This window comes from Rhodobacter sp. NTK016B (assembly GCF_017303295.1).
Classification (GTDB): domain Bacteria; phylum Pseudomonadota; class Alphaproteobacteria; order Rhodobacterales; family Rhodobacteraceae; genus Pararhodobacter.
This window is the reverse complement of sequence record NZ_JAFKOK010000004.1, coordinates 111,889-167,597: the sequence shown is the minus strand read 5'-3', so window position 1 is coordinate 167,597 and position 55,709 is coordinate 111,889. Positions and strand designations below refer to the sequence as shown.

At 65.1% G+C, this 55,709-nt stretch carries 55 protein-coding genes (2 of these 55 only partly in view); 19 read left to right on the top strand and 36 right to left on the bottom strand.

Translation table 11 applies throughout. The features are described 5' to 3' along the window. The 4 genes from JI664_RS06960 to JI664_RS06945 all read right to left on the bottom strand — a co-directional run. Positions 1–59 carry the 5' end (the start) of a co-chaperone GroES gene (locus tag JI664_RS06960; RefSeq protein ID WP_207013007.1) on the bottom strand. 229 nt of this gene lie to the left of the window's left edge, so only the first 59 of its 288 coding nucleotides appear in the window; the start codon lies at positions 57–59; its stop codon lies off the left edge, out of view. A 139-nt stretch (positions 60–198) separates the two neighbouring features. After that, positions 199–486 (bottom strand): hypothetical protein, encoded by a 288-nt coding sequence (locus tag JI664_RS06955; protein ID WP_207013006.1) that lies wholly within the window; start codon positions 484–486, stop codon positions 199–201. Then, positions 483–1,082, bottom strand: coding sequence for a hypothetical protein (locus tag JI664_RS06950; RefSeq protein WP_207013005.1), 600 nt, complete (start codon positions 1,080–1,082; stop codon positions 483–485). Before JI664_RS06950 ends, JI664_RS06955 begins: the two co-directional genes overlap by 4 nt. Before the next feature lies 1 nt (position 1,083). Further along, complete coding sequence (locus JI664_RS06945; protein WP_207013004.1) at positions 1,084–1,473, bottom strand: GerW family sporulation protein; 390 nt, start codon at positions 1,471–1,473, stop codon at positions 1,084–1,086. Positions 1,474–1,596: 123 nt separating this feature from the next. On the opposite strand from JI664_RS06945, the gene JI664_RS06940 reads away from it, so the two are divergent. Continuing rightward, the gene (locus tag JI664_RS06940) at positions 1,597–2,073 is read left to right on the top strand and encodes a protein-tyrosine phosphatase family protein (protein ID WP_207013003.1); all 477 of its coding nucleotides are present in this window, start codon (positions 1,597–1,599) and stop codon (positions 2,071–2,073) included. On the opposite strand, the gene JI664_RS06935 is transcribed toward JI664_RS06940, so the two are convergent. Further along, a complete protein-coding gene (locus JI664_RS06935) occupies positions 2,060–3,337 on the bottom strand; it encodes a tetratricopeptide repeat protein (RefSeq protein WP_207013002.1) in 1,278 nt (425 codons plus the stop codon). The genes JI664_RS06940 and JI664_RS06935 overlap by 14 nt on opposite strands. A gap of 56 nt (positions 3,338–3,393) precedes the next feature. Next, positions 3,394–4,068 (bottom strand): DUF2161 domain-containing phosphodiesterase, encoded by a 675-nt coding sequence (locus JI664_RS06930; protein WP_207013001.1) that lies wholly within the window; start codon positions 4,066–4,068, stop codon positions 3,394–3,396. A gap of 196 nt (positions 4,069–4,264) precedes the next feature. Here JI664_RS06930 and JI664_RS06925 point away from each other — a divergent pair, with 196 nt between their 5' ends. Further along, complete coding sequence (locus JI664_RS06925; protein ID WP_207013000.1) at positions 4,265–5,185, top strand: manganese-dependent inorganic pyrophosphatase; 921 nt, start codon at positions 4,265–4,267, stop codon at positions 5,183–5,185. 80 nt (positions 5,186–5,265) lie between these two features. On the opposite strand, the gene JI664_RS06920 is transcribed toward JI664_RS06925, so the two are convergent. From JI664_RS06920 to JI664_RS06905, 4 genes are all read right to left on the bottom strand, one after another. Next, entirely contained in the window at positions 5,266–6,048 is a 783-nt protein-coding gene (locus tag JI664_RS06920; RefSeq protein ID WP_207012999.1) for a hypothetical protein, read from the bottom strand. A gap of 73 nt (positions 6,049–6,121) precedes the next feature. Next, positions 6,122–7,510, bottom strand: a complete 1,389-nt coding sequence (locus tag JI664_RS06915) for a TolC family protein (RefSeq protein ID WP_207012998.1) — start codon at positions 7,508–7,510, stop codon at positions 6,122–6,124. A 76-nt stretch (positions 7,511–7,586) separates the two neighbouring features. Further along, positions 7,587–8,240, bottom strand: a complete 654-nt coding sequence (locus JI664_RS06910; protein ID WP_207012997.1) for a protein-L-isoaspartate O-methyltransferase family protein — start codon at positions 8,238–8,240, stop codon at positions 7,587–7,589. 223 nt (positions 8,241–8,463) lie between these two features. Further along, entirely contained in the window at positions 8,464–9,165 is a 702-nt protein-coding gene (locus tag JI664_RS06905; RefSeq protein WP_207012996.1) for a glutathione S-transferase family protein, read from the bottom strand. A gap of 150 nt (positions 9,166–9,315) precedes the next feature. On the opposite strand from JI664_RS06905, the gene mscL reads away from it, so the two are divergent. Next, complete coding sequence (mscL, locus tag JI664_RS06900; protein ID WP_207012995.1) at positions 9,316–9,768, top strand: large conductance mechanosensitive channel protein MscL; 453 nt, start codon at positions 9,316–9,318, stop codon at positions 9,766–9,768. A 43-nt stretch (positions 9,769–9,811) separates the two neighbouring features. Here the strand turns inward: mscL and JI664_RS06895 are convergent, their stop codons facing one another. The 8 genes from JI664_RS06895 to JI664_RS06860 all read right to left on the bottom strand — a co-directional run bounded on the left by JI664_RS06895 (position 9,812) and on the right by JI664_RS06860 (position 16,792). Next, positions 9,812–10,159, bottom strand: a complete 348-nt coding sequence (locus JI664_RS06895; RefSeq protein ID WP_207012994.1) for a hypothetical protein — start codon at positions 10,157–10,159, stop codon at positions 9,812–9,814. A gap of 168 nt (positions 10,160–10,327) precedes the next feature. Then, positions 10,328–10,756, bottom strand: coding sequence for a Na+/H+ antiporter subunit G (locus tag JI664_RS06890; protein WP_207012993.1), 429 nt, complete (start codon positions 10,754–10,756; stop codon positions 10,328–10,330). Between the two features lie 10 nt (positions 10,757–10,766). Continuing rightward, the gene (locus tag JI664_RS06885; protein WP_207012992.1) at positions 10,767–11,036 is read right to left on the bottom strand and encodes a K+/H+ antiporter subunit F; all 270 of its coding nucleotides are present in this window, start codon (positions 11,034–11,036) and stop codon (positions 10,767–10,769) included. Then, entirely contained in the window at positions 11,033–11,524 is a 492-nt protein-coding gene (locus JI664_RS06880; RefSeq protein ID WP_207012991.1) for a Na+/H+ antiporter subunit E, read from the bottom strand. The genes JI664_RS06885 and JI664_RS06880 overlap by 4 nt, the downstream gene beginning before the upstream one ends. Position 11,525: 1 nt before the next feature. Further along, complete coding sequence (locus JI664_RS06875) at positions 11,526–13,157, bottom strand: monovalent cation/H+ antiporter subunit D (RefSeq protein ID WP_207012990.1); 1,632 nt, start codon at positions 13,155–13,157, stop codon at positions 11,526–11,528. 9 nt (positions 13,158–13,166) lie between these two features. Beyond that, entirely contained in the window at positions 13,167–13,514 is a 348-nt protein-coding gene (locus JI664_RS06870) for a Na+/H+ antiporter subunit C (RefSeq protein WP_207012989.1), read from the bottom strand. 1 nt (position 13,515) lies between these two features. After that, a complete protein-coding gene (locus tag JI664_RS06865) occupies positions 13,516–16,377 on the bottom strand; it encodes a monovalent cation/H+ antiporter subunit A (protein ID WP_207012988.1) in 2,862 nt (953 codons plus the stop codon). A 208-nt stretch (positions 16,378–16,585) separates the two neighbouring features. After that, a complete protein-coding gene (locus JI664_RS06860) occupies positions 16,586–16,792 on the bottom strand; it encodes a cold-shock protein (RefSeq protein ID WP_109532037.1) in 207 nt (68 codons plus the stop codon). A gap of 440 nt (positions 16,793–17,232) precedes the next feature. On the opposite strand from JI664_RS06860, the gene JI664_RS06855 reads away from it, so the two are divergent. The 5 genes from JI664_RS06855 to JI664_RS06835 are packed head-to-tail and all read left to right on the top strand — an operon-like array spanning position 17,233 to position 22,286. After that, positions 17,233–17,931, top strand: coding sequence for a lytic transglycosylase domain-containing protein (locus tag JI664_RS06855; protein ID WP_286173915.1), 699 nt, complete (start codon positions 17,233–17,235; stop codon positions 17,929–17,931). Next, entirely contained in the window at positions 17,928–19,994 is a 2,067-nt protein-coding gene (gene flhA / locus JI664_RS06850; protein ID WP_207012987.1) for a flagellar biosynthesis protein FlhA, read from the top strand. Before JI664_RS06855 ends, flhA begins: the two co-directional genes overlap by 4 nt. Next, the gene (locus JI664_RS06845) at positions 19,991–20,776 is read left to right on the top strand and encodes a flagellar biosynthetic protein FliR (protein WP_286173914.1); all 786 of its coding nucleotides are present in this window, start codon (positions 19,991–19,993) and stop codon (positions 20,774–20,776) included. Before flhA ends, JI664_RS06845 begins: the two co-directional genes overlap by 4 nt. Then, positions 20,773–21,888 carry an EscU/YscU/HrcU family type III secretion system export apparatus switch protein gene (locus JI664_RS06840; protein ID WP_207012986.1) on the top strand — a complete coding sequence of 372 codons (1,116 nt, stop codon included), beginning with the start codon at positions 20,773–20,775 and terminating at the stop codon, positions 21,886–21,888. Before JI664_RS06845 ends, JI664_RS06840 begins: the two co-directional genes overlap by 4 nt. After that, on the top strand, positions 21,888–22,286 hold the full coding sequence (locus JI664_RS06835; RefSeq protein WP_207012985.1) for a hypothetical protein: 399 nt from the start codon (positions 21,888–21,890) through the stop codon (positions 22,284–22,286). The genes JI664_RS06840 and JI664_RS06835 overlap by 1 nt, the downstream gene beginning before the upstream one ends. Positions 22,287–22,293: 7 nt before the next feature. Here the strand turns inward: JI664_RS06835 and JI664_RS06830 are convergent, their stop codons facing one another. From JI664_RS06830 to argE, 6 genes are all read right to left on the bottom strand, one after another. Further along, on the bottom strand, positions 22,294–23,454 hold the full coding sequence (locus tag JI664_RS06830; protein WP_207012984.1) for a M20 aminoacylase family protein: 1,161 nt from the start codon (positions 23,452–23,454) through the stop codon (positions 22,294–22,296). Positions 23,455–23,464: 10 nt separating this feature from the next. Then, positions 23,465–24,634, bottom strand: a complete 1,170-nt coding sequence (locus JI664_RS06825) for a M20 aminoacylase family protein (protein WP_207012983.1) — start codon at positions 24,632–24,634, stop codon at positions 23,465–23,467. Positions 24,635–24,639: 5 nt separating this feature from the next. Next, positions 24,640–25,812: a M20 aminoacylase family protein gene (locus tag JI664_RS06820; protein WP_207012982.1), complete on the bottom strand. Its 1,173-nt coding sequence runs from the start codon at positions 25,810–25,812 to the stop codon at positions 24,640–24,642. A gap of 77 nt (positions 25,813–25,889) precedes the next feature. After that, entirely contained in the window at positions 25,890–27,239 is a 1,350-nt protein-coding gene (locus JI664_RS06815) for an NAD(P)/FAD-dependent oxidoreductase (protein ID WP_207012981.1), read from the bottom strand. Further along, positions 27,236–27,922: a type 1 glutamine amidotransferase gene (locus JI664_RS06810; protein WP_207012980.1), complete on the bottom strand. Its 687-nt coding sequence runs from the start codon at positions 27,920–27,922 to the stop codon at positions 27,236–27,238. The genes JI664_RS06815 and JI664_RS06810 overlap by 4 nt, the downstream gene beginning before the upstream one ends. Continuing rightward, a complete protein-coding gene (gene argE / locus JI664_RS06805) occupies positions 27,919–29,106 on the bottom strand; it encodes an acetylornithine deacetylase (protein ID WP_207012979.1) in 1,188 nt (395 codons plus the stop codon). Before argE ends, JI664_RS06810 begins: the two co-directional genes overlap by 4 nt. Before the next feature lie 276 nt (positions 29,107–29,382). On the opposite strand from argE, the gene JI664_RS06800 reads away from it, so the two are divergent. The 5 genes from JI664_RS06800 (at position 29,383) to JI664_RS06780 (ending at position 35,228) form a co-directional block, all read left to right on the top strand. Then, positions 29,383–30,405, top strand: coding sequence for an ABC transporter ATP-binding protein (locus JI664_RS06800; protein ID WP_207012978.1), 1,023 nt, complete (start codon positions 29,383–29,385; stop codon positions 30,403–30,405). Continuing rightward, positions 30,402–31,472: an ABC transporter ATP-binding protein gene (locus JI664_RS06795; RefSeq protein ID WP_349768691.1), complete on the top strand. Its 1,071-nt coding sequence runs from the start codon at positions 30,402–30,404 to the stop codon at positions 31,470–31,472. The genes JI664_RS06800 and JI664_RS06795 overlap by 4 nt, the downstream gene beginning before the upstream one ends. Beyond that, the gene (locus JI664_RS06790) at positions 31,469–33,178 is read left to right on the top strand and encodes a peptide ABC transporter substrate-binding protein (RefSeq protein WP_207012977.1); all 1,710 of its coding nucleotides are present in this window, start codon (positions 31,469–31,471) and stop codon (positions 33,176–33,178) included. Before JI664_RS06795 ends, JI664_RS06790 begins: the two co-directional genes overlap by 4 nt. A 120-nt stretch (positions 33,179–33,298) precedes the next feature. Further along, positions 33,299–34,309, top strand: coding sequence for an ABC transporter permease (locus tag JI664_RS06785; RefSeq protein ID WP_207012976.1), 1,011 nt, complete (start codon positions 33,299–33,301; stop codon positions 34,307–34,309). Continuing rightward, positions 34,302–35,228 carry an ABC transporter permease gene (locus tag JI664_RS06780; protein WP_207012975.1) on the top strand — a complete coding sequence of 309 codons (927 nt, stop codon included), beginning with the start codon at positions 34,302–34,304 and terminating at the stop codon, positions 35,226–35,228. The genes JI664_RS06785 and JI664_RS06780 overlap by 8 nt, the downstream gene beginning before the upstream one ends. 297 nt (positions 35,229–35,525) lie before the next feature. On the opposite strand, the gene JI664_RS06775 is transcribed toward JI664_RS06780, so the two are convergent. The 10 genes from JI664_RS06775 to JI664_RS06730 form a co-directional block, all read right to left on the bottom strand. Continuing rightward, positions 35,526–39,233, bottom strand: a complete 3,708-nt coding sequence (locus JI664_RS06775; protein WP_207012974.1) for a vitamin B12-dependent ribonucleotide reductase — start codon at positions 39,231–39,233, stop codon at positions 35,526–35,528. A 453-nt stretch (positions 39,234–39,686) separates the two neighbouring features. Further along, on the bottom strand, positions 39,687–40,679 hold the full coding sequence (locus JI664_RS06770) for an ABC transporter substrate-binding protein (protein WP_207012973.1): 993 nt from the start codon (positions 40,677–40,679) through the stop codon (positions 39,687–39,689). Between the two features lie 44 nt (positions 40,680–40,723). Continuing rightward, a complete protein-coding gene (locus JI664_RS06765) occupies positions 40,724–41,524 on the bottom strand; it encodes an ABC transporter permease (RefSeq protein WP_349768698.1) in 801 nt (266 codons plus the stop codon). A gap of 305 nt (positions 41,525–41,829) precedes the next feature. Then, complete coding sequence (locus JI664_RS06760) at positions 41,830–42,777, bottom strand: ABC transporter permease (RefSeq protein WP_207012971.1); 948 nt, start codon at positions 42,775–42,777, stop codon at positions 41,830–41,832. A gap of 3 nt (positions 42,778–42,780) precedes the next feature. Continuing rightward, positions 42,781–43,596, bottom strand: a complete 816-nt coding sequence (locus JI664_RS06755; protein ID WP_207012970.1) for an ABC transporter ATP-binding protein — start codon at positions 43,594–43,596, stop codon at positions 42,781–42,783. 132 nt (positions 43,597–43,728) lie between these two features. Then, positions 43,729–44,148, bottom strand: a complete 420-nt coding sequence (locus JI664_RS06750; RefSeq protein WP_414707725.1) for a VOC family protein — start codon at positions 44,146–44,148, stop codon at positions 43,729–43,731. 2 nt (positions 44,149–44,150) lie between these two features. Next, positions 44,151–45,605 (bottom strand): dihydropyrimidinase, encoded by a 1,455-nt coding sequence (gene hydA / locus JI664_RS06745; protein ID WP_207012969.1) that lies wholly within the window; start codon positions 45,603–45,605, stop codon positions 44,151–44,153. A 16-nt stretch (positions 45,606–45,621) separates the two neighbouring features. Further along, a complete protein-coding gene (locus JI664_RS06740; RefSeq protein WP_207012968.1) occupies positions 45,622–45,924 on the bottom strand; it encodes a hypothetical protein in 303 nt (100 codons plus the stop codon). A 110-nt stretch (positions 45,925–46,034) separates the two neighbouring features. Continuing rightward, positions 46,035–47,285, bottom strand: coding sequence for a Zn-dependent hydrolase (locus tag JI664_RS06735; RefSeq protein ID WP_207012967.1), 1,251 nt, complete (start codon positions 47,283–47,285; stop codon positions 46,035–46,037). 101 nt (positions 47,286–47,386) lie between these two features. Beyond that, complete coding sequence (locus JI664_RS06730; RefSeq protein WP_207012966.1) at positions 47,387–48,727, bottom strand: aspartate aminotransferase family protein; 1,341 nt, start codon at positions 48,725–48,727, stop codon at positions 47,387–47,389. Positions 48,728–49,012: 285 nt separating this feature from the next. Between JI664_RS06730 and JI664_RS06725 the strand changes: the two genes are divergently transcribed. Further along, on the top strand, positions 49,013–49,621 hold the full coding sequence (locus JI664_RS06725) for a TetR/AcrR family transcriptional regulator (RefSeq protein WP_286173913.1): 609 nt from the start codon (positions 49,013–49,015) through the stop codon (positions 49,619–49,621). Continuing rightward, positions 49,618–50,211 (top strand): TetR family transcriptional regulator C-terminal domain-containing protein, encoded by a 594-nt coding sequence (locus JI664_RS06720; RefSeq protein ID WP_207012964.1) that lies wholly within the window; start codon positions 49,618–49,620, stop codon positions 50,209–50,211. Before JI664_RS06725 ends, JI664_RS06720 begins: the two co-directional genes overlap by 4 nt. 186 nt (positions 50,212–50,397) lie before the next feature. Here the strand turns inward: JI664_RS06720 and JI664_RS06715 are convergent, their stop codons facing one another. Then, positions 50,398–51,477: an anhydro-N-acetylmuramic acid kinase gene (locus JI664_RS06715; protein ID WP_207012963.1), complete on the bottom strand. Its 1,080-nt coding sequence runs from the start codon at positions 51,475–51,477 to the stop codon at positions 50,398–50,400. A gap of 98 nt (positions 51,478–51,575) precedes the next feature. Between JI664_RS06715 and tyrS the strand changes: the two genes are divergently transcribed. Next, entirely contained in the window at positions 51,576–52,826 is a 1,251-nt protein-coding gene (gene tyrS / locus JI664_RS06710; RefSeq protein ID WP_207012962.1) for a tyrosine--tRNA ligase, read from the top strand. A gap of 144 nt (positions 52,827–52,970) precedes the next feature. Here tyrS and JI664_RS06705 read toward each other — a convergent pair whose 3' ends face one another. Continuing rightward, on the bottom strand, positions 52,971–53,954 hold the full coding sequence (locus JI664_RS06705; protein ID WP_207012961.1) for a GlxA family transcriptional regulator: 984 nt from the start codon (positions 53,952–53,954) through the stop codon (positions 52,971–52,973). A gap of 69 nt (positions 53,955–54,023) precedes the next feature. Between JI664_RS06705 and JI664_RS06700 the strand changes: the two genes are divergently transcribed. The 3 genes in view from JI664_RS06700 to JI664_RS06690 are tightly spaced (at most 13 nt apart) and all read left to right on the top strand, a layout consistent with a single transcriptional unit that may run on beyond the window. Continuing rightward, positions 54,024–54,932, top strand: a complete 909-nt coding sequence (locus JI664_RS06700; protein WP_207012960.1) for a 3-keto-5-aminohexanoate cleavage protein — start codon at positions 54,024–54,026, stop codon at positions 54,930–54,932. After that, positions 54,929–55,258: a hypothetical protein gene (locus JI664_RS06695; RefSeq protein WP_207012959.1), complete on the top strand. Its 330-nt coding sequence runs from the start codon at positions 54,929–54,931 to the stop codon at positions 55,256–55,258. Before JI664_RS06700 ends, JI664_RS06695 begins: the two co-directional genes overlap by 4 nt. A gap of 13 nt (positions 55,259–55,271) precedes the next feature. Next, on the top strand, positions 55,272–55,709 hold the 5' end (the start) of the coding sequence (locus tag JI664_RS06690; RefSeq protein ID WP_207012958.1) for a carnitine 3-dehydrogenase. 1,029 nt of this gene lie beyond the right edge of the window; only the first 438 of its 1,467 coding nucleotides appear in the window; the start codon lies at positions 55,272–55,274; its stop codon lies off the right edge, out of view.

Here is a 55,709-nt window from a genome sequence, read left to right as displayed (position 1 = left end):
TTATCTTCGCTCTCGACACGGCGAACCGTCACACGGTCGTGGAGGGGTTTGAATGCCATCTGTGAACACTCCCTGGGTGCTACGTTCGAACTGTCTTAGCACTCACTGGGGGTGAGTGCTAACGAGGCCGAGATAGGCAGGGCGCGGCGTTCTGTCAACAAGGGGGATGAAGAATTTTTTGCCACGATGGCGAGATTTTCAGCGCGGCAACGCGCCCATGCTCTCGGCCTCGCCAGAGCCCGCGTTGAAACACGCCCAAGCACCCGGAAGAAGCGCCTCGATCTGCGCGCGACTCATCGGCGTCCCGTCGGGCGCCTGAGCCGAAATACCGCCCGGCCCCGCCAGAAGAACAGCGACGGGCACAAGACTACCTTGCGCCGCAAGCGCGTTGCTTGCCCCCGAGACGTAGACGTCGAGTGTCTGCTCTACAAGGGCAGCGACGCGAAAACCGCGTGTCTCGGCAAGGTCTTGCAGGAAGATCGTCACGCCCGGCCCCATGATAGACGCCGGGGCCGCATTGCCCATCCAAGACGGGCTGCGACCGGGATCAGCCGCGCCGGGATCAGCGACACGATCAGAATGCCGTCCCCTTCAAGCGTCACGCGGTCAAAGACCGGGACCAACTGAACCCGCCCGCGACACGGTGTCGCCGCAACGAGCCCCATCGCGCGCCCGAACGCCTCGCCCGTCGAAGCGGGATCGCCGAGCCCGAAAGCAATGATGCCTTCGAACCGTTCCACCCGGATCACGCTCAGCGCCTCGAACCCCGCGCGTATCAGCGCCCGCCACGGCCTGCGGCGCCCGCCCGTCCGGCGCGCGTTGCGGCGGGGCGTAGCGGACTTGCTGGATGTCGATGCTTCGGGCTCGAGATCTCGTCGCGTCTTGGGAAGGGCCTTCGGTCGGCCTGTATCAACCAGCGTCAACCGCACCAGCCCCCAGAACAGACCGAACCGAAGGCGGAACCGTGCAGGGTCCCGCGACAGTCGGGCCTGAAGCCGCACGGGCACGAACAGCAGCACGACCAACAGCCCCGCCACGCCCGCCACCCCCCAAGCCAGCGCGGCCAGAAGCGTCGACGCCATGTCAGGCCTCGGGCGATTTCGGGTCCGCCTCGGGGGGCGAGGCGGCAGGTGTGTCGCCGCCCTTGCGGGCCTTCAGCACGCGGCTGACGGTCGCGCCCAGAGCCTCGGCAAGCGTCGCCGCGTTCGAGCGCACCGGCTCGACCCGCGCGCCGTTGTCGTCAAGGATGATCGCGCCCACGGGCCGGATCCCGCCGCCCGCCGCACTGCCCGTGCCGCTGGGACGCGCCGCGCCCTCGGTCCCGCCGCCCGCGCCGAAGCCGAAGCCATAGCTTACCAGCGGGATCACCGTGGCATTGTCGCGGTCGATGGGCTCGCCCAGCACGTTCTTGGCGCTGAGCAGTTTCTCAAGCTCGGCCACCGTCGCCTTCATCAGGCCTACAACGTCATCCATTCATGTCTCCTGTGCCAACCAAACGAGTGTCGCGCGAAATGCGCGCAGACGCCATGACCTGTATCAGCCTTCCTGCCCGCGATGCAGCTTGCGCGGCCCGCGACACGGCTTTAGCTGAGACGCATGACCTTTTCGATATCGTCCCTTGCGCTTCGGGGCGGCACGCTGGCGCTGTGCCCCCTGCCCCTGACTTCCGCCGACCGGGCGGCGGTGGCCGCCTTTGCGCCCGATCTCGTCGTGTCGATGACCCGCAGCGACGAGATGGAATCGCTTGGCGCCGGGGATCTGCCGGGCTGGTTCAAGGCCCATGGCATCGGCTGGCGGCATTTCCCCGTCGACGATTACGCCGTGCCGCCCGACGGTGCGGACTGGAGCGGTCTGGCGCAGGCGGTCTTCGCCGTGCTCGACCGCGCGGGCACCGTGATCCTGCATTGCCGGGGCGGTCTGGGCCGGTCGGGGATGGTGGCGCTTCGGCTGATGATCGACAGCGGCGAGGCACCGGACGACGCCCTGACGCGGCTGCGCGCGGCGCGGCCCGGCGCGGTCGAGACCGACGCGCAATTCGACTGGTCCAAGCGCGGGCTGCTCAGCCGGGGCTGAACGCGCCCGCCAGTTGCGGCGCGATCACCGGGCGGCGCAGGCGCAGGGTTCTCGCGGCCTCGTCGCTGCGGCCCGAGCGCATCAGCGCCGCCACATAGGTCAGTTCCAGAATATCGCGCTGCGCCCGGCTTCCCCCGAACCGCTCGTGCTGTGCCAGTGCCGGGATCAGCGCCGTCAGCGCCCCGTCCCAGTCGCCGCGCGCGATGGCCGCGAACGCCTCAGCGACCGGAGGAACCAGATCGCCCGCGAAACCCACGGGCTTTTCGGCCAGCCGCGCCAACCTGTCGCCCTGCCCGGCCATGGCATGGGTCAGCGCCGCGTGCAAATCGACGAAGCTTTGCCCCGGATCGGGAAAGAACTGCGCGGCGTAATCGCTCAGCCCGGCCCAGCGTTCGGGCGCCACAGGCACCCCGGCCAGCTCGGCGCGCCACAACAGCGCGGCGCTGTCGGTCAGCTTGTTGATCGGCAATCCCTGCGAGCCGCCGGGTGCTACGGCTTCGTCCAGCATCTGCCACATCGTCCCGGTGTCGCCGTCATAGAGCGCCCAGAGCGCCGAGTGCCAGCTCAGATGGCCGTGCAGCGCACAGCGGCGGTCATAGCCCTCCATCCATGCGTCCAGAAAGCGGCGGCCCTCGCGTGTGTCGCCCTTCTCATAAAGCGCATGGCTTTTGAAATGCGCGGCATTGGCGTTGCGGGGATTGAGCGCAAGCGAGCGGTCCATCAGCGTCAGCGCGCGGTCCTGCTGTCCCGTCTCGCACAGGGCGATGGAATGGAGCGTATGGATGAACCACTCGTCGCCGTAATGGGGCAACAGGGTGGCCACGTAATCGAGCATATCGACCTCGCGTCCCGCCTGACCGGAAAAGCCGATCAGCCCGAACACACTGCCGCACATCTGCACGATCATCACGTCGCGGGGATAGTCGCGGGCATGGGCTTTGACCGCCTCGCGGGACTCGGCCGCGCGTCCGTTCAGCGCGAGCCCCAGGATCCCGATATGCGCCCGCTCGCGCGCGTCGAGCCGGTCTGCCAGCGCTTCGGCCCGCGCAAGGGTCTGGCGCGCCAACGCGGGTTCCGTGGCCTGCGCGCGAGCAAGACCGGCCAGCGCCATGGCAAAGCCCGGATCGGCCGCGAGCGCTTCCTCGAAAACCGCGCCCGCGCCCCAGATATCCGACAGGAACATCTCGACGCCCCGGTCATAGGCCGCGACGGCCTCGGCCGAGGCGGTGCTGACCGCGTTTCCGTACCGGTCTTTCAGACCCATGCCCGTTCCCCCTGTTTCCTCACGATAGCCGGCGCCGCTCGCCGGTCACAGCCCGCTCAATCGGGCAAGGCGCCGTCCCAATCGGCCAGCCCGGTCCGTCCCTCGGGCGTCAATGTGTAGATGCCCTTCTCGACCCTTTGAAACCAGCCGTAATGATTGTCGGCCATCAGCCGTGTCGCCACCGGCACGCCGGTATCGCGGGCAACCGCCGCCCCTTTCGAGGCCCCGTATTCGGCCAGATAAGCCGCGCAGCGCAAGGCGTCCTGCCGATATCCCGTGACCAACCCGTGCCGCGTGGCCCCGCCCGCATTGGGATCGCCCTGACGGCGCGCGAACTCGGCTTCCAGCCGCTTGCGTTTCACCTTTGAGCCCCGCGGCGCATAGGGGCCGGGGTCGGCCAGAACCTCGACATACCCGTCGCGCGGGCGCACGGTCAGTAATCCCAGCCCCAGCCTGCGGCACATCGCGGTGTTGTCCTTGATCATCCGCCGCGCCTGCTTTCCATCGGGCCGGGCCACGGCCAGATAGACCTGCGGGCTCAGCGCCAGCCGGGCGATGGCCTGATGATAGAGCGTCAGCGAGAACTTGAGTTTCATCTCGACAATGACCGGATCGCCCGCGCCCATCGCGACCAGATCGGCCGCGCCGATCTCGCCTTTCACATCAAGGCCGCGCGCCTCGAAAAAGGCTTTCAGGGGCGGATAAAGATCGGCTTCGCGCAGGGTCGGCATGACGATTGTCTAGCCCGGCAGGCCGGCGAAGGGAACGACCCGCTTTGTTCTGCCCGGTGTGGAACCTTGTACGAAACCGCGCGCCGACGACTGCGACCAAACGGAGACCTTGGCAGCTAGTGACAAGGCCGGACCCCGCGCCTATAAAACCCGCGAAAAATCGCCCTTACATTCGCGTCACCACGGGACAGAGCAAATGAGCATCCAAGTTTTCGGCCACAAATCCCCCGACACCGATTCGACCGGCTCGCCCATCGTCTGGGCGTGGTACCTGTCCGAGGTGAAGGGCACGCCGGCAAAGCCCGTTCTGCTGGGCGAGCCGAATACCGAGGCCGCTTTCGTGCTCAAGCACTGGGAGCTTGAAAAGCCCGAGATCATTGCGGATGTCGAGGCCGGTGCACCGGTGGTCATCGTCGACACCAACAACCCCGCCGAACTGCCCGACGCCATCAACACCGCCGATATCCGGGCGATCATCGACCACCACAAGCTTGTCGGCGGGCTGGAAACCAAGGGGCCGATCGACATCACCGTGCGTCCGCTGGCCTGCACCGCGACCATCCTCTACGACCTGATGGGCGAGGCCGTCGCGCAGGCGCCGCGCGGGATCAAAGGCGCGATGCTGTCATGCATCCTGTCCGACACGCTGGAATTCCGCAGCCCCACCACCACCGACCACGACCGCAACGTCGCGCAGGCGCTGGCTACCGATCTGGACGTGGACATGAACGTGCTGGCCACCCGGATGTTCGAGGCGAAATCCGATGTCTCGGCCTTCTCGGATGCCGAATTGCTGCGCATGGATTCCAAGGAATACACCGTCGCCGGCAAAGAGCTGCGCGTGTCGGTGCTGGAAACCACCGCGCCCAAGGTGGTGCTGGATCGCAAGGACAGCCTGATGGCCTCGATGGTCGATGTCGCCAAGGAAGACGGCGCCGATCAGGTGCTGCTGTTCGTGATCGACATCATCAAGGAAGAAGCCACGCTGCTGGTGCCCAACGATCTGGTCAAGGACATGGCCGAGAAGAGCTTCGGCGCCACCGTTACGGGCGACACGGTGGTTCTGCCCGGTATCATGAGCCGTAAGAAGCAGATCATCCCTTCGCTGGCGCTCTGATCCCTCGCGAAAGCGATAGCCAGACAAAAGAAAGGCGCACCTCGGTGCGCCGTTTCCCTTTTCCGTCAGAGCGTTGCGGCTCAGAACAAATCGCGCTCGTCAAGCACCTTGGCAATCTCTGCGCGGACCAGCTTGCGGACCTGTTGAGTGATGCGCTCGCCCAGCTGGCCGCGCAATTCCTCGCGAACGATCAGCGCCACGAACTGACGCAGGTCCTCTTCGTCAAGGATCGTGTCGGCAAGCGCGTCCTCGTCAGTCTCCGCGCCGGGTTCGATCGTGGCCTCGGCTGCGGTTTCGGCGGGGACCTCGGCAACCGTTTCGGGCACGCCGCCGCTATCGGCTGCGGTTTCTTCGGGCGCCAGAAGGTCCGCCATCTCGGGCGTGGGCTCGGCTTCCGGTCCCTCAGCCGCCGCCGCTTCAGCATTCGCAGCCCCGGTAGGCTGATGGCTAAAGCTCATCTTGCCATAGAGCTCGGTCACGTTGGACGGCTTGCCGGGCGCCGGTCGTCCGATGGCCGGGGCATCGTCGCCCTCGCTTCCCGAGACTGCCGCTTCCAGTTCGGCGATGGTGGCTTCCAGCTTGCTGAAATCCGGCGCGGGGATCGACACGTCCTCGGCCTTAGGCGCCAGCGGGGCGGAGGCGTCTGCATCCGCCGTATCGGCCTCGGCGTCTGCCCGAACGGGACCGGACGGCCCCGTCCCCGGCTGCGCGACGCCAAGCGCTTTGACCTGTTCGCTGACGCGGTGGGCCTCGGTCAGGATCAGGCGGCCGTTCTCGACACCCCGATCGCCTTCCTGTGCCACAAGCCTGCGAATCGATGTGAGAACGTCCTCGATCTCGCGATTGGACATCGGATCGGACATGCCGTTTTTTCCCCTGCTCGTTATTGGGGAAATCATACTCTTACACGGCGTTTGAAACAACCGAAGATGACGCTCAGTCGGCGTAGCGGCTCATGATGCGATCCAGACGCGAACCCTGAACCGAGGGCACCGTGCCCGACTGGCCGTGCTGCAACGCGCTGGAATAGGCCGAGACGTCATAGGTCGGAATGCCCAGACCCAGCGAGTCGACGGTCAGCCGCCCCATCGCTTCAAGCAGCGAATACGCCGCAAGCTGCACATTGGCCGCCGCTAGGATGCGCGACGAACGGGCATCGAGAAGCTCCTGCTCGGCATCGAGCACGTCGAGCGTGGTGCGCGAGCCCAGTTCGGCCTCGGCCCGGACCGCGTCATAGGCCGAGCGCGCCGCCGAGATCTGCAGATCCCCCGCCGCCAGAGTCGCGCGGGCGATCTGAAGCCGTGCCCAACTTGCCGCCACGGATTGCTGCACGATGGCGACCGTCTGGTGCAGGTTCGCGCGTTCAGCCTGGCCGCGCGCGACGCTCTGACGCTCGACCGAGCGCAGGCGCCCGCCATCGTAGAGCGGCACCGAATAGGTCATCGACGCGGTGACATCTGCTGAGCGCGCGCTCGGCAACGGATCGATACGGCGGATCCCGGCATCGGCCGACACCGAGCCGGTCACCGAACCATAACGCTCGCGATGAGCGATATCGGTGGTCAGGTCGGCCACAGCAACCAGATGCTGAACCTGCGTGATCGCCGGGTGGTTACGCCGCGCGATCGCCTGCGCCTCGTCCAGCGACCCGGGCAGATGCGGCAGGCTGGGCGGCGAATCGAGGTTGTCGGGATACATGCCGATGGCAAGGTTCAGCTCTTCGCGCGAAATCGCCACGTCGCCTTGCGCGCCGGCCAGCGCCGAGCGCGAGGCGGCAAGCCGCGCTTCGGCCAGCGCGACATCGGTCCGGGTGGAATCGCCCAGCTCGAAGCGCTCACGCGCGGCGCGGAGTTGTTGGGTGATGACGGTCACGTTGTTGCGCTGCAACTGCAGCGTCTGCAGATCGGAATAGAGCTGCATATAGGCCGAAACCGCGTTCAGAAGCACGCTCTGTTCAACCACGACCAGCGCCGAGCGGGTGGCCATGACGCTTTCGCGCGCGGCCTGAACCGCCAGCTCTCCACGCCCGAAATCGATCAGCGGGATCGTCGCCGACAGGCTCAGCGTGACCGCCGCATGCGGGCTGTTGTCAGAATTGGTCAGCGCGGTGGCCGCGAAACTCAGCACCGGGTAAAGCCGGGCAATACTTTGCTGCACGTCCTCGTCGGCGGCGCGCAAAAGCGCACGGTTCTGATCGAGCAGGTGCGAGTTGCGATAGGCCGAGACCAGCACATCGGCCAGCGAGTCGGCGTCAGCGGGCAGCGCAAGGGAACTTGCGATGGCGAGTGCGCTCACGGCGGCAGCCAGACGTTTAGCGATGCGCATCGAGGTCTCCAGATATCACGGCCAAGGCCAAAGAAGCGCGGGCCCAGTCGGGCCCTGCGCGGTCGGTCGCCGGTGGTTAAAGCGCGAAGGCGTGCGTGGTGGCGAACCCGTCGAGCACCGGCGCCGAGGCGTTGAAAATGTCGCGCCAGCGGATCGTACCGCCATGTTTGACGCCCAGTTTGACCGTGCCCAGCTCACCCGTCATGAAAAGCGCTGCGACGCGGCCGTCTTCCTTGAGCTGTTCGGCCAGCGGTTCGGGGAAGGCTTCGATTGCACCTTCGACGATGATCGCGTCATAGGGGCCGTGACCCGGCGCGCCCGAGGCGATCTCGCCCACTTCCAACGCGACGTTGTTGGCGCCGACCGCGTCCAGCGCGTTGCCCGCGTCCTCGGCCAGCGATGTGTCGGACTCGACCGCCACGACGGCCTGAACCATATGCGCGATGACGGCGGTGGAATAGCCGGTGGCGGGCGCCAGATCGAGCACCAGATCGGTCGATTTCAGGTCGAGCGCGTCGAGCATCTTCGACAACGTGCGCGGATCGAGCAGCACACGCCCGTTCCCAAGGTCGATATTCTCGCCGATATAGGCGGCTTCGGCCAGCGCGGCGGGAACGAAACGCTCGCGCGGGATATCAAGCATCGCCTGAATGATCGGCAGCTTGGTCACGTCCGAAGGGCGCACCTGAGTGTCGACCATCGTGGTCCTGCGGGCGGCGAAATCGGGCATGGATCGGGCTCCGTCTGGATCTGTCAAACCCTCTTGCCACAGGCGCAGAGAGGTTGGCAATGCTGCCGCCGGTCGCAGGGCATCGCGACCGGGATCTGTGACTTCGTCGCACGGGGGCGGACAGGGTGCAAGCCGAAAGTTCAGTCACGATTGAACAATCATACCGGCACCCTGCCCTGTTACCCCGCATGCCCGGACGTTCGCCGCCCGGGGCGCGTTACGCTCAGTTTTCCGGCGGAACGCTCATGCCGCGCTGAACGCCCGGCCGTTCCAGAAACCGGTCCAGCCAGGCGGGGACGTTCTTAAGCCCGTCCCAGCCGACGATATCGGTGGCGCCATAAAACTCTCTTAACGTCCGCACCCAGGGCGCAGTCGCGATATCGGCGATGGAATAATCGGCCATGATCCAGTCGCGCCCTTCCAGCCGCGCATCCAGAACCTTCAGCAGCCGCTCCGATTCGGAGCGGTAGCGTTCATGCGGGCGCTTGTCTTCGATCTCTTTGCCGGCAAATTTGTGAAAGAAACCCAACTGGCCAAACATCGGCCCGACGCCACCCATCTGCCACATCACCCATTGGATCGTATGCCAGCGCTCAGTGGGGTCCTGAGACAGGAACTGCCCGCTCTTGTCCGCCAGATAGAGCAGGATCGCGCCGCTTTCGAACAATTCCAGCGCCTCGCCCCCCGGACCGTCGGGGTCGATGATCGCCGGGATCTTGTTGTTGGGATTGAGCGCAAGGAATTCGGGCGTCGTCTGGTCGTTATCGGCGAAAGACAGGCGATGCCCTTCATAGGGCAACCCGCATTCTTCAAGCATGATGCCGACCTTCATGCCATTGGGCGTGGGCAGCGAATAAAGCTGCAGGACGCCGGGATCCTTGGGCGGCCAGCGGCGGGTAATCGGATGGTCGGTAAGTTGCGCCAAGATACTTATCCTTTCGAGGGTAAATTACGCTTTGACTTGTCCCCAACCGGACGCATCATCTGCACCCTACCGAGGTAGTTGCCCGGTGCGGCGGATCAACCGTCAGGACAGAAGTGAGCGCATCGAAGGTGCGGATAAAAGGGACCGACTGTGATCAAGGAATTTCGTGACTTCATCGCCCGGGGCAATGTCATGGACATGGCTGTGGGTATCATCATCGGCGCGGCTTTCACCGCGATCGTCAGCTCGCTGGTTGCCGATATCATCAACCCGGTCATTGGCCTGTTCACCGGCGGCATCGACTTTACCGACAAGTATCTGGTGCTGTCGGGCGAGGTCGCCGCGGGGACCGGGCTGGACGCGGCACGCGAATCCGGTGCGGCGATCTTTGCGTGGGGCAAATTCGTTATGGCCGTGATCAACTTCCTGATCGTGGCCTGGGTGGTCTTCATGCTGGTTAAGATGGTCAACCGGGTAAAGGACTCGGCGGTGCGCAAAGATGCCGAGCCCGTGACCTCGGACGAACCGGCGGCGCCCCCGCCCCCGTCGGCTGAAGCCCTGCTGACCGAGATCCGCGATCTGCTGAAAGAGCGCACGGCCTGATCCCGCAGCCTGATCCGATACGCGACCCGGTATCGGCGCCCTACTAGGCGCCGGTGCCGGTGCCGAACACCTCGTCACCGCTGCGCCATTGCGTCCAGAGTTCGGCGATCGTGTCGGGGCGCGACTGCACCTTCAATGTCAGTGCGTCCGCGCCGATCAGCGCCGCGATCCGCCATGCATCCAGCGCCGCTTGCCGTGCGTCCTCGCCCCCGCCAAGCACTTCTTCAAGCGCGCTGGCGGCCATGCAGAACGGCAGCGCCAAAGACAGAGCAGGCCGCTCAGGGCATTCGACGGCAAGACGCCCGGCCAGCTCATAAGCGACCGAGCGCGCGCTCTCTCCCTCGATCAGAATCCGCGACACCACGGTTTCCGTCAGGGCGTCGATGTCCATTCCATCCAACACCGGACGTTGTCCTGATTCTGCGGCCGCGACGGAAGGCGGGCGGCCCGACGAAGACGGTAGCGCATACAAACAGTTGCGGAAACAACTTCAAACTGTTTCGAGCCGAAGTTTCTGGCCCGCCGCTGCGCTGACCCGGCGGGGCAAAGCCCGCGCCGCTCAGATCGTCGTGTCCGTCGTCCCCGGTTCTGGCGGCGGGACATCGCGCACGCCACGCGCCGGGCCATCGGCCGCATAGCCCGCCCAGCCCACGGAATCGGGCGCTTCGGGCAGCGTGTCGGGACGTTCGCGCAGATGCAGATGCACCTTGGCGATGAACAGAGCGCTGATCGGCGCGGTCAGCAACAGGAACAGGGTAATGAGCAATTCATGCATCGACACCCGCCCCTCATTGGCAAAGACATAGACCATCGAGGCGATCAACACCCCGCCCACGCCCAGCGTCGTGGCCTTGGTCGGCGCATGCAGCCGCGTGATCGGATCGGGCAGCTTGACCAGCCCCACCGACCCCACCAGTGCAAACAGGCCGGCGACGACGAGGAAGATTGTCACGGTGATCTCACCCCAGAGCGGAAGTTCGTGCGTCATGGCGTTCTCCTCACTCGATGATGTCGCCGCGCAACAGGAAGCGGCAGTAACTGACGGTCGACACGAACCCGACCAGCGCGAACAGCATCGCCACTTCGAAGAAGATCGGCGATCCCAGCGAGAAGTTCAGCAAGATGAGCAGCGCGATGCAGTTCACCGTCATCGTGTCCAGCGCGAGAATGCGGTCCGAGATGCGCGGCCCGACGATCACGCGCCACAGGTTCAGCAATAGCCCCACCGAGAAACAGGCGATGGCAAAGATCAGGGCATAGATGATCATGCGAAGATCTCCTTCAGTCGGCGCTCGTAGCGCTGCTTGATGGAATCCCGCACGGCGGCGGGATCGGGCGCGTGCAGGGCATGAACCAGAATCGCGCGACCATTGGCCGACAGGTCGCACGACACGGTGCCCGGCGTTAGCGTGATGGTGCCCGCCAAGGTGGTGATTGCCTCGGGCGAGCGGACGTCGAGCGGCACGGTGATCCAGGCGGGTCTGAGCGCGTGGTTGGGTTTGAACAGCACGATCAGCGCCACTTCGACATTCGCCTTCACGATATCGTAGAGCACGACGAAGATGTATTCGACCACCCGGAACGGATGGCGCAGGCGCGGCATATCGGGCCAGTAGGGCCGAGTGATGACCGGGATCACTACGCCAAGGATCACCGCGAAGACGATCGAATTCACGGTGATATGGTTGACCAGCAGCATCCACGCGATGGCCAGCGTCAGGGACAGAAGCGGGTGCGGCAGGAAACGCGAGATCATGTCAATGTCCTTCCTCGTGCCCGGCGGCTTCGGGATGCGCGGGCGCCCCGTGATCCGAACCATGCAATTGATCGGCCAGCGCCTCTTCGGCGGCCGCGCGCGCGGCGCGCTCTTCGGGCGTGCCCAGCACCGCGTAGATATATTCCTGCGTGTTGAACAACTGCGCCGAGGTTGCCTTAACATAGCGCGATACCGGCGCCGCGGCGACGGTCAGAACGACCAGCAGCGTCAGCAGCGCCCCCATCGCGGCCAGCCCCAGCGACGATGTCGTCCCCGGCACCACGGTGAAATCGTCGTCTTGCGGCGACGCATTATCGAACGGACGCCAGAACAGCACCGAGCCCGCGCGCGACAGCCCGACCACCGCCAAGAGCGAGGTCACAAGCACGAAGGCATAGCCCCAGGCCCACCAATCCTCGACGCGGATCGCCTGCAGGATCATCAGCTTGCCCAGAAAGCCCGAGAGCGGCGGCATCCCTGCGATGGCGATGGCCGAGACGAAGAACAGCGCCGACACGATGCCCGCACCGCCCATCGGCGCCTGCGGGTGCAGCGTGGAATTGCCGCGTCTTGCGCGCACCTGATCAACCACCAGAAACAGCGAGGCCGAGGCCAGCGTCGAGTGGATCAGGTAGTAAAGGCCCGCCGTGATCGAAGCTTCGGTGAAGGTGCCGATGGCCAGAAACAGCGTCCCCATCGAGCCGATGACCCCAAACGAAACAGTGCGCGCCAGCGTCCCGCCGCCCAGAACGCCGATCATGCCAACCGTCAGCGTGACCAGCGCAGCGGGCACCATCACGTCCGAAACCAGCCCCCCCATCGCGCCCAGCGTGGTCGGAAAAATCAGCGTGAAGACGCGGATCACCGAATAGGCGCCGACCTTGGTCATCACCGCGAACAGCGCGGCGACCGGCGCCGGGGCCAGCGCGTAGGTGTTGGGCAGCCAGAAATGCATTGGCAGCAGCGCGCCCTTGAGCACGAAGACCATCAGCAACAGCACCGCCGTGACGCGCACCAGCGCCTCGTCCCCCGGCGGCAACTGGGTCGCGCGCTCGGCCAGATCGGCCATGTTGAGCGTGCCGAACACCGCGTAAAGCGTGCCGAGCGCGAACAGGAAAAGCGTCGAGCCGGCGAGATTGTACATCACATACTGCACCCCGCCCCGCATCCGCATCCGGCCGCCGCCATGCGTCATCAGGCCATAGGACGCAATCAGCAGGATCTCGAAGAACACGAACAGGTTGAAGATATCGCCGGTCAGCATCGCGCCGAACAGGCCCATCACCTGAAACTGGAACAGCGCGTGGAAATTGCGACCGCGCTGGTCCCAGTTGGTGGCGATGGCGTAGCACAGCACGACAAGACCCAGAACAGCGGTCAGCAGCACCATCATCGCGCTCAGCCGGTCGAGCACCAGCACGATACCGAAGGGCGCGGGCCACGAGCCCAGCTCGTAGCTGGCCACATCGCCCATCGACGCGCCGACCAGAAGCGCGATCGCCACGGCCAACGAGAGAACCGACGAAACCAGCGAGCCCACACGCTGCAGCAGCGTGTCGTGGCGCATCGTCAGGATGATCATCGCGCCGAACAGCGCGGGGATGATCACGGGGGCAACAATCCAGTGAACCATGGCTGGCGCTTAACCCCCGGTTTCCGGCTGTTCACCGGGCTTTTCGATATCGATCTCGTCGGTGCCCGCGTTCAGATACGCGCTCAGGGCCAGCATCACGACCAGCGCCGTCATCCCGAACGAGATCACGATCGCCGTCAGCACCAGCGCCTGCGGCAGCGGATCGCTCAGCTCATCGAGCGAGCCGAGGATCGGCGGCGCGCCGGTCACAAGCCGCCCCGAGGCGAACAGGAACACGTTGACGGCATAGGTCAGCATCGACAGACCCAGCACGACGGTGAAGGTGCGCAGACGCAGCATCAGGTAGATCCCCGCTGCGGTCATGGCGCCGATGGCTACCGCGACAAGCACTTCCATCTCAGGTCTCCTTCCGCTTGTCTGCAAGCATTTCGGTACGCGAATGATCGGCGCTGGGATCGACATCCATCGGTGTCAGGTTGACGCCCTCGCCCGCGCGCAGACCGATCCGGCTGAGGCTGGCCAGCGCCAACATCACCGCGCCGACAACGGTCAGGAACACGCCCAGATCGAAGGACACGGCCGAAGCCAGGTGGATCCGGTCAAGCCCCGGAATATAAAGGTAATCGTTGGTCGATGTCAGGAAGTTCCAGCCCAGCACGACGCTGGCCAGACCGCTGACCACCGCGATCAGCACGCCCGCCGAGATCATGCCGTGATAGGCCACTTTCTGACGCTCGGTGCTGAACGCAAAGCCCGACGCCATGTATTGCATCAGCAACGCAATCGCCACGACCAGCCCCGAGATGAAGCCCCCGCCCGGCTCGTTATGGCCGCGCAGGAAGATATAAACCCCTACGATCAGCGCGATGGGCAGCGTCATGCGCGTGATGACGACCATCATCAGCGGGTGGCGGTCGCGGCTCTGGGGCATGTCGGGCACCCAGTTGCGCAACCGCCGCGAGGCCGGCCCCTGCAGCGCAGCTTCGACGATGGCGAAGATAACGAGAGCGGCAATGCCCAGCACGATGATCTCGCCCATCGTATCGAAGCCACGGAAGTCGACGAGGATCACGTTGACCACGTTGTTGCCGCCACCGCCGGTATACGAATTGGCGACATGGTAATCCGAGATCGTCGGCAGGCTGGGATCACGGGTCAGCAGCGCATAGGCCAGCCCACCGACCGCGCTGCCGGTAACCAGCGCGATCACCACGTCACGCACCCGGCGCGGGAAGGTGGTGCCGACCGGCGTCTCCTTGGGCATGTAGTTGAGCGCCAGAAGCAGCAGGATGATCGTCGCCACCTCGACCGTCAGCTGCGTCAGCGCCAGATCCGGGGCCGAGAAGCGCACGAAGGACATCGCCACCACAAGCCCGCAGATCGAAATCACGATCAGCGCCACAAAGCGCATCCGGTGCATCAGCACCACGCCAAGGCTGCAGGTGATCAGCACCACGAAGAACACCATCTCGACCGGACCCACCGGCAACAGCTCGCGCGTGCCGGCACTGTGAGTGCCCGTGGCGAAAGCCCAGACCGCATAGGTCAGGATAACCACCGTCAGGATCCCCAGATAGCGCGAGATCGCACCGTCATGCAGCGCATCGGTCAACTCGTTCGCACCCTTGGCCGCGCGCGAAATCAGCGCGTCGAACATCGCCTTGGCCTCGGGCCGCGGGGCGTTGTCCCAGATCGGCGCCAATCCGCGCTGGAAGGCCAGAACGACAATGCCCACGCCGACGGCGATGATCGACATGATCAGCGCGGGCGTGACGCCATGCCAAAGCGCAAGGTGTTCATGCACATGCTCGCCCACCACCGCCGAGGCGACGACATCGACGAAACCGCCCACGGTCTGCGCCGGGAACAGGCCGATCACAACCACCAGCACGCACAGGATGGCGGGCGAAACCCACATCCCGAAGCCCGGATCATGCGGGCGATGCGGGTAGTCCTCGCGCACCGGGCCAAGGAAGGTGTGGACGATGAAGCGGAAGGAATACGCGACCGAGAAAATCGCGCCGATCGTGGCGATGATCCCGAACCAGAGGCCGGTTTCTTCGGTCGCCTGCAGCATCATCTCCTTGGACAGGAACCCGTTGAACAGCGGGATCCCCGCCATCGACAGCGCCGCGATGGTGCCGATGGTGAAGGTGATCGGCATCAGCCGCCGCAACCCGCCCAACAGGCGGATGTTGCGGGTATGCGCCTCGTGATCGACGATCCCGGCGGTCATGAACAACGCCGCCTTGAAGGTCGCATGGTTGAGAATGTGGAACACAGCCGCATAGGCCGCGTATTCGGTCCCCAGCCCCAGAAGCAGCGTGATCAGGCCCAGATGCGAGACGGTCGAAAAGGCCAGAAGCGCCTTAAGGTCGTCCTTGAACAAAGCGATCACGGCGCCGAGAACCATCGTGATCAGGCCCGCGACCGAGACGATCCAGAACCATTCCGGAGTGCCGGACAAGGCGGGCCACATGCGCGCCATAAGGAACAGCCCGGCCTTCACCATCGTGGCCGAATGCAGATAGGCCGAAACCGGCGTCGGCGCAGCCATGGCATGGGGCAGCCAGAAATGGAACGGGAACTGCGCCGACTTGGTAAAGGCGCCGAGCAGGATCAGGATCAGCGCGGGCAGATACAGCTCGCTCTCGCGGATCGCGTCGCCGTTTTGCAAGATGACATGAATGTCGTAGCTGCCCGCGATCTGGCCGAGGATCAGCATCCCCCCGATCATCGCAAGACCACCCATCCCGGTCACCGTCAGCGCCATCCGCGCGCCCTGACGCCCTTCGGGCAGGTGCTTCCAATAGCCGATCAGCAGGAAGGACGAGAGCGAGGTAAGCTCCCAGAAGATAAGCAAAAGCAGGATGTTATCGGACAGAACGATGCCCACCATCGCGCCCTGAAACAACAGCAGATAGGTATAGAAATTCCCCATCGGGTCCGAGCTGGCGAGGTAGAACCGCGCGTAGATGATGATCAACAGCCCGATGCCGAGGATCATCAGCGCGAACAGGAATCCCAGCCCGTCGAGCATGAAATTCACGTTCAGGCCGATCTGCGGAAGCCATTCGTAGCCTTCGATGATCGTCTCGCCGCGCAGGATCACTGCGGGGGCGTTCATCAGAAGGCCGATCAGCGCCAGAGCGGTCGCTGTCAGGGTGATCGACGCGCAGACGTTACGTCCCGCACGGATCATGAGACCGGGAAAAAGAGCGCCAATGAAAGGCAGCGCCGCGATCAGGGCAAGGGACATGTCGGTTCCTTTGTCCGAGGGCGGCCCGCCGAGGGCCGATCACAATGTTGGCCGGCGAGACCGGACCTTGCCCCTAAAAATTGTTTACTGAGCGGCAGTGTCAAGCGAAACCGGAGCCACATTCGGCCCGCACGGTGCGACAAAATAAAACGGGCGGCCCAACAGGCCGCCCGTCTTGAAAGTCAAGGGATACGGAGATCCGTTTCGATCACACCAGCGCGAGGTTGGTGGCCGACTCGCGGCCATCACGGCTCGTTTCCAGGTCGTAGGTGACCTTCTGGCCGTCGTTCAGACCGCGCAGGCCCGAACGCTCAACGGCGCTGATATGCACGAAGATGTCCTTCGAGCCGCTTTCCGGCTGGATGAAGCCGTAACCCTTGGTTTCATTGAACCATTTCACGGTGCCATTGGCCATCGTGAGTACTCCTGTCAAAATGCTGCCCACAGTATGCGGCAACCCGGCTCGGTAAGATCGTAATCGAGCAGAGGAGGCCTTGTAGGGCCGACAGGTCGATGCAGATAACGTCGCAGGCCTACTTATGGCCGAAAACGCGTCGAAGTACAAGACCCGCGTCCGGTCGCGTGTCGGAAAACCCGTCCGGCGCGCGCGTTTTCGCCCGGTGCCGTCCCGGCCTCACCGCTGCGCACGGGCCGCGTGACCGCCGCTCTTCCCGGACCGTCCAGCGCCCCCGTGCCCGCGCGGACCCTCGGCAGTGTCACGCCGCCCGCGCGCCTTTCCGGCCTTGCTCTGTGCAGTCAACGCTTTGTCAACCATGCCCGCGCTAGGCTACCCCACGCTGTCCTTTCCAACCCGTTTTCAACCTCTTTCCGGCCCTGCAAGCCCCGGTGCCCGCGATGAAGAAGTCTCGCCCCAGACCCGCTGCGACCCTGGCGCTTGCCATGGCGTTAACCTCGGCTCTTTCCGTGGCGCCGCCGGCCCTCGCCCGGCCCGAATTGTGCGAATCGGCCGCCGTGCGGGCCGCGCGGGATGCGGGCGTGCCGGCCGAAGTCATGCTTGCGATCACCCTGACGGAAACCGGCCGGACGCTTGACGAAAGGCTGCGCCCCTGGCCCTGGACCGCAAATGCCGAAGGTCAGGGCCACTGGTTCGCCACCCCCGACGAGGCCGCGCGATTCGCGCGCAGCCTGCTGGCGCGCGGGCAGGATCTGTTCGATCTTGGCTGCTTCCAGATCAACTGGCACTGGCATGGCGACCAGTTCGCCCGGCCCGAAGATCTGCTCGACCCGATGATCGCCGGGCGCTACGCCGCGCGGCTGATCGCCGATCTGCATGACGAGTTCGGCTCGTGGGAGGGCGCGGCAGGCGCCTATCACTCGCGCACGCCCCGCTATGCCGATCGCTACCGCGCCCGTTTCACCCGAATCCGCGCGGGGCTGCGCGACGCCCCTGCCCTGACGGCGCTGCTCGACAACGCCCGACCCGGCACGATCCGGGTCAACACCTTTCCCTTGCTGGGCGGACAGGCTTCGGGCGCGTCGCTTGTGCCTGACACGGCCAGCGGCACCCGCCCCTTTATCGAGGTCCGGCCATGACCCGCCTGTTCCAGCCTACTGTCCTTCTGGCCATGGCGCTGATGGCGATCATCGTGATGATGATCCTGCCGATGCCCGCATGGATGCTGGATATCGGCCTCGCCGCGTCCTTTGCGCTGGCGATCCTGATGTTCACCATCACCCTGTTCATCGAGCGTCCGCTCGATTTCTCGATCTTCCCCACCGTGCTGCTGGCCTCGCTGATGCTGCGGCTGTCGCTCAATGTCAGCTCGACACGGCTGATTATCGGCGAAGGGCATACCGGCCCGCAGGCGGCGGGATCGGTGATCCAGGGCTTTGCCAGCTTTATCATGGGCGGCAGCGTGTTTCTGGGCGTCGTGGTGTTCTGCGTCCTGCTGATCGTCAATTTCATCGTCATTACCAAGGGCGCGGGCCGGATGGCCGAAGTGGGCGCCCGCTTCGCGCTGGACGGCATGCCGGGCAAGCAGATGGCGATCGACGCCGATATGTCGGCAGGCGCGATCACGCATTCCGAGGCCCGCGCCCGGCGCGAGCAGGAACAGGCCGAGACGACGTTTTTCGGCTCGCTCGACGGCGCGTCGAAATTCGTCAAGGGCGACGCCATCGCGGGCCTGCTGATTACCGTTCTGAACATCGTGGTCGGCCTGCTGATGGGCACGCTGGTGCATGACCTGTCGCTGGGTGAGGCGTTCGAGACTTACGCGATCCTTACCGTGGGCGACGGGCTGGTCAGCCAGATCCCGGCGGTGGTGATTTCGATCGCTGCCGCCCTGCTGCTGGCGCGCGGCGGTGCCAGTGGGGCCACCGATACCGCGCTGATGGCGCAGCTTGGCCGCTACCCTTCGGCGCTGCTGACGGTCGCCACGCTGATGGTGATGTTTGCGCTGGTGCCGGGGCTGCCCTTCACCCCCTTCGTGATCGGCGGGGTGCTTCTGGGCGCGGCCGGATGGTTTGCGCGCCGCGCCGCGCTTTCGCGCGAAAAGACCGAAGCCGCGCCGCCCGAGATCGAAAAACCCACCTCGCTGGGCGATGTTCTGGATCTGGACGAAATCCACGTGACTTTCGCGCCCGATCTCGTGCCGATGGTGCTGGACCCGGCGACAGGGCTCGATGCGCGGATCATGAACATGCGCAACCATGTCGCGCGCAGCTACGGGATGATCCTGCCCGAGGTCCGGCTGACCGACGATCCCTCGCTCAATCCCGGCGAATATGCGATCCTCATTCAGGGCGTCGAACAGGGCCGCGACCGGTTGCGCCCCGATCAGAGGCTGGCGCTGCTGCCTGACGGCGCCGCGGACGAGGCGCCGCCGGGCACCGATGTGCGCGAGCCGGTCTATGCCGCCCCGGCCCGCTGGATCGACCGCGCCGACGAGGAAAGCGCCGCGTTGAGCGGCCTCACCGTCGTCTCGCCGGCCGAGGTGCTGGCAACCCATCTGCTCGAGGTATTGAAGGCCAATTTCGCACGGCTTCTGACCCTGCGCGGCCTGCGCCGGATGCTCGACGAGATGACCAATCTCTCCGACCCCGCGCGGGCCGAAGCCAATCGCCGCCTGATCGACGAACTGATCCCCGACAAGGTGCCGGTCGACACGCTGCTAGCGGTGTTGCGGCTTCTGCTTGATGAGCGGGTGTCGATCCGCAACCTGCCGATGATCCTTGAATCCATCGCCGAGCTGCGGGTTCAGCATCTGACGCCCGAAGCGGTCTGCGAACATGTCCGCCAGCGGATGGGGTTTCAGCTGGTCGCTGCGCTCAAACGCGCGGATGGCACGCTGCCGCTGGTCCAGCTTGCGCCCGAATGGGAAGAGGTCTTCACCCGCTATCAGATCGACGGCGAGCGGGGCGCCTTCGACATCGCCCTGCCGCCCGACGATTTCGGCAAGCTGGCCAACGCGCTTGCGCGCACGTTCTCTGATCTTGCGGATGAGGGCACGCAGGCCGCGCTGGTGTCGCCTGCCCGCCGCCGCCGCTTCCTGCGCACGGTGATGGCCGCGCGCGACGTCTCGGCGCCGGTCCTCGCCTTCGAGGAAATCGGCATGGAGGCGCGCCCGGCGCTTGTCGGGCAGATCGCCGCATGACCGCCGAGATGATCGCCGCCCTGACCGCGCTGAGCGCGCAGCTGCAGGCCTGGTTCATCGGCGGTGCGCTGGTCTTCGCGCGGATCGGCCCGGTCTTCGCCCTTGTCCCGGTCTTTGGCGAGCGGGTCGTGCCCGCGCGCATCCGGCTGGCCGCGGCGCTGGTAACGACCGTCGTCGTCGCCCCGGCGGTTGTGGGCGCGGTGCCGATGCCTGCCGCGACCCCGCTGGGATGGGTGATCTTCTCGGCGCAGGAAACGCTGATCGGCGTGATGCTCGGCATGGCGCTGCGACTGATGATCCTTGCGCTGATGATGGCGGGCACGATGGCCGCGCAAGCGACCTCGCTGTCGCAGGCCTTCGGCGGCGCGGGCGTCGATCCGCAACCCGCGATCTCGCAGGTGCTGGTGATGGCAGGGCTTTGCGCGGCAGCGCTGGCGGGCATGCCCGAACGGCTGGTGCAGTACCTCGTGCTGTCCTACGACATCTTCGCGCCGGGTCGCTGGCCCGATCCGTCCTCGGTGGCGGAATGGGGCGTCGGGCGGATCGCGCAGGCCTTCGCGCTCGCCTTCTCGCTGTCGGCCCCGTTCGTGATCGGTGCGGGGCTTTACAATCTGGCGCTCGGCGCGATCAACCGCGCGATGCCGCAACTCATGGTGGCCTTCGTCGGGGCCCCGGCCCTGACGCTGGGCGGGTTATTCCTGCTCTTCATCACCGCGCCCATCATGCTGAGCGTCTGGATCCCCGCTTTCCTTGCCACTCTGGGTAATCCGGTGGCGCCATGAGCGGCGAAGACGACGGCGCCGACAAACCGCATGAAGCAACGCCGCGCAAGCTGGACGAGGCGCGGCGCAAGGGCGATCTGCCGCGCTCGGCCGACCTGACGGCGGCGGTGGCGATGATGGGGTTTCTGGGCCTCGCGTTGCTGCCCGGCGGCTGGGTGCCGATCCGGCTGGGCGAACTGGGCGTGTCGCTGCTGGACCGGGCCGACAGTACAGGGCCGCTGATGCTGGGCGGCGGCACCGCGCTGGGGGGCACCGTGCTGGGCGCGGTTGTCGCGGCGATGGCGCCGATCCTGATCGTGCCGGGCGTGTTGGTCATCGCCACGCTGATCGCGCTCCGGGGCCTCGTCTTCGCGCCCGAGAAACTGCAATTCAAGGCCTCGCGCGTCTCGCCGCTGGCCAATGCAAAGAACAAGTTCGGCATCTCGGGGCTGGTGGAATTCGCCAAGTCCGCGGTCAAGCTGGCGATCTATTGTCTTTTGCTGTGGCTGTTCCTGTGGGCGCGGCTGCCTGATCTGGTCATCACCATCGAACAGAGCCCCGGACAGGCCAGCGTCGCGCTGATGCAGATGCTGGCCGAGTTCATGGCGCTGGTGGTGCTGATCATGCTGGTGATCGGCGGGCTCGATTACCTGTGGCAGGTCTTCGATCACCGGCGCAAACAGAAGATGTCGCATCAGGAATTGCGCGACGATCACAAGCAGAGCGAGGGCGATCCGCATCTCAAGCAGGAACGCCGGTCACGCGCCGCGAGCTATGCCTCGAACCAGATGATCGCCGAAGTGCCACGCGCGGCGGTCGTCATCGTCAACCCGACGCATTATGCCGTGGCACTGGCCTGGGCGCCGGGATCAGCGGGCGCGCCGGTCTGCGTGGCCAAGGGCACTGACGAGACCGCCGCCCGCATCCGCGAGGTGGCGACCGAAGCTGGGGTGCCGATCCATTCCGACCCGCCCACCGCGCGGGCGATCTTTGCCACCGTGCCCCTGGGCGCCGAGATCGCGCCCGACCTCTATCAGCCCGTCGCTGCCGCGATCCGCTTCGCCGAAACGATGCGCGCCAAGGCCCGCGCCCGCAACGGCGCGCAGGGCAAGGCCGGAAAGGCGCCACGCTGATGGACCGCAGACAGGTCGACGCCCTGCAACGGCTGGCCGCTTTGAGCGCGATGAAGCGCGAGGCCGAGCTTGCCAAGCTGGCCGCCGTCGCCCGCAGCCGCAACCGGCTCAAATCCGCGCTGGCCACGCTGAAGACCACGGAGGCCCCGCTGCAAGGCAGCGACGAGGAAGGCAACGGCGCCGGTGTGGATCCGGCGATGGTCGCCGCGCGTCTTGCGCATCGACGCTGGATCGAGAACCGCCAGAGCCGCCTGAACCAGCAGCTCGCCGCGATCACCGCCGACTGGCTGCGCCAGCGACCTGCCGCCGCGAAGGCTTTCGGGCGTGCCGAGGTGATGGAAACCCTGCGCGACCGCGCGCGCACTGCCTACCGCGAGGCACGCGACAAAGAGCGTTGAGCCGCCGTCAGGCCGGCATGCGCTGCTCGACGATCTCGGCCCACCACGAACAGCCCGCCGGGATCGCGTTGTCGTCGAAATCATAGGCCGGATGGTGCACCATCGCCGTGTCACCATTGCCCACGAGGATATAGGCGCCCGGACGTTCCTCGAGCATATAGGCGAAATCCTCGCCACCCATGACCAGCGGCGCGTCGGCGCAATCGCCTGCGACCTTAGCGGCCACCTCGGCGGCAAAGGCGGTCTGTTCCTCGCTGTTGACCATGACGGGATAGCCCGGACGCCAGTCGACCTCGGCCTTGGCGCCGAAGGTCGCGCCGATGCCCGCGGCGATTTCCTTGATGCGCTGCTCGGCCATGTTGCGGGTTTCGGGATCCATCGTGCGCACCGTGCCGCGCAGTTCGACATGCTGCGGGATGACGTTGAACGCCTCGGATTCCGTGCGGAACGAGGTGACGGAAACCACCAGATTTTTCACCGGGTCGTGGTTGCGGCTGGCGATGGTCTGCAAAGCGGTGACCAGATGCGCGGCGACCACAGTCGTGTCGACCGTCTCATGCGGCTTGGCGGCATGGCCGCCCAAACCCTCGACCAGAATGCGGAACTGATCGGTGCCCGCAAAGAACGCGCCGGGGCGTATCGCGAAGGACCCCACCGGCATGCCGGGCCAGTTATGCATGCCGTAGACTTCCTGAATGCCCCAGCGCTCCATCAGCCCGTCTTCGCACATGAAGCGACCGCCGCCGCCGCCCTCTTCGGCGGGCTGGAAGATCACCACGACGGTGCCATCGAAATTGCGCGTCTCGGCAAGGTATTGCGCGGCGCCCAGCAGCATCGCGGTGTGGCCGTCATGACCGCAGGCATGCATCGCGCCGGGCACTTTCGACGCATGCGGCGCGCCCGTTGCCTCGTGGATCGGCAGCGCGTCCATATCGGCGCGCAGCCCGATCACCTTGCCCGAGCCGGTCGCCCGCCCCTTGATCACGCCCACGACGCCGGTGCGCCCGATGCCTTCGACCACCTCGTCGCAGCCAAAGGCACGCAGCTTCTGGGCGACGATGCCGGCGGTGCGATGCACCTCGAACAGGATCTCGGGATTCTCGTGGAAATCGCGTCGCCATGCGGTAATGTCGGGTAGCAATTCGGCGAAACGGTTCTTGACCGGCATGTCTGTCTCCTCAGGCCGTGATCGGCATGCGTTGTTCGGCGAGCGCCGCGAACCAGCTGCAGCCGGCCGGGATCGCCTCGTCGTTGAAATCGTATTCCGGGTGATGCAGGTCGGCGCTATCGCCATTCCCCAGAAGAATGAAGGCCCCCGGACGCTGCGCCAGCATTTCCGAGAAATCCTCGCCCCCCATCGACGGCGCAAGCGTGGTATCGACGCGGCCCGCGACAACCTCGGCGGCGGCGATGGCATGGGCGGTGGCTTCGGGCGCGTTGATCGTGGGCAGCACGCCGTCGCGGTAATCCATCGTGATCGTCGCCCCGTAGGCTGCCGCCGTCGACTCGGCCACGACCTGCATCCGGGCACGCACACGGTTCTTGGTGGCCACGTCGAAGGTGCGGACCGTGCCGGTCAGGCGGGCGCTATCGGGGATCACGTTATGCGCCATCGTGTCGGTGGCAAAGCCCGTGACCGACAGCACGACGGGCTGCAAAGGGTCGATATTACGCGACACCACCTGTTGCAACGCCATCACCACCGCCGCCCCGGCCAGCGTCGCATCGGCGGTCACATCCGGTTGCGCGCCGTGGCCCCCCTTGCCCTGAACCGTGATCTCGAAGAAATCCGCCGCCGCCAGCAACGGGCCTTCCTTGATCGCGAAAGAGCCCACCGGCGCGCCGGGATTGTTGTGCAATCCGTAGACTTCCTGAATACCGAAACGGTCCAGAACGCCGTCTTCGACCATCGCCTTGGCACCGCCGCCGCCCTCTTCGGCGGGCTGGAAGATAAGCACCACGGTGCCGTCGAAATTGCGCGTCTCGGCCAGATACTTGGCTGCGCCCAGCAGGATCGAGGTATGACCGTCATGCCCGCAGGCATGCATCTTGCCAGCATGGGTCGAGGCATACTCGGCCCCCGTCGCCTCGATGATCGGCAGCGCGTCCATATCGGCACGAAAGCCCATGACCCGGCCCGAACCGGCCTTGCGGCCCCTTATCACCGCGACGACCCCGCTTCGGCCGATCCCTTCGACCACCTCATCGGCGCTGAATTCGCGCAAGAGCGACGCTACGCGCGACGAGGTTCGGGGCAGATCGAATTGAAGCTCGGGATGGGCATGGAAATCCCGCCGCCACGCGGCGATTTCGGGAAGAAGCTCGGCGAAACGGTTCTTGATCGGCATCGGCGTTACTCCAGCGGCATACGACGTTCGGCGAGGGTGACGAACCAGCTGCACCCGAGCGGGATCGTCTCGTCATCGAACTGATAGGCGGGATGGTGGCACATCGGCGTATCGCCATTGCCCAGAAAGATGTAAGCGCCCGGCCGCGCCTCGAGCATATAGGCGAAATCCTCGGCGGGCATGACCGGCATCGTCGCCCGGTTCACATTCGCCTCGCCGGCGACCTCGGCGGCGCAATCGGCGGCGAAGGCGGTCTGTTCGGGGTGGTTCATCGTCACCGGATAGCCCCAGTGATAAGCCACATCGGCGCTGGCCCCGAAGGCCGCCGCAGTGGTGGGCACAAGCGCCATGATGCGCTCATGCGCCAGTTTGCGCAGGTCAGGGTCCAGCGTGCGGACCGTACCTTTCAGCACGACCTCGTGCGCGATGACATTCGAGGCGACCGAATCGGTGTGGAAGCTGCCCACTGTCACCACGACCGACCCCAGCGGGTCGATATTGCGCGCGACCACCGATTGCAGCGCCACGACGATATGGCTGGCCACAAGCGTGGTATCGATCGCTGCGTGGGGCATGGCGGCGTGCCCGCCGCGCCCGGTCACGGTGATCTCAAATTCATCGGCCGAGGCCAGCAGCGCGCCTTCGCGGATCGCGAAACGGCCCACCGGCTCGCCGGGCATGTTGTGCAGCCCGTAGACCTCCTGCACGCCCCAGCGATCCATCAGCCCGTCATCGACCATCGCCTTGGCCCCTGCCCCGCCTTCCTCGGCGGGCTGAAAGGCCAGCACCACGGTGCCGTCGAAATTGCGTGTCTCGGACAGATACTTGGCCACCCCCAGCAGGATCGAGGTATGCCCGTCATGTCCGCAGGCATGCATCTTGCCCGGCGTTTTCGACGCGAAATCGAGCCCTGTCGCCTCGGTGATCGGCAGGGCGTCCATGTCGGCGCGGAAACACACCACCTTGCCCGAGCCGGTCTTGCGCCCCCGGATCACCGCCACGACGCCTGAACGCCCGATTCCCTGCACCACCTCATCGCAGCCGAATTCCGTCAGCTTCCCGGCCACGAAGGCCTGCGTGCGCGGCAGGTCATAGAGCAGTTCGGGATGCTCGTGCAGGTCGTGGCGCCACTCGGTGATTTCGGGGTGCAGCTCGGCAAGACGGTTACGGACGGGCATCGATACGCTCCTGCGGTTTCCTTATAGCCGAGCGTGACGCGGAAACGGCGCCCGGACAAGAGTGGTGATACCCGCTCTTACAGCGCCGGACCCGGCGTCACCGCGCTGCCATCGCGAAACCGCGCCAGACGGAAACGTGACAGATCGTGCCCCGGATCGCCCCCGGTCGCCAGATCGGCCAGCACCCGCCCGATGGCCGGACCGATGCCGAAACCATGGCCAGACAGCCCGCATCCGACGGTCAGGCCGGGCAACGCGTCGATCGTGTCGAGAACAGGCACCACGTCGGGCATCGTGTCGATCATGCCGCCCCACCATGCGCGGATTGCTGGTTTGCCGATCGTGGGATAGGCCTTGCCGAACGCCGTCAGGGCGGCGTCGAGCGCTTTCCTGTCAGGCTTGGGGTCGAGGATGCGCATCTTTTCGAACGGCGATGGCTGGTCGGGCGACCAGTGCCGCCGGGTCGACCATGCATCGGGGAAGCCCGCCGGCGCATAGGGCCGAAGCTTGGTGCTGCGCCAGTCGGTTTTCAGCACGGTCAGATAGGCGCGCAGATGCCGGAACGCGTCGGGCCCCACATACATGACATGGGTGTCGCCCGGCGCGACGGTATAGCCGCCATCCGCCCGGCGCCTGAGCGCGAATTGCGGATCCGATGCCGCACCGTCGAAGCCCTCGGGCAAAGGCACCGTCGCGCAGGCCGAGGCCAAAACCGACAATTGCGGGATATCGACACCGTGGGCGCGCAGGAAAAGCGACGACCACGCGCCGCCCGCCAGAACCACCGCGTCGGCGCGGACCGGCCCGTCTTCCGTCACCACGCCGCGCACGCGCCCGGCCTCAATGATCAGGCTGCGCACCGCGCAGGATTCGCGGATCGTCACCCCCGCTTCGGCGAGTGTGCGCGCCATCATCGGTACCGCGACCCAAGGCTCGGCCTTGGCGTCCGAGGCAGTGTGCAACGCGCCAATCCAGCGATCGGGCGCGGCATTGACCATCCGCTCGGCGGTTTCGGCCCGGCTTAGCATCCGGGTGTCGAGATCATGCGCGCGGGCATGTTTCATCCATGCTTCGTCCTCGGCCAGTTCGGTCTCGTTGCGGGCCAGATAGGTGACGCCCACCACCTTGTAGCCCAGGTCCGGCCCCAGCCGCTGCGCCCAGCTTTCCCAGATCCGCCGCGCCTCCAGCACCAGCGGGATCTCGGACGGGTCGCGCCCCTGCACCCGGATCCAGCCCCAGTTGCGGCCCGATTGCTCGGCCCCGACCCGGCCCTTGTCGCACAGAACGACCTTCAGGCCCTTGCCGGCAAGCTCCCACGCGGCGCTGACACCGGCGATGCCGCCGCCGATCACCACGACATCCGCTTCGGCGGGCAAGTCGGCGCGATGGGTCTGCGGCAGCGCCGCGTTCAGGGGAAAGTCGTTCATGCGAAGAACCCGGTCAGAAAGGTGTTGAACCACGCGTCGATACGCGCGTCGTGGCAGTCCATGAGCGCTTGCTGCTCGTCCAGCGTCTGCGCCCCCGGCGCCCCGAACGGCGCCTCGGGCAGCGCCTGCCATTCGCGCATCAGCTCGGGCGTGACTTCGGGATGGAACTGGAACCCGATGGCCGAGCCCAGACGAAAGGCCTGTGTCGGGAACATCGCACTTGAGGCGAGACGCTCGGCCCCCTCGGGCAGCGCGATGCCGTGCCAATGCCATTGCGGCATCGCAAGAGGTTCGGCAAACAGCGCCGTCCCGGCGCCTTCCGGGCGGACTTCGTAATATCCGAACTCATAGGCAGCGTCGGGGCGCGGTTGCACCTCGCCCCCATGGGCATAGGCGATGCACTGGGCGCCAAGGCAGATCCCAAGAAGCGGCACGCCCGCCGACACGGCGCGGCGGGTAAAGGCATGCTCATCGGCCAGATAGGGATAAAGGTCGGTCTGGTAAATTTCTTGCGCGCCGCCATAGATCACCACGCCGTCGATGCCCGCCATCGTGTCAGGCAAAGTATCGCCCGCATGGGGCGCGATTACTTCGTAAGACCGGCCAGTGCGCTCGAGAAACAGCCGCACGCGGTCGGGCGCCGACCCGTCATAGCCATGGCTGACCAGAATAATCCGGCTCATTGACAGAGTTCGTCCAGCAGTTTTTCCATGAAGACCTGCCCGGCCTCGAGCTGGGCAATATCCAGAAACTCGTTGGGCTGGTGCGCTTGCGCGATATCGCCCGGCCCGCAGACCACGACCGAATATCCGCGCGTCTGGAACTGCCCGCCCTCGGTGCCGTAGCTCACGACATGCTCGCCATTATCGCCGGTCAGGCGACGGCTGAGCAGCTCGGCCGGACCGCCATGTTCGGGCGCCAGCGCAGGCACGCCGAAGCCCATTTCCAGATCAATGCCGGTTTCGGGGCGGATAGCCTGCATCCCGGCTTCGATCTCGCGCACGGCGGCGGTGATCTTGTCGCCCCAGCCGGTATCGCCCGGCACCTGCCGCACCGAGATCAGAAAGTCGCAGTCCTTGGCGGTTATGTTATGCGCGGTGCCGCCTGAAATCACGCCCACATGCAGCGTCGAATAGGGCGGGTCGAACGGCGCGGCCAGTTCACTGGGCGGCGCGTTGTCGGCATTCGCCGCGTTCATGTCGTTGCACCACTGGATGAGCCTTGCGCCCTCCATGATCGCGCTTACGCCGTACGGCTGCATCGAGGAATGCACCTCGTAGCCGCGGATATGGACATGCACCCCCAGCCCGCCCTTGTGGCCGGTCACCACCTTCATCATCGACGGCTCGCCCACGATCACCGTCTCGGCGCGCGGCAGGTCCGAGCCGATCATCGCCTCGACCAGATCGGCCACCGCCATGCAGCCCACCTCTTCGTCATAGCTGAAGGCAAGTTGCAGCGGCCGCGTCAGCGGCGCGCGCGAGGCTTTCGCCATCGCCCAGAGCGCCAGCGCGTCGAAGCCTTTCATGTCGCAGGTGCCGCGACCGTAAAGCTTGCCGTCCTTCTCGGTCAGCGTCCAGGGATCGGTATCCCAAGCTTGCCCGTCGACCGGCACGACGTCGGTATGGCCCGACAGCACCACCCCGCCCGGCGCATCGGGCCCGACCTGCGCGTAAAGATGCGCCTTTGTGCCGCAAGGCGACATCACGCGGGTGCTGTCGATACCGTTCGACGCCAGAAACGCCTCGACCCAGTCGACAAGCGGCAGGTTGGTGTCGCGGCTGACGGTCGGGAAGGCGATCAGCGCCTCAAGGATCTCGCGCGGGCCAGCCTCGGGGTTCAGAGCGGCGCTGTCGGGGGTCGTCATCGGGATCTCCACGGGGTTGCGAAAAGTCATCCTCGCCACGCGCCCATCCAGAGGTCAAGCCCGCGAAAGCCGCAAGCCGATGACGCAACGACAGGCAGAATCCGGCTCTTACCTCCCCAATTTCGTGGAAAAATTGAGCAATCGGCGTCATTAGACATGCGTATAGCTACCGCGTTTTTTCTTGCCGTAGCGATCGAATGTTGCCAAGCTTCCCCGATAAAGACCGAGTCAGAACACTGGCCGGAACAAAAATAATAAGACAACGGGGAGACGCCCATGCATGACGGGGCGGTGCCGGTTCTTGATGTCAAGAACCTGAAGACGGTGTTCAGCACCCGCATGGGTGAAGTGCATGCCGTGAATTCCGTAAGCTTCGACCTGCGCCCCGGTGAGCTTCTCGGCGTCGTCGGCGAGTCGGGATCGGGCAAGTCAGTGACGATGATGTCGCTGCTCGGCCTGCTGCCGTCTCCTCCGGCAGAAATTCGCGGCGGCGAGGTGCTGCTCGACGGTCAGGATCTTCTGACACTCGGCGAGGACGGTTTGCGCAAGGTGCGCGGGCGCGAGGTCGGTTTCGTGTTCCAAGACCCGATGACGTCGCTCAACCCGGTCTTCACCGTGGGTTTCCAGCTGACCGAACCCCTGCGCACGCATCTGGGCATGTCCAAGACCCGCGCCCGCGAACGCGCGGTCGAGCTTATGGAACTGGTCGGTATCCCCGATGCAAGGCGTCGTCTGGGCGATTACCCCCACCAATTCTCGGGCGGGATGCGTCAGCGGGTGATGATCGCCATCGCGCTCGCTTGCGATCCCAAGGTGCTGATCGCCGACGAGCCGACCACGGCGCTCGACGTGACCATTCAGGCGCAGATCCTCGAACTGGTGAAAGAACTGCGCCAGAAGCTGGGCATGGCGATCATCTGGATCACCCATGACCTTGGCGTCATCGCCGGGATCGCTGACCGGGTGATGGTGATGTATGGCGGTCAGGTGGCCGAACACGGCCCCGTGCGCGAGCTGTTCGCCAATCCCGCCCATCCCTATACCCGCGCGCTTTTGCAGACGATGCCGAAGATCCACGGCGCGCGCGACGCGAAGTTGCGCGTGATCGAAGGCCAGCCCCCGGTGATGGGCCGGCACCCGGAATCCTGCCCTTTCATGGCCCGCTGCGCGCATGCGTTCGACAGGTGCGCGCGCGAAAACCCGGCGCGGCGCGACCTTGGCACGGGCCATGACGTCGCCTGCCACTGGGATCACCTGACGGGCGAACCGGTGCAGACCATGGCCGAGGTGCAATCGTGAGCGTTCAGACCCCGCCCAAACGCCCGCTTGTCGAAGTCCGCGATCTGAAGATGCACTTCCCGATCCTTGGCGGGCTGCTGCGCCGTCAGGTCGGTGCGGTGAAAGCGGTGGACGGTGTGTCCTTCGAGATCCTGCCCGGCGAAACGCTGGGCGTGGTGGGCGAATCCGGTTGCGGCAAATCGACCGTGGGCCGCGCGGTGTTGCGTCTCTACGAGGCCACGGCCGGATCGGTCATCATCGATGGCGAGGATATCGCCGCGATGCCTGCAGAAAAGCTTCGTCAGAAGCGTCCGACCATGCAGATGGTGTTCCAAGACCCGCAAGCCAGCCTGAACCCGCGCATGACGGTCGCGGGCATCATCGGCGAGCCTCTTGACGAGCATACCGACTGGTCCCGCGCGCGAAAGCTCGAGCGGATCTACGAATTGATGGATGCCGTGGGTCTGAACCGCGATTTCGCCAACCGCTATCCGCACGCCTTTTCCGGCGGGCAGCGACAGCGGATCGGCATCGCCCGCGCGCTGGCGCTGAACCCCAAGTTCATCGTCTGCGATGAACCCATCGCCGCGCTCGACGTGTCGATTCAGGCGCAGGTGGTAAATCTGCTGGAACAGCTTCAGGACGATTTCGGCCTGACCTATCTGTTCATCAGCCACGACCTGTCCATGGTGCGTCACATCGCCGACCGCGTGGCGGTGATGTATCTGGGCAAGATCGTCGAACTGGCCCCGGTGGCCGAGCTCTATGCGAACCCGCTGCACCCCTATACCGAGGCGCTGCTTTCCGCGGTTCCCGAGCCCGATCCCTCGATCGAGGCGCGCAAGGACCGGATCGTTCTGAAGGGCGACGTTCCCTCGCCCGCCAACCCGCCCAAAGGCTGCAATTTCTGCACCCGCTGCCCGAAGGTGATGGAGATCTGCCACCGGATCGATCCCGAAACGATCGAAGCGGCGCCCGGTCACCTTGTCGCCTGCCATCTCATTTCCAACAAACAGACCGCCGGCTCAACCGGCGGCCCCGAGGCTGAGCGCAAACAAACGGAAAACCAACAAGGAGAGGTTGCATGATACGCAGAATGGCCCTGTTCGGGGCGGCTGCCGCGCTGTCCCTGATGCCCCTGGCGGCATCGGCGGAACGCGGAGAAAGCGGGCACCTGAACATCATCTACTGGCAGGCGCCGTCGATCCTGAACCCGTATCTGTCGGGCGGCACCAAGGACGTGCAGGCCTCGTCGATCGTGCTCGAGCCGATGGCCCGCTACAACGAAGTCGGCGAACTGGTTCCGTGGCTCGCCGAAGAGATCCCCACGGTCGAAAACGGCGGCGTGTCCGAAGACCTTATGTCGATCACCTGGCGGCTGCGCGAGGGGCTCATGTGGTCCGATGGCACCCCGGTGACGTCGGCGGATCTGGCCTTTACCGCCGAGTACTGCATGCATCCCGAAGGCGGTTGCGCGCAGGGAAGCTTCTTCAACGATGTCGACAATGTCGAAGTCGTCGACGACCTGACCGTCACCGTGCATTTCACCGTGCCCAAGCCGGTCCCCTACCTGCCCTTCGTCTCGGCCCAGTCGCCGGTCATTCAGGCAGCGCAATTTGCCGATTGCCTTGGCGCCCGCGCGCCCGAATGCACCGAGGCGAACTTCAACCCGATCGGCACCGGCCCGTTCCGCGTCGTCGATTTCCGCCCCAATGACGTGATCCAGTTCGAGGCCAACCCGAACTTCCGCGATCCCGCCCTGCCCCATTTCGCCACGCTGACCTTCAAGGGCGGCGGCGACGCGGCTTCGGCCGGGCGTGCGGTGATGGAAACCGGCGAGATGGACTATGCCTGGAACCTCCAGCTGGCGCCCGACGTGATCGAAACCATGGCCCGTGGTGGTCAGGGCGTTCCGGTCTCGGCCTTCGGCACGCTGGTCGAGCGCATCGAGATCAACCTCACCGACCCGTCGCCCGACCTGCCGCCCGAGACCCGTTCGACGCGCGAGGCGCCGCACCCGATCCTGTCGGATATCCGCGTGCGTCAGGCGCTGTCGATGGCCATCGACCGCGAGCTGCTGGTGGAAATCGGCTACGGTCAGGCCGGTCAGGTGACCTGTAACCTCGTTCCCGCCCCGCCTGCCTTTGCCTCGGACGCCAACGATGCCTGCATGGTGCAGGATCTGGACGGTGCCCGTGCCCTGCTGGAAGAAGCGGGCTGGACGGTCGGCGGCGACGGTATCCGGGTGAACGCCGATGGTGACCGTCTGGTGCTCGATTACCAGACCTCGACCAATGCCGTGCGTCAGGATTTCCAGGCGCTGGTGCAGCAATGGTGGCGTGAGATCGGTGTCGAAGCCAATCTGCGCAACATCAACTCGTCGGTGTTCTTCGGCGGTGATCCGGGCTCGCCCGACACGTTCCAGAAGTTCTATGCCGATGTCGAGATGTACGCCAACAACTTCAACGGCACCGACCCCGAGCAATATCTCGGTGCGTATCGCTGCGGTCTGGAACCGCGCCCGGCATCGCAATGGCAGGGTGAGAACATCAACCGCTTCTGCGATCCCGAATACGATGCGCTGCACATGCAGCTGGCCGAAACCGCCAGCATCGAAGAGCGGGCCCGCATCGCGCGCGCGCTCAACGATATCCTGATGCAGAACTACGTCATTCTGCCTCTGGTCCACCGCGGCCGCGTCTCGGCCCACTCGGTCACCCTCGGTGGCGTTGTCCTGAATACTTGGGACAGCGAGCTGTGGAACGTTGCCGACTGGTACCGCATCGAGGAATGATCCTCTGATCCAAGACCGGCCCGCCCCCCACGGGGCGGGCCGACGCCGAGCCGCGCCACGACCCGCCCACCCCCGGACGTGAGCGCGCCCCACGCTCTTTGCTCAAAGGCGCTGCCCTCGATGTTCAATTACACGATGCGACGATTGCTGCTGGCAATCCCGACGCTTCTGTTCATCGCTCTGGCCATTTTCCTGCTGCTGGAATTGTCGCCCGGCGACCCGATGGCGGACATGCCGCTGACGATCCCGCCCGATGTCCGCGAGCAGATGCGCCTTGCGCTGGGTCTGGGCGAGCCGTGGTACATCCGCTTCGTCAAATGGCTCTACCTGTTCTCGGTCGTGGAGCCCAGCCATGTGCTGGCCAGCATTACCGGCCTCGAGAACCTCGCCATCGACAGCCAGCGGATCATCTCTTTCCAGACCCGCTCGCCGGTGGGCGACATCATCGCGCAGCGCCTGCCGCAGACGCTGTGGGTCGTGGGGCTGAGCTATCTCTTCGGCATCATGGTCGCCCTGCCGATCGGCATCTATTCGGCTTACCGGCAATATTCGTGGTTCGATCAGGCCGGCACCTTCGTGTCGATGGTCGGCTTTTCGCTGCCCACCTTCTTCACCGGGCCGCTTCTGATCCTGATCTTCTCGATCTGGCTGGGCTGGTTCCCGATCATCTACGACACCACGCTGGTCGTCGACAGCTGGCACAACTTCGCGCTGCAGATGCGGCAGATGGCCATGCCGGTCTTCGTTCTGACACTCTACAACGCCGCGCAGATCACCCGGTTCATGCGCGCCTCGATGCTCGACAACCTCACGCAGGATTACGTCCGCACCGCGCGCGCCAAGGGCCTGACCGAGCGCATTGTCGTGCTGGTCCACGTGCTGCGCAATTCGATGATCCCGGTCATCACCGTGATCGCGCTGGGTATTCCGCAGATCTTCACGGGCGCCATCATCACCGAACAGATCTTCCGCGTGAACGGTCTGGGTCAGCTGCTGATCACCGCGATCTACGCCACTGACATACCCATGGTGCTGACGCTCTCGGTGGTCTTCGCGATCCTGATCGTGCTGTTCAACCTGATCGCCGACCTGCTCTACGCCGTCTTCGACCCGAGGATCCGCTATGACTGACGCCGCCCCGACACCGGCCCCCGATACCGCCCGGATCCGCCCGCCCCGCAACCAGTGGTGGGACGTCTGGGACCAGTTCAAGATCCATCGCGGCGCGCTGCTGGGCTCTATCGTCTTCCTCGCCATCATCGCGTTTTGCTTCATCGGCCCGCTGATCTGGCCCTATGACGCGACCTATATCGACATCCGCGCGCGCAATCAGGGCATGAGCTGGGCGCATCCCTTTGGCACCGATCAGCTGGGGCGAGACATCATGGCTAGGATGATGTCGGGCGGTCAGGTGTCGCTGGCGGTGGGGATCGTGGCGATGGGGCTGGCGATGCTGATCGGCACCGGGATCGGGGTGCTGGCGGGCTATTTCCGCCGCATCGACGGGCTGCTGATGCGGATGACCGACCTGTTCCTTGCCCTGCCGCTGCTGCCGCTCCTGCTGGTCATGTCGATGCTGTTCCGCCAGCCGCTCTCGTCGGCTTTCGGGGTCGAGACGGGGATGTTCCTGCTCATCGTCACCGCCATCGGCATCACCTCGTGGATGCCGACTGCGCGGGTCGTGCGCGGCGACGTGCTGGCGCTGAAAGAACGCGAATACGTCCTCGCCGCCCGTTCCATCGGCACCCCGCCACGACGGCTGATCCTGCGCCATGTCGTGCCCAACGTGCTGTCGCCGGTGATGGTCTCGGCCACGCTGATGATCGCCACCGCGATCATCACCGAAAGCGCCCTCAGCTTCCTCGGCCTCGGCTTCCCCCCCGATTTTCCGACATGGGGACGGTTGGTGAATGACGGGATCGACTACCTGCAGCAATATCCCGGCCGGGCAATGCTGCCGGGCGTGTTCATCTCGCTCACTGTGCTCAGCGTGAACTATATCGGCGACGGCTTGCGCGACGCCCTCGATCCCCGCATCCGCGGACGCTGAACGCCCACAATGGTCAACCGAACAAGGGGGGCTTTCCGCCCCCCTCTTTGCTGCGCAAATTCACCCCCGGAGGATATTTCGGGATTAAAGATGCGCGCCCGCAAGACATCTTTAATCCTGAAATATCCACGGGGGAGGTCCGGAGGGGGCGCGTGCGTCCCCTCCGGCGGGGCGTGGGGCTGGCCCCGCGCGGCGCGAGGCCCCTCGACGGGGCCGAGCGCCGCCCCGCCCTCCGACAGAAAAGGGCCGGGGTTTCCCCCGGCCCTTTCGTGCTTCCCCGGCTCTTGGGCCGCCGGATCAGCTGCAGCCCGAGGTCGAGCCGCAGGTGTTGCATTTCATGCAGGTACCGTTGCGAACCAGCGTGTAATTGCCGCATTCGCCGCAGGGATCGCCTTCATAGCCCTGCATCTTGGCCTTGGTGCGGGCGTCCATGCCCATCGCGCTGACCGCCTCGACCGAGGTTTCCGAGCGCGCGCCGACCGAGACGCCGCCCAGCGGCGGGATAGGTTGCGGGGCGGCCGACCCATCCGCCGTCCGCGCCACGGGCTGGACCGACGACACGGTGCTCACCGTCGACGAGCCGCCCTGCAGTACCACCAGCTCCTGCGGCAGGCGCTTGCGCAGATAGCCCGTCGACGAGATCTGGCGCAGCACTTCCAGCCCGCGCGAGGCCGCGTCGTCCGAGACCGGGCTCACGTTCTTCTGGCCTTCCTTGTCGCCCGAACCGAGATCGTCGAACGACGCGCCCGAGGGTTTCACATGCGCCAGATCCGTGCGGTCGAGATACGAGATCGCCAGTTCGCGGAAGATGTAATCGAGGATCGAGGTCGCGTTCTTGATCGCCTCGTTACCCTGCACCATGCCCGCCGGTTCGAACCGGGTGAAAGTGAAGGCGTCGACGAATTCCTCCAGCGGCACGCCGTATTGCAGGCCGACCGAGACCGCGATGGCGAAGTTGTTCATCATCGCCCGGAAGCCCGCGCCTTCCTTGTGCATGTCGATGAAGATCTCGCCCAGACGCCCGTCGCCGTATTCGCCGGTGCGCAGATAGACCTTGTGGCCGCCGACGATCGCCTTCTGGGTATAGCCCTTGCGGCGCTCGGGCAGTTTTTCGCGGCCCCGGGCGATTTCCTTGACGATCACCTTCTCGACGATCTTCTCGGCGATCACCGCCGCTTTTTCCTGGATCGAGCCCGATTGCAGGATCTCTTCAGCTTCCTCGTCATCCTCGATCAGCGCCGAGGCCAGCGGTTGCGACAGTTTCGAGCCGTCGCGGTAGAGTGCGTTGGCCTTGATGCCCAGCGACCACGACAGCTCATAAGCGGCGAGCGTCTCGTCGATCGAGGCCGTGTTCGGCATGTTGATCGTCTTGGAGATCGCGCCCGAGATAAACGATTGCGCGGCGGCCATCATGCGGATGTGGCTGTCGACCGACAGGTAACGCTTGCCCTTCTTGCCGCAGGCATTGGCGCAATCGAAGATCGAGTAATGCTCGGGCTTCAGATGCGGCGCGCCTTCCAGCGTCATCGTGCCCAGCACATGATCGTTGGCCGCTTCGACCTGCGCCTTGGTGAAGCCCAGATGCTTGAGCAGGTCGAAGGACGGATCGTTCAGCTTGGCTTGCGGAATGCCCAGCGTCTCGCGGCAGAATTCCTCGCCCAGCGTCCACTGGTTGAAGACGAAACGGATGTCGAAGGCGGTGGCCAGCGCGGTTTCGACCTTCTTGATCTCGGCGGGGCCGAAACCGTGGCCGATCAGCGCGGTGTGGTTGATGCCCGGCGCCTGACCGATCGTGCCATGGCCCACGGCATAGGCGACGATTTCCTCGATCTGGCTGGGCTTGTAGCCCAGTTTCGTCAGCGCGGCGGGGACCGACTGGTTGATGATCTTGAAATAGCCGCCACCGGCCAGTTTCTTGAACTTCACCAGCGCGAAATCGGGCTCGATGCCGGTCGTGTCGCAATCCATGACCAGACCGATCGTGCCGGTGGGCGCGATGACGGTGGCCTGTGCGTTACGGTAGCCGTGCTGTTCGCCCAGCGACAGCGCCTCGTCCCAGGCCGTACGCGCCAGAGCGACCAGCGAGGCATCGGGGCAATTGGCCGCGTCGAGAAGAACGGGCGTGACATTGACCGCTTCGAAATCGGTCAGGCCATGGGCCGCGCGGCGGTGGTTGCGGATCACGCGCAGCATATGGGCGCTGTTGCGCTCGTAGCCCGGGAACGCGCCCAGTTCGGCAGCCATTTCGGCCGAGGTGGCATAGCTCACGCCGGTCATGATCGCGGTCAGGGCACCGGCAAGGGCGCGGCCTTCGTCGCTGTCATAGCCAAAACCCATATTCATCAGCAGGCCGCCGATATTGGCATAGCCCAGACCCAACGTGCGGTAATCATAGGAACGCTGCGCGATCTCTTTCGACGGGAACTGCGCCATCATCACCGAGATTTCCAGCGTGATGGTCCACAGACGCGAGGCGTGGACATAGCCCTCGGCGTCGAATTTCTGCCCGTCGAAGAATTTCAGCAGGTTCATCGAGGCCAGGTTGCAGGCCGTGTCATCGAGGAACATGTATTCCGAGCACGGGTTCGAGCCGCGGATAGCCCCGTCTTCCGGGCAGGTATGCCAGGCGTTGACGGTGTCGTGGAACTGGATGCCCGGATCGGCGCAGGCCCAGGCGGCGTGGCCGACCTGATCCCAGAGTTCGCGCGCCGAGACGGTCTTGGCGACCTTGCCGTCGGTGCGGCGCAGAAGCTCCCACGGGGCGTCTTCCTTGACGGCTTTCAGGAATGCATCGGTGACGCGAACCGAGTTGTTCGAGTTCTGGCCCGAGACCGAGACATAGGCTTCCGAATCCCAGTCGGTGTCGTAGGTCGGGAATTCGATCGAGGTGTACCCCTGACGGGCGTATTGCAGCACCCGGTTGGTATAGGTGTCGGGGATCATCGCCTTCTTGGCCGAGCGGATCGCCGCTTTCAGCGTCGGGTTCTTCGCCGGATCGACCGCGTCTTCCGACGAGCCGTCCCAGGTACGGATCGCTTCGAAGATCTCGTTCAGGCGCGCTTCATGCGCTTTCGAGCCGGCGACCAGCGAGGCCACTTTCTGCTCTTCGATGACCTTCCAGTTGATGAATTGTTCGATATCGGGGTGATCCATGTCGCAGATCACCATCTTCGCCGCACGGCGCGTGGTGCCGCCCGACTTGATCGCGCCCGCCGCGCGGTCGCCGATTTTCAGGAAGCCCATCAGGCCCGACGAACGGCCGCCGCCCGACAGGTTCTCGCCCTCGGCGCGCAGGCTCGAGAAGTTGGTCCCGGTGCCCGAGCCGTATTTGAACAGCCGCGCCTCGCGGACCCACAGGTCCATGATCCCGCCCTCGTTCACCAGATCGTCGCTGACGGACTGGATGAAGCAGGCATGGGGCTGCGGGTGCTCATACGAGGATTTCGACTTCACCAGCTTATGGGTGAACGGGTCGACGTAGTAATGCCCCTGCGACGGGCCATCGATGCCGTAAGCCCAGTGCAGGCCGGTGTTGAACCATTGCGGCGAGTTCGGCGCGGCCATCTGACGCGCAAGCATCACGCGCATCTCGTCGAAATAGGCCTGCGCATCGGCTTCGGTGGTGAAATAGCCGCCCTTCCAGCCCCAATAGGCCCAGGCGCCGGCGAGACGGTCAAAGACCTGCCGGGCCGAGGTTTCGCCGATGAAACGCTCGTCTTCGGGCAGCTCGGCCAGGGCTTTCTCGTCGGGGACCGAGCGCCACAGGAATTCGGGCACACCCTTTTCCGAGACCTTTTTCAGGCGGGCGGGGACACCGGCCTTGCGGAAATATTTCTGGGCGATGACGTCCGACGCAACCTGCGACCAGCCCTGCGGGACTTCGACCTGATCGTTGCGGAACACGATCTTGCCGTCGGGATTGCGAATCTCCGACACCGTGGTCGTAAAGGCGAGAGCCGCGTAGGCCTCTTTACCTTCGGTCGTAAACTTGCGCTCGATTTTCATAGGCCCGGTCCCCTGTGTCCTAAGAATGATAGTGACAACAGGGACTGCGGCACGAACGCGCCCGCGGTCGGCTGGAACTCTCGCCATAAGTGTCTCGCTCGGCGCGCTCGGATGCGCGCCGACCACCACGATTCCTCGTTGGTTTGTGCGATTCTGCTCGGTCTGTCCCTGCCTCGGCGAGCCTTACTATATATAGTGGCCCTGTTGTCGGCCCATACAACTTGCAGCAAATCGGCATGGATGGTCAACGCGATTCTTTGCACGCGACACCGGATTTTGCGCTTGACCATCGAACTGCACACAAGGGGTGCACCGATTCATGGGTTAACGCCCTTTTGTTTGTCAGTGTTTCGGCCACCTTGCCGCCCGAATCTCACACAGGACCCCGGCGCAAAAAAAATCCGGGGCCCGCGCGGGGCCCCGGTCGTCTTGCAACGGTGATGCACGAAAGCCTCACTCGGCGTTCATGGCATCCGTGACAGCATGGGTCCATGCGCCTTCGGGCTCGGCGGTGATCACCGGGTCCGAACCGCCGCCCAGCAGCGTTGCCACGGTGCGCTCATAGGCATCGACGTCCAGAGCGCCGGTCGAGCCTTCGGTCAGCAGCGCGACCTCGCCCATCATGCGGACCTGATGCTCAAGCGTCTGAGCGCCGGTCTGGTCGTTGTCGAGCACGATCTCGGCCGCTTCCTCGGGATTCTCGGCCGCCCATTCCCAGCCGCGCATCGACGCAGCCACGAAGCGCGCCATGCGGTCGACGAAGTCCGGATCTTCGAGATTGTCCTCAAGCACATAAAGACCGTCTTCCAGCGTCGCGACGCCCTGATCCTCGTATTTGAAGGTGATCAGCTGATCCTCGGTGATTCCCGCGTCGATGACCTGCCAGTATTCGTTGTAGGTCATGGTCGAGATGCAATCGGCCTGACCTTGCAGCAGCGGATCGACGTTGAAGCCCTGACGCAGGACCTCGACACCGTCCTCGCCGCCCTCGGTCGGGATGCCCAGATGCGCCATCCACGACAGGAACGGGTATTCGTTGCCGAAGAACCAGACGCCCAGCGTGCGGCCCGGGAAGTCATCGGGCGAAGTGATGCCCGATTCGGCCAGACAGGTCAGCATCATCCCCGAGCGCGTGAAAGGCTGGGCGATATTGACCACCGGCGCGCCCTGCTCGCGCGCGGCGAGCGCCGAGGGCATCCAGTCGACCATGACATCGGCGCCGCCGCCCATCAGCACCTGAACCGGTGCGATGTCTGGGCCGCCCGGCAGGATCGTCACGTCGAGCCCGGCTTCGTCGTAATAGCCGTTCTCAAGCGCCACGTAGTAGCCCGCGAACTGCGCCTGCGTGACCCATTTCAGCTGAAGCGTCACCGCGTCCTGCGCCTGCGCCATGCCGGCGGTCAGAGCGAGGGCCGATGCGAAACCGGCGAGGGTAATCTTTTTCATGGTTATCAACCTCCTTGTTGTCCGTCCCCTTCGTGGGGTCGGTATTATCTGCCGCGCTGCGAGGGGTGCCAGAAGGTCACCCGCCGTTCGAGCAGAGCCCAGACGCCATAGAATGCCGACCCGAGGGCCGCGGCTACGGCGATTTCTGCCCACACCATCGGAAGCTGCAAGCGCCCGACCTCGGTGGAAATGCGGAAGCCCATCCCATAGGTGGGCGAGCCGAAGAACTCGGCCACGATCGCCCCGATCAGGGCCAGCGTCGCACAAATTTTCAGCCCGTTGAAAACGAACGGCATCGCCGCCGGAAGCCGCAGGCGGATCAGCGTCTGCCACCAGCTGGCCGAATAGGTGCGCATCAGGTCGCGCTGCATGCTGTCGGTTGCGGCCAGCCCCTGCACCGTGTTGACCAGCATCGGGAAGAACACCATCGCCACCACGACCGCCGCTTTCGAAGGCCAGTCGAAGCCGAACCACATCACGAAGATCGGCGCCGTACCGATGATCGGCAGCGCGGCCAGAAAGTTGCCGACCGGCAAAAGCCCCCGGCGCAGGAAGGCATAGCGGTCGACCACCAGCGCGAACAGGAAGGCCGAGCCGCAGCCGATCACGAAGCCCGACAACGCGCCGCGCCCGAACGTCTGCACCAGATCGGTCCACAGCGTGTCGGTCGAGCTTGCCAGCCGCCCGGCGATCTCGCTGGGCGCGGGCAGGATCACGCGCGGCACGCCGAGGCCATGCACCGCCGTCTCCCACGCCCACAGGATGGTCACGCCGAACAGCAGCGGCGCGATCAGCGCCGACAGGCCCGATTTGCCGGGCTGCTCGGCCACGAAGGCCACCAGCACCCAAGCGCCCAGCCAGACCGCCGCGAAGGCCGCCCAGAACGCATCGCCCTCGCCGCCCGTCTGCGCGACGGCCAGTTCCAGCCCCGCGAAAAACAGCGCCACGCCCAGCAACAGGGTCAGCAGTGCGCGCGCCGCGCCCGCCGGAACCTCGTCGAACAGCCATGTCAGCACCGCAGCACCGACCAGAACCCAGCAGACCAGATCGGTGGGCTGCGCCCCTGCCCCGCGCTCAAGCCAGCAAGTCAGAAGAACGGCCAGAGAGAACAGCACCCGCAGATAGGCGCCGCCGATTGCGAAAAGCCCGTTCATGCCGCCATCCCCATCCGCTTGAGCACCCGCCGCTCGATCATGCCGACGATCCCCACAAGGCCCGCGGCCAGAATCGCCGCGACCAGAAGCGCGGCCCAGATCTGGATCGTCTGGCCGTAATAGCTGCCCGAGAGCAGCCGGACACCCAGCCCGCCCTGCTGCACCGGCAATTCGCCGACGATGGTGCCGACCAGTGCCGCCGCGATCCCGATTTTCAGCGAGGCGAAGAGATAGGGCATCGACATCGGCAGCCGAAGCTTGGCGAAGACATCACGCCCCGCGGCGGAATAGGTCTTCATCAGGTCGAGTTGCATAGCGTCGGGCGCCCGAAGCCCCTTCACCATGCCGACGACGACCGGGAAGAAGCTGAGATAGGCGGCGATGATCGCCTTGGGGATGAGCCCCGAAATGCCGATGGAATTGAGCACCACGATGATCATCGGCGCCAGCGCGATGATCGGAATCGTCTGGCTGGCAATCGCCCAGGGCATGACCGAGGCATCGGCCGCCCGGTTATAGACGATACCGATGGCCAGAAGAATCCCGCCGCCGGTGCCGATCAGGAAGCCCAGAAGCGTCGCGCTCAGCGTGATGCCGGCATGGTAGATCAGGCTGCGGTTCGAGGTGAAGGACGCCGTGATCCGTTCGCCGAAGCCCTGCAGCGTCAGCGGCGTGGTCGCGCGGCACATCCGGCGCCCGACGGCATCGCAGCCCACGGTTTGCTCATAGACGCCGATCACCACCTGATGCGGCGCAGGCAGAACGGGACGATCCTGCGCCATGGTCAGCGCGACCATCTCGCCAAAACCCAGCTCGCGCCCGTTGCGCGCGGCCTGATCGTATTCCCATTTCGCATTCATCGGGATCACGGCGACATACCAGATCGCAAGGATCACCGCGACGACGACAAGGACGGGGCCAAGAGCCGGAAACCTGTTGCGCATGGCTCAGACATTGTCCTCATAGCCCGCGCGCAGTCCTTCGCGGACGCGGTGGGCGATGGCGATGAATTCCGGGCTGTCGCGGATGTCGAGCGGCCGCTCGGCGGGCAGGGTCGATTGGATCACATCGGTGATCCGCCCCGGACGCGGGCTCATCACCACGATCTTGGTGGACAGATAGACCGCCTCGGGGATCGAGTGTGTGACGAAGCCGATGGTCTTATGCGTGCGCGCCCAGAGCTTCAGCAATTCCTCGTTCAGGCGGTCGCGCACGATCTCATCGAGCGCCCCGAACGGCTCGTCCATCAGCAGGATGTCGGCGTCGAACGCCAGCGCCCGCGCGATCGAGGCGCGCTGCTGCATCCCCCCCGACAATTGCCACGGGAATTTCTTCTCGAACCCTGACAATTCGACCAGTTCCAGAACCTCGCGCACCCGCGCAGCCTGATCCTGCCGGGTATAGCCCATGATCTCGAGCGGCAGGCGCACATTGGCCTCGATCGTGCGCCACGGATAAAGCCCGGCGGCCTGAAAGACATAGCCGTAAGCGCGCGCCTTGCGGGCCTCTTCGGGCGTCATGCCGTTCACGCTCAGCGTGCCGCCCGTGGGCGATTCCAGATCCGCGATGGTGCGCAGGAACGTGGTCTTGCCGCAGCCCGAGGGGCCGATGAAACTGACGAACTCGCCTTTTCGGATCGTGAGATCCACGTCCTTGAGCGCGTGAACCGGCCCGTCATTCGTCTCGAAGGTCAGGTTGAGACCCTTCGCCTCGATCACCGCAGCGGACGCGTCCTCGGCGCGGGCACTCGTTGCGTCCGTCATCGCCATTGTGTTCCCGTCATCGTCCATCCCCGTTCTTTTGTTTTGATTGGCCCGGGGCGCAAAGCAGGCGCGCGCCCCAAGCTTGATGGTGCCACAGTGTTCCGCGCAAGACAAAGTCTCGGCGGGCCGCCATCACGCACCGACGCCCCAGAGTTTGGGCTCGGCGAATTCGATGGAATTCCCCGCCGGGTCGCGCACATAGATCGAGCGCGCACCATTGGGCCATTGAAAATCCGCCTCGATCGGGAAGCCCGCCTCGGGCAAGGCCCGCGCCCAGTGGTCGAGCTGCGCGGCATCGGCGGCAAAGCACAGATGCCCCGGCCCCGTCGCGCCATGGGTCGGCACCGGCAGGGTCGAGGTCGGATCGACCTCGCGCGTGGCCTCGGCGATGAAGGTCAGAACGATGCTGTCGCCTGCGCGAAAGAACGCGTGACGCCCGTCCTTGCGCACCACCACCGGCAGGCCAAGAATGCCTGCATAAAACGCTTCGGTGGCGTCGAGGTCGTCGACATAAAGCGCCGCCTCGAGAAGCCCGTTCAGCATCGCCGCCATCGTCAGACGCCCGTCGCCGGGATGCCCGAGCGCTCGATCGGGCGCGGCGCGGTCAGCTCTTTCCACGTCGACAGCGCCGTCGAGACCGAGCCCTTGGGCTCGCGCTTGACGAATTTGCCATGGCCCTCTTCGGTGCGGATTTCGCCGTCATGCACGGCCACCTGCCCCCGGCTCAGCGTGAAGCGCGGCAGGCCCTTGACCTCGAACCCTTCGAACACGTTGTAATCAATGGCCGATTGCTGGTTCGATGCGCTGATGGTTTTCGCTTTCTCGGGGTCCCAGACCACCAGATCCGCATCCGCGCCCACCAGAACCGCGCCCTTCTTGGGATACATGTTCATGATCTTGGCGATGTTGGTGCTGGTCACGGCCACGAATTCGTTCATCGTCAGACGCCCGGTACTGACCCCTTGCGTCCAGAGCATCGGCATGCGGTCTTCCAGCCCCCCCGTACCGTTCGGGATCTTCGAGAAATCGCCGACGCCATAGCGCTTCTGATCGGTGGAGAAAGCGCAATGGTCGGTGGCCACGCAAGACAGCGTGCCCGCCTGAAGACCGGCCCACAAGCTGTCCTGATGCTTCTTGTTGCGGAACGGCGGCGACATCACACGGCGCGCAGCATGGTCCCAGTCGGCGTTGAAATACTCGCTCTCATCCAGCGTCAGATGCTGGATCAGCGGCTCGCCCCAGACCCGCTTGCCGTTCTGCTTGGCGCGGCGAATGGCTTCATGCGCTTCCTCGCACGAGGTATGCACGACATAAAGCGGCACGCCCGCCATATCGGCGATCATGATTGCGCGGTTGGTAGCCTCGCCCTCGACCTGAGAGGGGCGCGAATAGGCATGCGCTTCGGGGCCGGTATTGCCCGCCGCCAACAGCTTGGCGGTCATCTCGGCCACCACGTCGCCATTCTCGGCATGGACCATGGCGATGCCGCCCAGCTCGGCCAGACGGCTGAACGACGCGTACATCTCGTCGTCATTCACCATCAGCGCGCCCTTATAGGCCATGAAATGCTTGAAGGTGTTGATGCCGCGCTGGCGCACCACGGTTTCCATCTCGTTGAAAACCTGCTCGCCCCACCAGGTGACGGCCATGTGGAAACTGTAGTCGCAATTGGCGCGGGTCGATTTGTTGTCCCACATCTGCAGCGCGTCCATCAGCCCCTGTCCGGGGCTCGGCAGTGCGAAATCGACGACCATCGTCGTGCCGCCCGCCAGCGCCGCGCGCGTGCCGCTTTCGAAATCGTCGGTGGAATAGGTGCCCATGAAGGGCATTTCCAGATGGGTATGCGGATCGATGCCGCCGGGCATCACGTAGCAGCCCGTGGCGTCCAGCTCGGAATCCCCTTTCAGCCCCTTGCCGATCTCGATGATCACGCCGTCTTCGATCAGGACATCTGCCGAATAGGTCAGATCTGCGGTAACGATGGTGCCGTTCTTGATGACGGTGCTCATGGTCTCTCCTGTTGGTTCATACCGAGGCGAAACAGGCCAGCGCCGGCCCGTGCACCCCTATGTCTAAAGGTCCGAAATCGCTGTCCACGCAGAGCGTGAAACAGCCCGCGCGGGGTACATAGAGCACGCTGTAGCAGCCGTCCGAGCGCACCACCGTCCAGCAGGTCTGCGTAATCCCGCCCGAGAAATTGACAGTGATCGCCCGATGCTTGCGCACCCGCCGCGCCTGAAAGTCCCGCAGCGTCATGGCGCCCCCGCGCGACGAGGCGTCAAACCCAGCAATCTCCGCCTCGATCAGGGCGTCGATCTGAACTCCCATGGCCGCTGCGCCTGTCCCCATCTTTGTTCTCTAAATATCCTCCGGGAGGGACCGGGAGGGTGGAAAACCCTCCCGGCGGGGGGTGCGGGGGGCTGGCCCCCCCCCACCGCTCAACTCACCACTTCCGCCGCTTCGAGCACCGCGTGCAACAGCACATCCGTCCCCGCCCCGGCCCAGTCCTTGGAAATTTCTTCCGCTTCGTTATGCGACAGCCCGTCCACGCAGGGGCACATCACCATCGCCGTCGGCGCCAGATCGTTGATCCAGCAGGCATCATGGCCCGCGCCCGAAACGATATCCATATGGCTGTAGCCCAGCCGCTCGGCCGCCGCGCGCACCTTCGACACGCAGCCTTCGTCGAAGGCGGGCGGCTCGAACTGGCCCACCACCTGCGTCGACAGGCTCACGCCGATCTCTTCGCACAGGCCCGGCGCGCGCTCGTAGAACTCGGCCTCCATCCCGTGCAGCACCTCGGGCAGATGCGAGCGGAAATCGACCGTGAACACAACCTTGCCCGGGATCACGTTGCGCGAATTGGGATAGACGTCGATATGCCCGATGGCGCCGACCGCGCCGGGCTGATGCTTCATCGCGATCTCGTGCACCAGCTCGGTAAGCAGGGCCAGACCGCGCCCGGCATTCTTGCGCATATGCATCGGGGTCGAGCCGGTATGGCTGTCCTTGCCCGTCACCGTGCATTCGATCCAGCGCAGCCCCTGTCCGTGGGTGACAACGCCGATATCCTTGCCCTCGGCTTCCAGGATCGGCCCCTGCTCGATATGCAGCTCGAACAAAGCGTGCATCTTGCGTGCGCCGACCTCTTCCTCGCCCTTCCAGCCGATCCGCTCCAGCTCGTCGCCGAAGCGCTTGCCCTTGGCATCAACGCGGTCATAGGCCCAGTCCAGCGCGTGACGTCCGGCGAACACGCCCGAGGCCAGCATCGCCGGCGCGAAGCGTGTTCCTTCCTCGTTGGTCCAGTTGACGACGACGATGGGATGCTTGGTCCGGATGCCCAGATCGTTCATCGTGCGCACCGCTTCCAGCGCGCCCAGAACCCCCAGCACCCCGTCGTATTTGCCGCCTGTGGGCTGGGTGTCCAGATGGCTGCCCATATAGACCGGCAGCGCGTCGGGATCTTCGCCCGGACGGGTGGCGAACATGTTGCCGATCTGATCGACGCCCATGGTCATCCCGGCCTCTTCGCACCAGCGCTGAAACAGGTGGCGGCCCTCGCCGTCTTCATCGGTCAGCGTCTGGCGGTTGTTTCCCCCCGCGACGCCGGGGCCGATCTTGGCCATCTCCATGAGGCTGTCCCAGAGACGGTCGGGGTTGATGCGCATATTCGCGGCAGGCGCGGTCATGGTGACTCCTGTTGGCTATTCGCATATTGGCCCGGCGGTCTGGCGCCCCCGTGGCCCGGCAACGGCGGCACGGCGACAGGCCGCGCGCCGCGCATTTCCGGTCAGTCGAGCGCTTCCAGCACGTCCTTGATCGTCCCGACAAGCTGATCGACATGCTCTTTCTCGATGATCAGCGGCGGCGACATGGCGATGATGTCCCCCGTGGTGCGGATCAGGATGCCCTTCTCATAGGCTTTGAGGAAGGCCGAGAAGGCGCGCTTTGTGGGTTCGCCCGGGATCGGCTCAAGCTCGATCGCGCCGATAAGCCCGAGATTGCGGATATCGATCACGTGTTTCGTGCCCTTGAGCGAGTGCAGCGCCTCTTCCCAATAGGGCGCGATTTCGGCGGCGCGCTGGAAAAGGCCCTCTTCGCGGTAGATATCCTGCGTCGCCAAAGCGGCCGCGCAGGCGATGGGCGAGCCGGAATAGGTATACCCGTGAAACAGCTCGATCATGTGCTCGGGGCCGGTCATGAAGGCGTCGTGCACGTCGCCCGTGGTAAAGACCGCACCCATCGGCACCGTGCCCGAGGTCAGGCCCTTGGCCGTGGTCATCATGTCCGGCATCACACCGAAGAAATCGGCGGCAAAGGGCGTGCCCAGACGGCCGAACCCGGTGATCACTTCGTCGAAGATCAGCAGAATGCCGTGTTTCTTCGTGATCTCGCGCAGCTTTTCCAGATAGCCCTTGGGCGGCAGGATCACGCCCGCCGACCCCGCGACGGGCTCGACGATCACCGCCGCGATCGTGTCGGCGCCGTGCAGGGCGATCTTGCGCTCAAGATCCTCGGCCAGCCACGCCCCATGCTCGGGGATGCCCTTGGACCAGCGGTTTTCTTCGGGCAGATAGGTATGCGGCAGGTGATCGACGCCGTTCAGAAGCGTGCCGAAAACGCGCCGGTTATTCACCAGACCGCCGACCGAGATGCCGCCGAAGCCCACCCCGTGATAACCCTTCTCGCGGCCGACGAGGCGCGTGCGTTGCCCCTCGCCCCGTGCGCGGTGATAGGCCAGCGCGATCTTCAGCGCGGTATCGACCGATTCAGAGCCGGAATTGGTGAAAAAGACATGGTCGAACCCGTCGGGCGACATGTCGACCAGCCGGTTCGCCAGTTCGAACGCCGCAGGGTGACCCATCTGGAACGCGGGCGCGTAATCCAGTTCGGCTGCGGATTTCTGGATCGCCTCAACGATCTTCGGGCGGCAATGACCGGCATTGCAGCACCACAGGCCCGCAGTGCCATCCAGCACCTGCCGGCCATCGGCACTCGTGTAATGCATGTCCTTCGACGCCACCAGCATCCGCGGGTTCTGCTTGAACTGGCGGTTGGCCGTGAACGGCATCCAGAAGGCGCTCAGATCGTTGGGGGCCACGGCGGGCTTACCGGAATGGTCGAGGCTCATATCTGTCTCCGAAGGCGGGGCCCGGCTCGGTGCAACCAACAAGACGGGCGGTTGTCACTGGGTTGTCACTGGCCGGGCGCTTGCCTATTCTCGTTGAAACCGGGCCGAAAAGCCCCGGTGCATAAACGACGCTAGCAGACCTGACCAACCAGTCAAGGTGCCGCGAAGCGGGCCGGATAGTGCGGCAGGGTAACGGCAGGTAGACGGCTGCACGACAGCCGGACAGGGGGCAAGGCGCGCATGGCTCAGACCGGGGGCGCTGAAAAATCAGGCAGCCGCGCAAGCATGCGCGAAGAGACCGAACGAGCGATCCTCGACGCGGCCGAAGTGGTTTTCGCCGAAAAGGGCTTCGGCGGCGCGACGATGCAGGCCATCGCCGATAGTTGCGGCCTGCCAAAGGCAAACCTGCACTATTATTTTGCATCCAAGGAAAAGCTCTACCGCCGCGTGGTCGAGCGGATCTTTACCATCTGGCTCGAAGCGGCGGACAGTTTCGAGACCGAAGGCAGCCCGGACGTGGCCTTGCGCAGCTACATCGCCCGCAAGATGCAACTCTCGCGCGAACACCGCTACGGCTCAAAGGTCTGGGCCAACGAGGTGATGCACGGCGCGCCGATCATTCAGGATTATCTGGAAACTAATCTGCGCAGCTGGACCGAAACCCGAGTCACGGTGATCCGCCGCTGGATCGACGAAGGTCGGGTTCGCCCAATCGATCCGCGCTGGCTGCTCTACATGATCTGGGCCACGACCCAGCATTACGCCGATTTCGCACACCAGATCGAAACGCTCAATCACGGGCCGCTCGACGATGCACAATGGGCCGGCGCCACGGAAACGGTGTGCGACATCATCCTGCGCGGCATCGGCATCGATTCGGACCCGCCCGCATGACCACCCGCATCCAGCGGCGCAACCGGCGCCGGATCCTCGAGGCGGCGCTTGACGTCTTCTCGGCCCAAGGCTTTCGCGGCGCCACGCTCGATCAGATCGCGGGGGTCGCCGGGCTGTCGAAACCGAACCTGCTCTATTATTTCGACAGCAAGGAAGCGATGCACCGTGCGCTTCTCGACGACCTGCTGGATATCTGGCTCGCCCCTTTGCGCGCGATGAACCCCGATGGCAACGGGCGCGAAGAGATCCTCGCCTATATGCGCCGCAAACTGCAGATGTCGCGCGAACTTCCGCGCGAATCGCGGCTCTTCGCGAATGAAGTCCTGCAAGGCGCGCCCCGCCTCGCCGATCAGATCAGCGGCGACCTGAAACGCCTGGTCGACGATCAGGCGGTCGTCATCCGCCGCTGGATCTCGATGGGCCAGATCGCCGCCGTCGATCCTTATCATCTGATCTTCTCGATCTGGGCCCTAACCCAGCATTACGCCGATTTCGACGCCCAGATCCGCCTGATCCGCGACGGCGCGGACCCGATGGACGGCGCCGACGGCTTTCTGGAAACGCTGTTCGACAAGCTCTTGCAGCCCTGACCGCGAGCCGCGCGCCAGCGTCGATCCCGGGGGATCCTCCCCCGGACCCCCTGGGATGTTTTGGGATTAAAGATGCGCGGTTAACGAAAGCCTAACAGCCCATCTTTAATCTCTAAATATCCCAGGGGGTGAGCGCGTAAGCGCGAGGGGGGCAGACAGCCCCCCCTGCCCGCATCGGGTCGCGCGTCAGGGTCGGCTCAGCGTGCCGCCGCCGACGGGCGCGGCCACGCCGGTCGTGCCCGGAGCCGAGGTCGGCAAGCCGCGTGCGACACGGGCGGCGAGATAGGCGAAAGCCTGCGCCTCGATCATGTCGCCGTCGAGCCCGGCAGCCTCGACCGGTGCCACCGAACAGTCGCAGCCCGCGCCGATCATCGCCATCAGCGTCGCGTTTCGGCGTCCTCCGCCGCAGACCAGCATCTGCGCGGGCGGTTCAGGGAAGTGCTCGAAGGCCAGCGACACGCCCGCAGCACAGGCAGCGGCGAGGGTTGCCAGCGCGTCGTCCGGAGAGAGACCCTGCGTATCGGGAACCGGGGCGGCGCGGTCGAGCGACTTGGGCGGCATACGCCGGAAAAACGGATGCGCGATATAGGCGTCAAGCCGCGCGGCGTCGGGGTCGCCCTTTGCAGCGCGCGCGCCGTCCTCGTCGCGCGTGCAGCCCAGATGCGTCATGCAGTAATCGTCCATCGGCGCGTTGGCCGTTCCACAATCGAAGGCAAGGCAGGCATGTTCGGGCGCGGGTACACGCGGATCGCACCATGTCACATTCGCCACGCCGCCGAGATTGAGAAAGACCAGGGGCCCGTCGGCCCCGATCCGCCGCGCCAGAGCGTGATGATAGAAGGGCGCGAGCGGCGCGCCCTGCCCGCCCAGCCGCACATCGGTCGAGCGGAAATCCCAGACCACCGGCCAACCCAGCGCCTGCGCCAGATCCTGCCCCGATCCGGCCTGATGCGTGCCGCGACCGCCCGGCTCATGCGCCAGTGTCTGGCCGTGGAAGCCCACGAGATCCACGTTGCGGAACCCCGCCAGCAGCTCGGCATGGGCCAGCTCGACCACTTCGGCCGCCGCCTCGGCCAAGGCGGACCCCGGCCAGCTGCCCAGGGCCGCGCGCAGGATATCGCGTTCGTCGTCGCTATAGGGCCGGTAGGCCGTTTCGCCAAAGCCGCCGATATCGATCCCGTCCGTCACAAGCACCGCCGCGTCGACCCCGTCGAGCGAAGTCCCCGACATCGTGCCCAGCACGCGCTGCATCCCTGCCTTCTTCATCGCGCAACCTTTCGCGGCTCTTTCCCTTCACGGGCGCTTCGGTCTATAGACAGCCCGACCCGCGCGGTGAAGACAAGCGAAATGACCGGACACAAGACATGACCCATCAGCCGAAATCGGACTTCCTGCGCATCATCATCGAGCGCGGCTTCCTTGCCGATTGCACCGACCTCGAAGGTCTCGACGAAGCGCTGCTCAAGGGCGTCGTGCCTGCCTATATCGGCTATGACGCGACGGCGAAATCGCTGCATGTCGGGCATCTGCTGAACATCATGCTGCTGCGCTGGTTCCAGAAGACCGGCAACAAGCCGATCACGCTGATGGGCGGCGGCACGACCAAGGTGGGCGACCCGTCCTTCCGCTCGGACGAGCGTCCGCTGCTCACGCCCGAGGCGATCGACGAGAACATTGCCAGCATGAAGGATGTCTTCGCCAAGTACCTCAGCTATGGCGACGGGCCGACCGATGCCATCATGCGCAACAATGCGGAATGGCTCGACAGCCTGAATTACCTCGAATTCCTGCGCGATATCGGGCGGCATTTCTCGGTCAACCGGATGCTCAGCTTCGAAAGCGTCAAGTCGCGCATCGACCGCGAACAATCGCTGTCGTTCCTCGAATTCAACTACATGATCCTGCAGGCCTACGATTTCCTCGAGCTGCGGCGCCGCTATGGTTGCCTGTTGCAGATGGGCGGGTCGGATCAGTGGGGCAATATTGTCAACGGCATCGACCTGACGCGTCGGGTGATCGACGAGCAGATCTTCGGCCTGACGACGCCGCTTCTGACCACCTCGGACGGGCGGAAGATGGGCAAGTCGCAGGGCGGCGCGGTCTGGCTCAATGGCGATATGCTCAGCCCCTACGAATTCTGGCAGTTCTGGCGCAACACGACCGATGCCGATGTGGGCCGCTTCCTGAAGCTCTATACCGAGCTTCCGGTCGAGGAATGCGACCGTCTGGGCGCGCTGCAGGGATCGGAGATCAACGAGGGCAAGATCGTCCTTGCGCGCGAAGTCACCACGCTGTGCCACGGGGCCGAGGCGGCAGCCGCCGCCGAAGCGACCGCGAAGGCTGTCTTCGAGCAAGGCGGTCTGGGCGAGGATCTGCCGCGCGTCGCCCTCTCTGCCGAAGAGGCGGCCGAGGGCGTGTCGATCGTGCAGCTCTTCGTGCGTGCGGGGCTGGCGAAATCGGGCAAGGACGCGAAGCGGCTGATCGCGGAAGGTGGCGCGCGGATGAATGACGAGACGCTGGGCGACACCGCTCTGGTGATCACCGGCGCCGACCTGTCGTCGCCGCTGAAACTGACCGCCGGACGCAAGCGTCACGCGCTGGTCACGCTTGGATAAAATGTCAGGCATTTATTTGCCTGTCATTTAAGGGCCTCGATAAGCCCTTTACTTCGTTTGCTAAAGCTCCCGCGCACCTAGGCGCCGAACACTTTACCCACAGCCGCCTCAGACCAAGGCGATTGAGCGATCGACAGGGAAGTGTCAGACCGCATTCGCCCGCCCGCTGCGCATCGCGCGCGGCGGGTGGCCGAAACGACGACGGAAAGCGCGCGAAAAGCCCGACTGGTCGCTGAACCCGAAGCGCAGTGCGATCTCTTGCACCGGATGGGTGGTATCGGCCATCAGCCGCCGCGCGCCCTGTAGCCGCAATTCCAGATAGGCCGCGCCCGGCCCCTGCCCCAAGCCGTCGCGGAACAATTGCTCAAGCCGACGCACGCCGACCCCCTGATCCTGCGCGATCCGATCAAGGCTCAGCGGCTCTTCCAGATTGCGGCTCATCAGGGTCAGCGCCGCCGACAGCCTTGGGTCGCGCGCGCCCGGCACCAGCCCTGTGCGCTGCGGGCGTGTCCCGTCCGCGCGCGCGTCGTAGAGGAACGAATCCGCCACCTGCCCCGCAACGCCCGCCCCGCAACGGCTGCCGATCAGATGCAGCATCAGGTCGGCGGCGGGCACCGCGCCGCCCGCCGTGAACCGGTTGCGCGAGACGACGAAACGATCGGGCACGACATCCACAGCCGGAAAGGCCGTGGCGAAATCCTCCATATCCTCCCAATGCACGGTGGCGCGGTGTCCGTCGAGCAAACCTGCCCGCGCCAGAACCCAGGGCCCGGCATCGACGCCGCCCACGGCCCGGAAGCGCCCCGCCATGCGTCTGAGCCCGGCGATGACGCTGCGCGGCGCGCCCTCAGATTGGCCATACCCCGCCACGGCGATCAGCACATCCGCGCCCTCGGCAACGGATAGCCCGCCCTTCGACGGCAGCTCGATACCACAGGTCAGCGGCACCGACCCACCATCGGGCGAGACCACGCGCCAGCGGAAGCCTTCGCGCCCCAGATGCCGGTTGGCCGAGCGGATCGGGTCGAGCACCGAGGCCACTTCGAGGATCGAAGCGCGCGGAAGGACCAGCACCGCGATCTCCAACGTGGCGTTGGACGGCGCAAAAATGGTTTCGGAAATTGCCATATTGGTTTCGTACTGCGCCAATTCTTGTGCCGCAACCCTGTTACGCTGGCCGGAACACGGGAGAAACCAATGCCTCTGACCATGAACCGCGAGGTCTTCATCACCGCCGCCATCACCGGCTCGGGCGGGACGCAGGACCGCAGCCCGCATGTGCCCCGCTCGCCGCAGCAGATCGCTGACAGCGCGATCGACGCGGCCAAGGCGGGTGCCGCCATCGTCCATTGCCATGTCCGCGATCCTGAAACGGGCGTCCCCTCGCGCGATCCGGCCCTCTACCGCGAAGTGACCGAGCGGATCCGCGATTCGGGCACCGATGTCGTGTTGAACCTGACCGCCGGGATGGGCGGCGACCTGATGTTCGACGGCACCGAGGCGATGAACCGCATGTCGCAGACATCAGACATGGCCGGCGCCGCCGAGCGCGTGCAGCACGTCGTCGATTGCCGTCCCGAGATCTGTACCCTCGATTGCGGCACAATGAACTTCGCCGAAGCCGATTACGTCATGGTCAACACGCCCGGCATGCTGCGCGACATGGCGCAGCGCATGACCGATTCGGGTGTGCAGATCGAGATCGAAGCCTTCGATACCGGCCATCTGTGGTTCGCCAAGCAGCTTGTCAGCGAAGGCATCATCAAGGACCCGGTTCTGGTGCAGCTGTGCATGGGCGTGCCGTGGGGGGCGCCGGACGATCTGAATACCTTCATGGCGATGGTCAACAACGTGCCCGCAGACTGGCACTGGTCGGCCTTTGCGCTGGGACGCCATCAGATGGCTTATGTCGCCGCCTCGGTTCTGGCGGGTGGCAATGTGCGGGTGGGTCTGGAAGACAACCTGTGGCTCGACAAAGGCGTCTTGGCGACCAACGCGCAGCTGGTCGAGCGCGCCGTGACCATCACCGAGAACATGGGCGCGCGGGTCATCACCCCGGACGAGGTACGCACGCGCCTGAAGCTCCAAAAGCGGGCGCCGCTGTGAAACTGCCGCTGATCCTGTCGATGATCGTGGCGCTTGCCGCCTGCACACCGTCCGATGACGGCGGGATGCCGCCGTCCGAGAGACTCGCGCCCGACGCGCGCGCGCAATGCGAGTCGGCGGGCGGCCAGGTGATGATAGCCGGGCTCAGCGGCAACGAGATGTGCGCGACACGCTCGCCTCAGGCCGGTGAAAGCTGTTCGGTCGCGTCCGACTGCTCGTCCTATTGCGACGCCGACACGCGCACCTGCGCAACCTATAACTACCCGTTCGGCTGCTACGCTTTCCTCGCCGAAGACGGTGAACGCGTCGACATCTGCGTCGACTGACCCGGAGATATCCATGTCCAACAATCGCAAGGCCGCCATCATCGGTGGGGGCGTCATCGGGGGTGGCTGGGCCGCCCGTTTCCTGCTCTCGGGGTGGAACGTGTCGGTCTTCGACCCCGACCCCGAAGCCCCCCGCAAGGTGGCCGAGGTTCTGGCCAATGCCCGCGCGGCGCTACCCGCGCTGGCCGATGTGCCGATGCCGCCCGAGGGCGTCCTGACCTTCGAAGACAACATTCACGACGCCGTGGAGGGTTCTGAATACATTCAGGAATCCGTGTCCGAGCGACTGGACCTGAAGCATCGCGTCTATGCCCAGATCCAGCAATCGGCGCCGCATGTGCCGATGGGGTCGTCCACGTCAGGGTTCAAACCCTCGCAATTGCAGGAAAACGCCGCCAATCCGGCCAGCATCTTCGTCGCGCATCCGTTCAATCCGGTCTACCTGCTGCCA

Excerpts from the sequence above, each read along its gene's own strand:
- JI664_RS06895 (WP_207012994.1), bottom strand. The coding sequence starts at position 10,159 with ATGGACATCGACGCCCTGACGGAAACCGTGGTGTCGCGGATTCTGATC.
- JI664_RS06825 (WP_207012983.1), bottom strand. The coding sequence starts at position 24,634 with ATGCCGATCAAGAACCGTTTCGCCGAGCTTCTTCCCGAAATCGCCGCG.
- JI664_RS06860 (WP_109532037.1), bottom strand. The coding sequence starts at position 16,792 with ATGGCCAATGGCACCGTGAAATGGTTCAATGAAACCAAGGGTTACGGC.
- flhA (WP_207012987.1), top strand. The coding sequence starts at position 17,928 with ATGACCCGCCTGTTCCAGCCTACTGTCCTTCTGGCCATGGCGCTGATG.
- JI664_RS06925 (WP_207013000.1), top strand. The coding sequence starts at position 4,265 with ATGAGCATCCAAGTTTTCGGCCACAAATCCCCCGACACCGATTCGACC.
- JI664_RS06840 (WP_207012986.1), top strand. The coding sequence starts at position 20,773 with ATGAGCGGCGAAGACGACGGCGCCGACAAACCGCATGAAGCAACGCCG.
- JI664_RS06945 (WP_207013004.1), bottom strand. The coding sequence starts at position 1,473 with ATGGATGACGTTGTAGGCCTGATGAAGGCGACGGTGGCCGAGCTTGAG.
- JI664_RS06725 (WP_286173913.1), top strand. The coding sequence starts at position 49,013 with ATGCGCGAAGAGACCGAACGAGCGATCCTCGACGCGGCCGAAGTGGTT.
- JI664_RS06705 (WP_207012961.1), bottom strand. The coding sequence starts at position 53,954 with ATGGCAATTTCCGAAACCATTTTTGCGCCGTCCAACGCCACGTTGGAG.
- JI664_RS06935 (WP_207013002.1), bottom strand. The coding sequence starts at position 3,337 with ATGGGTCTGAAAGACCGGTACGGAAACGCGGTCAGCACCGCCTCGGCC.
- JI664_RS06755 (WP_207012970.1), bottom strand. The coding sequence starts at position 43,596 with ATGACGGACGCAACGAGTGCCCGCGCCGAGGACGCGTCCGCTGCGGTG.
- JI664_RS06815 (WP_207012981.1), bottom strand. The coding sequence starts at position 27,239 with ATGAACGACTTTCCCCTGAACGCGGCGCTGCCGCAGACCCATCGCGCC.
- JI664_RS06810 (WP_207012980.1), bottom strand. The coding sequence starts at position 27,922 with ATGAGCCGGATTATTCTGGTCAGCCATGGCTATGACGGGTCGGCGCCC.
- JI664_RS06820 (WP_207012982.1), bottom strand. The coding sequence starts at position 25,812 with ATGCCCGTCCGTAACCGTCTTGCCGAGCTGCACCCCGAAATCACCGAG.
- hydA (WP_207012969.1), bottom strand. The coding sequence starts at position 45,605 with ATGAGCACCGTCATCAAGAACGGCACCATCGTTACCGCAGATCTGACC.
- JI664_RS06890 (WP_207012993.1), bottom strand. The coding sequence starts at position 10,756 with ATGACGCACGAACTTCCGCTCTGGGGTGAGATCACCGTGACAATCTTC.
- JI664_RS06760 (WP_207012971.1), bottom strand. The coding sequence starts at position 42,777 with ATGCGCAACAGGTTTCCGGCTCTTGGCCCCGTCCTTGTCGTCGTCGCG.
- JI664_RS06835 (WP_207012985.1), top strand. The coding sequence starts at position 21,888 with ATGGACCGCAGACAGGTCGACGCCCTGCAACGGCTGGCCGCTTTGAGC.
- JI664_RS06910 (WP_207012997.1), bottom strand. The coding sequence starts at position 8,240 with ATGCCCGATTTCGCCGCCCGCAGGACCACGATGGTCGACACTCAGGTG.
- JI664_RS06875 (WP_207012990.1), bottom strand. The coding sequence starts at position 13,157 with ATGGTTCACTGGATTGTTGCCCCCGTGATCATCCCCGCGCTGTTCGGC.
- JI664_RS06730 (WP_207012966.1), bottom strand. The coding sequence starts at position 48,727 with ATGAGCCTCGACCATTCCGGTAAGCCCGCCGTGGCCCCCAACGATCTG.
- JI664_RS06775 (WP_207012974.1), bottom strand. The coding sequence starts at position 39,233 with ATGAAAATCGAGCGCAAGTTTACGACCGAAGGTAAAGAGGCCTACGCG.
- JI664_RS06790 (WP_207012977.1), top strand. The coding sequence starts at position 31,469 with ATGATACGCAGAATGGCCCTGTTCGGGGCGGCTGCCGCGCTGTCCCTG.
- JI664_RS06715 (WP_207012963.1), bottom strand. The coding sequence starts at position 51,477 with ATGAAGAAGGCAGGGATGCAGCGCGTGCTGGGCACGATGTCGGGGACT.
- JI664_RS06845 (WP_286173914.1), top strand. The coding sequence starts at position 19,991 with ATGACCGCCGAGATGATCGCCGCCCTGACCGCGCTGAGCGCGCAGCTG.
- JI664_RS06740 (WP_207012968.1), bottom strand. The coding sequence starts at position 45,924 with ATGGGAGTTCAGATCGACGCCCTGATCGAGGCGGAGATTGCTGGGTTT.
- JI664_RS06855 (WP_286173915.1), top strand. The coding sequence starts at position 17,233 with ATGAAGAAGTCTCGCCCCAGACCCGCTGCGACCCTGGCGCTTGCCATG.
- JI664_RS06735 (WP_207012967.1), bottom strand. The coding sequence starts at position 47,285 with ATGACCGCGCCTGCCGCGAATATGCGCATCAACCCCGACCGTCTCTGG.
- JI664_RS06950 (WP_207013005.1), bottom strand. The coding sequence starts at position 1,082 with ATGGCGTCGACGCTTCTGGCCGCGCTGGCTTGGGGGGTGGCGGGCGTG.
- JI664_RS06870 (WP_207012989.1), bottom strand. The coding sequence starts at position 13,514 with ATGGAAGTGCTTGTCGCGGTAGCCATCGGCGCCATGACCGCAGCGGGG.
- JI664_RS06800 (WP_207012978.1), top strand. The coding sequence starts at position 29,383 with ATGCATGACGGGGCGGTGCCGGTTCTTGATGTCAAGAACCTGAAGACG.
- JI664_RS06920 (WP_207012999.1), bottom strand. The coding sequence starts at position 6,048 with ATGTCCGATCCGATGTCCAATCGCGAGATCGAGGACGTTCTCACATCG.
- JI664_RS06880 (WP_207012991.1), bottom strand. The coding sequence starts at position 11,524 with ATGATCTCGCGTTTCCTGCCGCACCCGCTTCTGTCCCTGACGCTGGCC.
- JI664_RS06830 (WP_207012984.1), bottom strand. The coding sequence starts at position 23,454 with ATGCCGGTCAAGAACCGTTTCGCCGAATTGCTACCCGACATTACCGCA.
- JI664_RS06865 (WP_207012988.1), bottom strand. The coding sequence starts at position 16,377 with ATGTCCCTTGCCCTGATCGCGGCGCTGCCTTTCATTGGCGCTCTTTTT.
- JI664_RS06750 (WP_414707725.1), bottom strand. The coding sequence starts at position 44,148 with ATGGCGGCGATGCTGAACGGGCTTCTCGAGGCGGCGCTTTATGTCGAC.
- JI664_RS06930 (WP_207013001.1), bottom strand. The coding sequence starts at position 4,068 with ATGCCGACCCTGCGCGAAGCCGATCTTTATCCGCCCCTGAAAGCCTTT.
- tyrS (WP_207012962.1), top strand. The coding sequence starts at position 51,576 with ATGACCCATCAGCCGAAATCGGACTTCCTGCGCATCATCATCGAGCGC.
- JI664_RS06770 (WP_207012973.1), bottom strand. The coding sequence starts at position 40,679 with ATGAAAAAGATTACCCTCGCCGGTTTCGCATCGGCCCTCGCTCTGACC.
- JI664_RS06785 (WP_207012976.1), top strand. The coding sequence starts at position 33,299 with ATGTTCAATTACACGATGCGACGATTGCTGCTGGCAATCCCGACGCTT.
- JI664_RS06720 (WP_207012964.1), top strand. The coding sequence starts at position 49,618 with ATGACCACCCGCATCCAGCGGCGCAACCGGCGCCGGATCCTCGAGGCG.
- JI664_RS06700 (WP_207012960.1), top strand. The coding sequence starts at position 54,024 with ATGCCTCTGACCATGAACCGCGAGGTCTTCATCACCGCCGCCATCACC.
- JI664_RS06915 (WP_207012998.1), bottom strand. The coding sequence starts at position 7,510 with ATGCGCATCGCTAAACGTCTGGCTGCCGCCGTGAGCGCACTCGCCATC.
- argE (WP_207012979.1), bottom strand. The coding sequence starts at position 29,106 with ATGACGACCCCCGACAGCGCCGCTCTGAACCCCGAGGCTGGCCCGCGC.
- JI664_RS06780 (WP_207012975.1), top strand. The coding sequence starts at position 34,302 with ATGACTGACGCCGCCCCGACACCGGCCCCCGATACCGCCCGGATCCGC.
- JI664_RS06940 (WP_207013003.1), top strand. The coding sequence starts at position 1,597 with ATGACCTTTTCGATATCGTCCCTTGCGCTTCGGGGCGGCACGCTGGCG.
- JI664_RS06885 (WP_207012992.1), bottom strand. The coding sequence starts at position 11,036 with ATGATCATCTATGCCCTGATCTTTGCCATCGCCTGTTTCTCGGTGGGG.